53 protein-coding genes, 1 pseudogene and 1 riboswitch (1 of these 55 running past the window's edge) are annotated in these 54,596 nt (G+C 71.7%); of the genes and pseudogenes, 25 read left to right on the top strand and 29 right to left on the bottom strand.

The annotated features are described in order from the left end of the window. Both ACFZAT_RS30415 and ACFZAT_RS30410 read right to left on the bottom strand, forming a co-directional pair. Positions 1–163 carry the start of a trehalose-6-phosphate synthase gene (locus ACFZAT_RS30415; RefSeq protein ID WP_391268720.1) on the bottom strand. The gene continues 1,229 nt to the left of window position 1, outside the view, so only the first 163 of its 1,392 coding nucleotides appear in the window; it begins with the start codon at positions 161–163; its stop codon lies off the left edge, out of view. A 64-nt stretch (positions 164–227) separates the two neighbouring features. Continuing rightward, complete coding sequence (locus tag ACFZAT_RS30410) at positions 228–1,166, bottom strand: glucosyl-3-phosphoglycerate synthase (protein ID WP_391268719.1); 939 nt, start codon at positions 1,164–1,166, stop codon at positions 228–230. Positions 1,167–1,319: 153 nt separating this feature from the next. Then, positions 1,320–1,446, top strand: a riboswitch (SAM riboswitch). 17 nt (positions 1,447–1,463) lie between these two features. Between ACFZAT_RS30410 and thrC the strand changes: the two genes are divergently transcribed. The 4 genes from thrC (at position 1,464) to groL (ending at position 5,616) form a co-directional block, all read left to right on the top strand. After that, positions 1,464–2,756, top strand: coding sequence for a threonine synthase (thrC, locus tag ACFZAT_RS30405; RefSeq protein ID WP_026171321.1), 1,293 nt, complete (start codon positions 1,464–1,466; stop codon positions 2,754–2,756). Positions 2,757–2,785: 29 nt separating this feature from the next. Next, on the top strand, positions 2,786–3,064 hold the full coding sequence (locus ACFZAT_RS30400; RefSeq protein WP_018101573.1) for a MoaD/ThiS family protein: 279 nt from the start codon (positions 2,786–2,788) through the stop codon (positions 3,062–3,064). Between the two features lie 355 nt (positions 3,065–3,419). Next, positions 3,420–3,626: a cold-shock protein gene (locus ACFZAT_RS30395; protein ID WP_003967346.1), complete on the top strand. Its 207-nt coding sequence runs from the start codon at positions 3,420–3,422 to the stop codon at positions 3,624–3,626. Positions 3,627–3,993: 367 nt separating this feature from the next. Beyond that, the gene (gene groL, locus ACFZAT_RS30390) at positions 3,994–5,616 is read left to right on the top strand and encodes a chaperonin GroEL (protein ID WP_018101572.1); all 1,623 of its coding nucleotides are present in this window, start codon (positions 3,994–3,996) and stop codon (positions 5,614–5,616) included. A gap of 105 nt (positions 5,617–5,721) precedes the next feature. Here the strand turns inward: groL and ACFZAT_RS30385 are convergent, their stop codons facing one another. After that, entirely contained in the window at positions 5,722–6,642 is a 921-nt protein-coding gene (locus tag ACFZAT_RS30385) for a GDSL-type esterase/lipase family protein (protein WP_391268718.1), read from the bottom strand. Between the two features lie 376 nt (positions 6,643–7,018). On the opposite strand from ACFZAT_RS30385, the gene ACFZAT_RS30380 reads away from it, so the two are divergent. Beyond that, on the top strand, positions 7,019–9,079 hold the full coding sequence (locus ACFZAT_RS30380; RefSeq protein ID WP_391268717.1) for a glycosyl hydrolase family 28-related protein: 2,061 nt from the start codon (positions 7,019–7,021) through the stop codon (positions 9,077–9,079). Positions 9,080–9,267: 188 nt separating this feature from the next. Beyond that, positions 9,268–9,900, top strand: coding sequence for a 1,4-alpha-glucan branching protein (locus ACFZAT_RS30375; protein ID WP_391268716.1), 633 nt, complete (start codon positions 9,268–9,270; stop codon positions 9,898–9,900). A 21-nt stretch (positions 9,901–9,921) separates the two neighbouring features. Here the strand turns inward: ACFZAT_RS30375 and ACFZAT_RS30370 are convergent, their stop codons facing one another. Continuing rightward, positions 9,922–11,328, bottom strand: coding sequence for an MFS transporter (locus ACFZAT_RS30370; RefSeq protein ID WP_391268715.1), 1,407 nt, complete (start codon positions 11,326–11,328; stop codon positions 9,922–9,924). A 150-nt stretch (positions 11,329–11,478) separates the two neighbouring features. Between ACFZAT_RS30370 and ACFZAT_RS30365 the strand changes: the two genes are divergently transcribed. Together ACFZAT_RS30365 and ACFZAT_RS30360 are read left to right on the top strand one after the other, a co-directional pair. Then, positions 11,479–11,796, top strand: a complete 318-nt coding sequence (locus ACFZAT_RS30365; RefSeq protein ID WP_391268714.1) for an ArsR/SmtB family transcription factor — start codon at positions 11,479–11,481, stop codon at positions 11,794–11,796. Positions 11,797–11,858: 62 nt separating this feature from the next. Further along, positions 11,859–12,413: a hypothetical protein gene (locus ACFZAT_RS30360; protein ID WP_391268713.1), complete on the top strand. Its 555-nt coding sequence runs from the start codon at positions 11,859–11,861 to the stop codon at positions 12,411–12,413. A 98-nt stretch (positions 12,414–12,511) separates the two neighbouring features. Here the strand turns inward: ACFZAT_RS30360 and ACFZAT_RS30355 are convergent, their stop codons facing one another. Both ACFZAT_RS30355 and ACFZAT_RS30350 read right to left on the bottom strand, forming a co-directional pair. Beyond that, the gene (locus ACFZAT_RS30355; protein ID WP_391268712.1) at positions 12,512–12,931 is read right to left on the bottom strand and encodes a PIN domain-containing protein; all 420 of its coding nucleotides are present in this window, start codon (positions 12,929–12,931) and stop codon (positions 12,512–12,514) included. Beyond that, positions 12,931–13,173, bottom strand: coding sequence for a type II toxin-antitoxin system VapB family antitoxin (locus tag ACFZAT_RS30350; RefSeq protein ID WP_073862403.1), 243 nt, complete (start codon positions 13,171–13,173; stop codon positions 12,931–12,933). The genes ACFZAT_RS30355 and ACFZAT_RS30350 overlap by 1 nt, the downstream gene beginning before the upstream one ends. Positions 13,174–13,443: 270 nt before the next feature. On the opposite strand from ACFZAT_RS30350, the gene ACFZAT_RS30345 reads away from it, so the two are divergent. Together ACFZAT_RS30345 and ACFZAT_RS30340 are read left to right on the top strand one after the other, a co-directional pair. Next, positions 13,444–14,019 carry a DUF664 domain-containing protein gene (locus ACFZAT_RS30345; RefSeq protein WP_391268711.1) on the top strand — a complete coding sequence of 192 codons (576 nt, stop codon included), beginning with the start codon at positions 13,444–13,446 and terminating at the stop codon, positions 14,017–14,019. Between the two features lie 36 nt (positions 14,020–14,055). Continuing rightward, positions 14,056–14,340 carry a hypothetical protein gene (locus ACFZAT_RS30340; RefSeq protein ID WP_391268710.1) on the top strand — a complete coding sequence of 95 codons (285 nt, stop codon included), beginning with the start codon at positions 14,056–14,058 and terminating at the stop codon, positions 14,338–14,340. A 4-nt stretch (positions 14,341–14,344) separates the two neighbouring features. Here ACFZAT_RS30340 and ACFZAT_RS30335 read toward each other — a convergent pair. Then, positions 14,345–15,138: pseudogene (locus ACFZAT_RS30335) on the bottom strand (hypothetical protein). Between the two features lie 311 nt (positions 15,139–15,449). Here ACFZAT_RS30335 and hemC point away from each other — a divergent pair. After that, positions 15,450–16,382: a hydroxymethylbilane synthase gene (hemC, locus tag ACFZAT_RS30330; protein ID WP_391268709.1), complete on the top strand. Its 933-nt coding sequence runs from the start codon at positions 15,450–15,452 to the stop codon at positions 16,380–16,382. Here the strand turns inward: hemC and ACFZAT_RS30325 are convergent. The 5 genes from ACFZAT_RS30325 to ACFZAT_RS30305 all read right to left on the bottom strand — a co-directional run bounded on the left by ACFZAT_RS30325 (position 16,379) and on the right by ACFZAT_RS30305 (position 19,991). After that, positions 16,379–17,395, bottom strand: a complete 1,017-nt coding sequence (locus ACFZAT_RS30325; protein WP_391268708.1) for a zinc-binding dehydrogenase — start codon at positions 17,393–17,395, stop codon at positions 16,379–16,381. The two genes, hemC and ACFZAT_RS30325, sit on opposite strands and share 4 nt — an antisense overlap. A gap of 46 nt (positions 17,396–17,441) precedes the next feature. Further along, positions 17,442–17,807 carry a MerR family transcriptional regulator gene (locus ACFZAT_RS30320; protein WP_391268707.1) on the bottom strand — a complete coding sequence of 122 codons (366 nt, stop codon included), beginning with the start codon at positions 17,805–17,807 and terminating at the stop codon, positions 17,442–17,444. 69 nt (positions 17,808–17,876) lie between these two features. Further along, the gene (locus tag ACFZAT_RS30315; protein ID WP_391268706.1) at positions 17,877–18,809 is read right to left on the bottom strand and encodes an erythromycin esterase family protein; all 933 of its coding nucleotides are present in this window, start codon (positions 18,807–18,809) and stop codon (positions 17,877–17,879) included. 92 nt (positions 18,810–18,901) lie between these two features. Next, complete coding sequence (locus ACFZAT_RS30310) at positions 18,902–19,168, bottom strand: DUF397 domain-containing protein (protein WP_391268705.1); 267 nt, start codon at positions 19,166–19,168, stop codon at positions 18,902–18,904. Further along, positions 19,149–19,991 (bottom strand): Scr1 family TA system antitoxin-like transcriptional regulator, encoded by an 843-nt coding sequence (locus ACFZAT_RS30305; RefSeq protein ID WP_391268704.1) that lies wholly within the window; start codon positions 19,989–19,991, stop codon positions 19,149–19,151. Before ACFZAT_RS30305 ends, ACFZAT_RS30310 begins: the two co-directional genes overlap by 20 nt. Positions 19,992–20,104: 113 nt before the next feature. On the opposite strand from ACFZAT_RS30305, the gene ACFZAT_RS30300 reads away from it, so the two are divergent. From ACFZAT_RS30300 to ACFZAT_RS30285, 4 genes are read left to right on the top strand one after another with little or no spacing between them, the layout of a single operon-like run. After that, positions 20,105–20,341, top strand: coding sequence for a hypothetical protein (locus ACFZAT_RS30300; RefSeq protein WP_391268703.1), 237 nt, complete (start codon positions 20,105–20,107; stop codon positions 20,339–20,341). Next, on the top strand, positions 20,338–20,577 hold the full coding sequence (locus tag ACFZAT_RS30295) for a hypothetical protein (protein ID WP_073964713.1): 240 nt from the start codon (positions 20,338–20,340) through the stop codon (positions 20,575–20,577). The genes ACFZAT_RS30300 and ACFZAT_RS30295 overlap by 4 nt, the downstream gene beginning before the upstream one ends. A 17-nt stretch (positions 20,578–20,594) precedes the next feature. Continuing rightward, positions 20,595–20,960, top strand: a complete 366-nt coding sequence (locus ACFZAT_RS30290) for a HEAT repeat domain-containing protein (RefSeq protein WP_391268702.1) — start codon at positions 20,595–20,597, stop codon at positions 20,958–20,960. Positions 20,961–20,969: 9 nt separating this feature from the next. Next, positions 20,970–21,785 carry an inositol monophosphatase family protein gene (locus tag ACFZAT_RS30285; protein WP_391268701.1) on the top strand — a complete coding sequence of 272 codons (816 nt, stop codon included), beginning with the start codon at positions 20,970–20,972 and terminating at the stop codon, positions 21,783–21,785. 136 nt (positions 21,786–21,921) lie between these two features. Here ACFZAT_RS30285 and ACFZAT_RS30280 read toward each other — a convergent pair whose 3' ends face one another. The 4 genes from ACFZAT_RS30280 to ACFZAT_RS30265 form a co-directional block, all read right to left on the bottom strand. Continuing rightward, the gene (locus ACFZAT_RS30280; RefSeq protein WP_391268835.1) at positions 21,922–23,493 is read right to left on the bottom strand and encodes an FG-GAP-like repeat-containing protein; all 1,572 of its coding nucleotides are present in this window, start codon (positions 23,491–23,493) and stop codon (positions 21,922–21,924) included. 329 nt (positions 23,494–23,822) lie between these two features. Further along, positions 23,823–25,355, bottom strand: a complete 1,533-nt coding sequence (locus tag ACFZAT_RS30275) for a PTS transporter subunit EIIC (protein WP_391268700.1) — start codon at positions 25,353–25,355, stop codon at positions 23,823–23,825. A 69-nt stretch (positions 25,356–25,424) separates the two neighbouring features. Beyond that, complete coding sequence (gene murQ, locus ACFZAT_RS30270) at positions 25,425–26,381, bottom strand: N-acetylmuramic acid 6-phosphate etherase (protein WP_391268699.1); 957 nt, start codon at positions 26,379–26,381, stop codon at positions 25,425–25,427. Positions 26,382–26,458: 77 nt separating this feature from the next. Continuing rightward, positions 26,459–27,379 carry an SIS domain-containing protein gene (locus ACFZAT_RS30265; RefSeq protein ID WP_391268698.1) on the bottom strand — a complete coding sequence of 307 codons (921 nt, stop codon included), beginning with the start codon at positions 27,377–27,379 and terminating at the stop codon, positions 26,459–26,461. 98 nt (positions 27,380–27,477) lie between these two features. Here ACFZAT_RS30265 and ACFZAT_RS30260 point away from each other — a divergent pair, with 98 nt between their 5' ends. Both ACFZAT_RS30260 and ACFZAT_RS30255 read left to right on the top strand, forming a co-directional pair. Beyond that, complete coding sequence (locus ACFZAT_RS30260; protein ID WP_391268697.1) at positions 27,478–27,870, top strand: hypothetical protein; 393 nt, start codon at positions 27,478–27,480, stop codon at positions 27,868–27,870. 4 nt (positions 27,871–27,874) lie between these two features. Further along, positions 27,875–28,144 (top strand): DUF4031 domain-containing protein, encoded by a 270-nt coding sequence (locus ACFZAT_RS30255; RefSeq protein WP_391268696.1) that lies wholly within the window; start codon positions 27,875–27,877, stop codon positions 28,142–28,144. 22 nt (positions 28,145–28,166) lie between these two features. On the opposite strand, the gene ACFZAT_RS30250 is transcribed toward ACFZAT_RS30255, so the two are convergent. Together ACFZAT_RS30250 and ACFZAT_RS30245 are read right to left on the bottom strand one after the other, a co-directional pair. Beyond that, entirely contained in the window at positions 28,167–29,399 is a 1,233-nt protein-coding gene (locus tag ACFZAT_RS30250; RefSeq protein ID WP_391268695.1) for a Cmx/CmrA family chloramphenicol efflux MFS transporter, read from the bottom strand. 144 nt (positions 29,400–29,543) lie between these two features. Then, positions 29,544–30,203, bottom strand: coding sequence for a hypothetical protein (locus ACFZAT_RS30245; RefSeq protein ID WP_391268694.1), 660 nt, complete (start codon positions 30,201–30,203; stop codon positions 29,544–29,546). Between the two features lie 83 nt (positions 30,204–30,286). Here ACFZAT_RS30245 and ACFZAT_RS30240 point away from each other — a divergent pair, with 83 nt between their 5' ends. Then, entirely contained in the window at positions 30,287–30,943 is a 657-nt protein-coding gene (locus tag ACFZAT_RS30240) for a maleylpyruvate isomerase family mycothiol-dependent enzyme (protein ID WP_391268693.1), read from the top strand. A gap of 19 nt (positions 30,944–30,962) precedes the next feature. Here the strand turns inward: ACFZAT_RS30240 and ACFZAT_RS30235 are convergent, their stop codons facing one another. After that, a complete protein-coding gene (locus ACFZAT_RS30235) occupies positions 30,963–31,511 on the bottom strand; it encodes a hypothetical protein (protein ID WP_391268692.1) in 549 nt (182 codons plus the stop codon). After that, the gene (locus ACFZAT_RS30230) at positions 31,508–32,059 is read right to left on the bottom strand and encodes a hypothetical protein (protein ID WP_391268691.1); all 552 of its coding nucleotides are present in this window, start codon (positions 32,057–32,059) and stop codon (positions 31,508–31,510) included. The genes ACFZAT_RS30235 and ACFZAT_RS30230 overlap by 4 nt, the downstream gene beginning before the upstream one ends. 197 nt (positions 32,060–32,256) lie before the next feature. Here ACFZAT_RS30230 and ACFZAT_RS30225 point away from each other — a divergent pair, with 197 nt between their 5' ends. After that, on the top strand, positions 32,257–32,871 hold the full coding sequence (locus tag ACFZAT_RS30225) for a GNAT family N-acetyltransferase (RefSeq protein ID WP_391268690.1): 615 nt from the start codon (positions 32,257–32,259) through the stop codon (positions 32,869–32,871). Between the two features lie 61 nt (positions 32,872–32,932). Here ACFZAT_RS30225 and ACFZAT_RS30220 read toward each other — a convergent pair whose 3' ends face one another. After that, positions 32,933–35,185 carry a heavy metal translocating P-type ATPase gene (locus tag ACFZAT_RS30220; RefSeq protein ID WP_391268833.1) on the bottom strand — a complete coding sequence of 751 codons (2,253 nt, stop codon included), beginning with the start codon at positions 35,183–35,185 and terminating at the stop codon, positions 32,933–32,935. Between the two features lie 320 nt (positions 35,186–35,505). On the opposite strand from ACFZAT_RS30220, the gene ACFZAT_RS30215 reads away from it, so the two are divergent. Together ACFZAT_RS30215 and ACFZAT_RS30210 are read left to right on the top strand one after the other, a co-directional pair. Then, positions 35,506–36,195: a copper homeostasis protein CutC gene (locus ACFZAT_RS30215; protein ID WP_391268689.1), complete on the top strand. Its 690-nt coding sequence runs from the start codon at positions 35,506–35,508 to the stop codon at positions 36,193–36,195. Positions 36,196–36,674: 479 nt separating this feature from the next. Next, the gene (locus ACFZAT_RS30210; RefSeq protein ID WP_391268688.1) at positions 36,675–39,311 is read left to right on the top strand and encodes a glycoside hydrolase family 9 protein; all 2,637 of its coding nucleotides are present in this window, start codon (positions 36,675–36,677) and stop codon (positions 39,309–39,311) included. Between the two features lie 53 nt (positions 39,312–39,364). Here ACFZAT_RS30210 and ACFZAT_RS30205 read toward each other — a convergent pair whose 3' ends face one another. Further along, positions 39,365–41,434, bottom strand: a complete 2,070-nt coding sequence (locus tag ACFZAT_RS30205) for a UvrD-helicase domain-containing protein (protein WP_391268687.1) — start codon at positions 41,432–41,434, stop codon at positions 39,365–39,367. 403 nt (positions 41,435–41,837) lie between these two features. On the opposite strand from ACFZAT_RS30205, the gene ACFZAT_RS30200 reads away from it, so the two are divergent. Next, positions 41,838–42,008 carry a hypothetical protein gene (locus ACFZAT_RS30200; RefSeq protein WP_391268686.1) on the top strand — a complete coding sequence of 57 codons (171 nt, stop codon included), beginning with the start codon at positions 41,838–41,840 and terminating at the stop codon, positions 42,006–42,008. Positions 42,009–42,030: 22 nt separating this feature from the next. On the opposite strand, the gene ACFZAT_RS30195 is transcribed toward ACFZAT_RS30200, so the two are convergent. Then, positions 42,031–43,674, bottom strand: a complete 1,644-nt coding sequence (locus tag ACFZAT_RS30195) for a DNA repair helicase XPB (protein WP_391268685.1) — start codon at positions 43,672–43,674, stop codon at positions 42,031–42,033. Between the two features lie 227 nt (positions 43,675–43,901). Beyond that, complete coding sequence (locus tag ACFZAT_RS30190) at positions 43,902–46,346, bottom strand: helicase-associated domain-containing protein (protein WP_391268684.1); 2,445 nt, start codon at positions 46,344–46,346, stop codon at positions 43,902–43,904. Positions 46,347–46,430: 84 nt separating this feature from the next. On the opposite strand from ACFZAT_RS30190, the gene ACFZAT_RS30185 reads away from it, so the two are divergent. After that, positions 46,431–47,516 carry a hypothetical protein gene (locus tag ACFZAT_RS30185; RefSeq protein WP_391268683.1) on the top strand — a complete coding sequence of 362 codons (1,086 nt, stop codon included), beginning with the start codon at positions 46,431–46,433 and terminating at the stop codon, positions 47,514–47,516. A 147-nt stretch (positions 47,517–47,663) separates the two neighbouring features. Beyond that, a complete protein-coding gene (locus ACFZAT_RS30180; protein ID WP_391268682.1) occupies positions 47,664–48,290 on the top strand; it encodes an HAD hydrolase-like protein in 627 nt (208 codons plus the stop codon). Positions 48,291–48,463: 173 nt separating this feature from the next. Here ACFZAT_RS30180 and ACFZAT_RS30175 read toward each other — a convergent pair whose 3' ends face one another. The 5 genes from ACFZAT_RS30175 to ACFZAT_RS30155 all read right to left on the bottom strand — a co-directional run bounded on the left by ACFZAT_RS30175 (position 48,464) and on the right by ACFZAT_RS30155 (position 53,867). Further along, positions 48,464–49,894, bottom strand: a complete 1,431-nt coding sequence (locus ACFZAT_RS30175; protein ID WP_391268681.1) for a DUF6177 family protein — start codon at positions 49,892–49,894, stop codon at positions 48,464–48,466. Positions 49,895–49,937: 43 nt separating this feature from the next. Then, positions 49,938–50,954 carry a hypothetical protein gene (locus tag ACFZAT_RS30170; RefSeq protein ID WP_391268680.1) on the bottom strand — a complete coding sequence of 339 codons (1,017 nt, stop codon included), beginning with the start codon at positions 50,952–50,954 and terminating at the stop codon, positions 49,938–49,940. Further along, positions 50,951–53,134, bottom strand: coding sequence for a hypothetical protein (locus ACFZAT_RS30165; RefSeq protein ID WP_391268679.1), 2,184 nt, complete (start codon positions 53,132–53,134; stop codon positions 50,951–50,953). The genes ACFZAT_RS30170 and ACFZAT_RS30165 overlap by 4 nt, the downstream gene beginning before the upstream one ends. 5 nt (positions 53,135–53,139) lie before the next feature. Beyond that, complete coding sequence (locus ACFZAT_RS30160) at positions 53,140–53,538, bottom strand: DUF6507 family protein (RefSeq protein ID WP_391268678.1); 399 nt, start codon at positions 53,536–53,538, stop codon at positions 53,140–53,142. A 101-nt stretch (positions 53,539–53,639) separates the two neighbouring features. Then, positions 53,640–53,867 carry a hypothetical protein gene (locus ACFZAT_RS30155; protein WP_391268677.1) on the bottom strand — a complete coding sequence of 76 codons (228 nt, stop codon included), beginning with the start codon at positions 53,865–53,867 and terminating at the stop codon, positions 53,640–53,642. 201 nt (positions 53,868–54,068) lie between these two features. Here ACFZAT_RS30155 and ACFZAT_RS30150 point away from each other — a divergent pair, with 201 nt between their 5' ends. Next, positions 54,069–54,452, top strand: a complete 384-nt coding sequence (locus ACFZAT_RS30150; protein ID WP_018101528.1) for a cold-shock protein — start codon at positions 54,069–54,071, stop codon at positions 54,450–54,452. Positions 54,453–54,596 lie beyond the last annotated feature (144 nt).

The following is a 54,596-nucleotide window of genomic DNA, read 5'->3' as shown; positions in this document are numbered from 1 at the left end:
AGACCCACATCTTGTCGTCGACGGCGCTGAGGCCGGAGACGAGTCCGCCCCCGCCCCGTTTCGCTTCGAGGGTGCCGTCGTCGCCCAGGGCGTACGAGACGGGGCCGCGGTTGGAGGCGACGAGAACCTGGGCAGCGGGCTGGGGGGCGTGCTCGGAGACCATGGCCGGAATCTAGCCCGAACCCGATCCGTCCAAACGTACGAAGCCGGACGGCGTGGGGTCGTGATCAGGCCGCGCGGCGTGCCACGTACTCCTCGATCTCGCACATCGGCGGCCTCTCCTGCGTGTCGACGGGGTACGTGCGGGGAACGAACCCGTCCGGCCCGCGTTCGAACTGGGTCAGCGAGGGGCGCACCAGATGGCCCCGGGAGAGCCGCACCTGCGCGGTGCGGTAGATCGCGGAGGCCATCCGGCCGAGCGCCCGGCCGTCCTGGTGGCGGTGGACGCGGACGCCGACGTCGACCTGCGCGAGGGCGTCGAGGCCCACGGTGTGCAGCGCGTCCACGAGCAGGCCGAGCTCGACCCCGTAACCGACCGGGAACGGCAGCCGCTCCAGGAGCGAGCGGCGTGCGGCGTACTCGCCGCCCAGCGGCTGGACGAAGCCCGCGAGGAGCGGCCAGTGCAGATTCAGCAGGGGCCGGGCCACCAGCTCGGTGACGCGGCCGCCCTGCCCGGCTGCCTCGCCGAGCGGCCGGTCGTACATCGCCTTGACGAACTGCACCTCGGGTTGGGCGAGCAGCGGGCCGACGATGCCGGAGACGAAGTCGGCCGAGAAGTCCTTCAGGTCCGCGTCGATGAAGCACAGGATGTCGCCCCTGGTCACCAGGAGCGACCGCCACAGCACCTCGCCCTTGCCGGGGACGGCCGGGAGGCGGGGCAGGATCGCGTCGCGGTGGACCACCCGGGCGCCCGCGCGGCGGGCCACCTCGGCGGTGGCGTCCGTGGAGCCCGAGTCGATCACGACCAGCTCGTCCACCAGCGGGATCCGCTCCATCAGCTCGCGCCGGATCGTCGCGACGATGTCACCGACGGTCGCGGCCTCGTTGAGGGCCGGTAGAACGACGCTCACGCCCGTACCGTTCGCGGCGGCCCGCACGCTCCCGGGCGGGTGGTCGGCGGCCGACCAGGAACGCCTGGTCAGCCAGCGTTCGACCTCTTCGAGCACGGTCGATACTCCCTGTATGTGATCCATCTCGCGGTACGGACGGCTATCTCACCCGTCCGGTCCTTCGGTTACAGTCTTGAACAACGCGGACGGTCCTCGCATGCCGGGGTCGGTCCGCCGACAAATGCGCGGATCCATGATCCGTCGCCACAGCGCTCATCCAGAGGGACAGAGGGAACGGCCCGTTGAAGTCCCGGCAACCCTCCTGCCGACCGCGAGGTCAGGTGGGGAAGGTGCCAATTCCGTCTCGCGGCGAAACGCGCCGTGAGGAAGATGAGGAGAAAGGGCCTCGCCATCATGGCTGTTGAAACCGTCGCAGCACACACCGAATCCTCTGTGGACCTGGGTCCCGCCGCGGCTCTTTCCTGCCGCGAATGCGGTGAGCGGTTCGCACTTGGTCCCATTTTCGCCTGCGCGTCCTGTTTCGGGCCGCTCGAAGTGGCGTACGACCTGCCGAGCGGCTCCCCCGACGAGCTGAAGAAGCGCATCGAGGCCGGCCCGAACAACATCTGGCGCTACGCGCCGCTGCTGCCGGTGCCCGCCGATGTGGCCGACAAGCCCAATCTCAACCCCGGCTTCACCAAGCTGGTCAAGGCCGACAACCTCGCCCGTGAGCTGGGTGTGACCGGCGGCCTGTACGTGAAGGACGACTCGGGCAACCCGACGCACTCCTTCAAGGACCGCGTCGTGGCGATCGCCGTCGAGGCCGCCCGCGCCTTCGGCTTCACCACGCTGTCCTGCTCCTCGACCGGCAACCTCGCCGGTGCGGTCGGCGCCGCCGCCTCGCGGGCCGGTCTGCGCTCCTGCGTGTTCATCCCGCACGACCTGGAGCAGGGCAAGGTCGTCATGGCCGCGGTGTACGGCGGTGAGCTGGTCGGCATCGAGGGCAACTACGACGACGTCAACCGCTTCTGCTCCGAGCTCATCGGCGACCCGCTCGGCGAGGGCTGGGGGTTCGTCAACGTGAACCTGCGTCCGTACTACGGCGAGGGTTCGAAGACGCTCGCGTACGAGATCTGCGAGCAGCTCGGCTGGCAGCTGCCCGACCAGATCGTCATCCCGATCGCGTCCGGCTCGCAGCTCACGAAGATCGACAAGGGTCTTCAGGAGCTGATCAAGCTCGGCCTGGTCGAGGACAAGCCGTACAAGATCTTCGGCGCCCAGGCCGAGGGCTGCTCCCCGGTCTCCACCGCCTTCAAGGCCGGTCACGACGTGGTCCGCCCGCAGAAGCCGAACACGATCGCCAAGTCCCTCGCGATCGGCAACCCGGCCGACGGCCCGTACGTCCTGGACATCGCCCGCCGCACCGGCGGTGCCGTCGAGGACGTCAACGACGAGCAGGTCGTGGACGCGATCAAGCTGCTGGCCCGCACCGAGGGCATCTTCGCCGAGACGGCGGGCGGGGTGACGGTCGGCGTGACGAAGAAGCTGATCGACGCCGGTCTGCTCGACCCGGCGCTCACCACCGTCGTCCTGAACACGGGTGACGGCCTCAAGACGCTGGACGCGGTGGCCGACACCTCGCAGGCGACCGCCACGATCCGCCCGAGCCTGGACGCCTTCCGCGCCGCCGGACTCGCCACCAGCTGACCACCCGAGACTTCAGGAAGGCACCGCCCATGAGCGTCAAGGTCCGCATTCCCACCATCCTCCGCACCTACACCGGCGGCCAGGCCGAGGTTCCGGCCGAGGGCGCGACCCTCTCCGAGGTCATCGCCTCGCTGGAGAAGGACCACCCGGGCATCGCCGCCCGCGTGCTGGACGACCAGGGCAAGCTGCGCCGCTTCGTCAACGTGTACGTCAACGACGACGACGTGCGTTTTGAAGGCGGCCTCGACGCGGCGACCCCGGACGGTGCCGGCGTCTCGATCATTCCCGCAGTGGCCGGCGGCTGCTGAGCCCAAGGCTCCGTAGCGTCACCGCAATTGCCCCCTCCGCGAGAGAAGCGGAGGGGGCAATTCTGCATGGTTGAGCGGGGTAGAGTGTGGGAAGTCCCCTTCGCTGCCCGTGCGCCTCGCATATGAGAATGCGCCGCGACACGATCAGAAGCAGCCAATGTGCGTGTGCCTCTTGTGCCTTAAGTCGCCTTTGTGGGGCCCGACTTGCCCCGCAAGCTCATGAATTCCTCATATTCGGGCGATCGGCGCTGCGCAGAATTGTCGTCCGATTGACCTGTCGCACAGGGCAGTTGGGCAGATACATTCAGCCGCGGTCGACGCGCTTCGGCGCACACACGTTACAGGGGAGTTAGGCATGGCTCAGGGCACCGTCAAGTGGTTCAACGCGGAGAAGGGGTACGGCTTCATCGCGGTCGACGGTGGTGCGGATGTATTCGTCCACTACAGCGCGATCCAGATGGACGGGTACCGCACCCTCGAAGAAGGTCAGCGGGTCGAGTTCGAGATCTCGCAGGGCCAGAAGGGGCCGCAGGCGGACATGGTCAAGCTCGCCGTCGGCTGAGCCCGGCACGGCACGTCGGCCGCGACGCCACGCACGTACGAAGGGTCCGTACCCATAGGGGTACGGGCCCTTCGCGTGTCCGGGGTCGGCCGAGTGTCGCCGGGGTTGTCCACACTCCGGCCGGGGGCGCTTGCGCCCTCCCGTCGCCCGACCACCACCCCTCAAGGAGCCTTCGGCGCTTGCACTCAACGGGGTCGAGTGCTAATCATTGGGCTTAGCACTCTCCAGGTGAGAGTGACAGAATTTTGGACCGGGCCGGTGAGGCCCGCACGCCGGGCGGGGAAGGAACCGCACGGCACGCAGGCCGTCCGTCGCGGGCGCCACTCGGTCCGGAGCAATCCACCCCTGTCCGGGAGGACCACTTCACATGGCCAAGATCATCGCGTTCGACGAGGAGGCCCGGCGCGGTCTCGAGCGCGGCATGAACCAGCTCGCCGACGCCGTCAAGGTCACCCTTGGCCCCAAGGGTCGCAACGTCGTCCTCGAGAAGAAGTGGGGCGCCCCCACGATCACCAACGATGGTGTGTCCATCGCCAAGGAGATCGAGCTGGAGGACCCGTACGAGAAGATCGGTGCGGAGCTGGTCAAGGAGGTCGCCAAGAAGACGGACGACGTCGCCGGCGACGGTACGACCACCGCCACCGTTCTCGCCCAGGCGCTCGTCCGCGAGGGCCTGCGCAACGTGGCCGCGGGTGCGAACCCGATGGCTCTCAAGCGGGGCATCGAGAAGGCCGTCGAGGCCGTCTCCGCCGCCCTCCTGGAGCAGGCCAAGGACGTGGAGACCAAGGAGCAGATCGCTTCGACCGCCTCCATCTCCGCCGCCGACACCCAGATCGGCGAGCTCATCGCCGAGGCCATGGACAAGGTCGGCAAGGAAGGCGTCATCACCGTCGAGGAGTCCCAGACCTTCGGTCTGGAGCTGGAACTCACCGAGGGCATGCGCTTCGACAAGGGCTACATCTCGGCGTACTTCGCCACCGACATGGAGCGCATGGAGTCGTCCCTCGACGACCCGTACATCCTGATCGTGAACTCCAAGGTCAGCAACGTGAAGGACCTCCTTCCGCTGCTGGAGAAGGTCATGCAGTCGGGCAAGCCGCTGCTGATCATCGCCGAGGACGTCGAGGGCGAGGCCCTGTCGACCCTGGTCGTGAACAAGATCCGCGGCACCTTCAAGTCCGTCGCCGTCAAGGCCCCGGGCTTCGGCGACCGCCGCAAGGCCATGCTCGGTGACATCGCCATCCTCACGGGCGGCACCGTCATCTCCGAGGAGGTCGGCCTCAAGCTGGAGAACGCCGGTCTCGACCTGCTCGGCCGCGCCCGCAAGGTCGTCATCACCAAGGACGAGACGACCATCGTCGACGGCGCCGGTGACAGCGACCAGGTCCAGGGCCGCGTCAACCAGATCCGTGCCGAGATCGAGAACTCCGACTCGGACTACGACCGCGAGAAGCTCCAGGAGCGCCTGGCGAAGCTGGCCGGCGGCGTGGCCGTCATCAAGGCCGGTGCCGCGACCGAGGTCGAGCTGAAGGAGCGCAAGCACCGCATCGAGGACGCGGTGCGCAACGCCAAGGCCGCCGTCGAGGAGGGCATCGTCGCCGGTGGTGGCGTGGCTCTGCTCCAGGCTTCCGCCGTCTTCGAGAAGCTGGAGCTCTCGGGTGACGAGGCGACCGGCGCCAACGCCGTGAAGCTCGCGCTGGAGGCCCCGCTCAAGCAGATCGCCGTCAACGGTGGCCTTGAGGGTGGCGTCGTCGTGGAGAAGGTCCGCAACCTTCCGGTCGGCAACGGCCTGAACGCCGCGACCGGCGAGTACGTCGACATGATCGCCGAGGGCATCCTGGACCCGGCGAAGGTCACGCGTTCCGCCCTGCAGAACGCCGCGTCGATCGCCGCGCTGTTCCTCACCACCGAGGCCGTCATCGCCGACAAGCCGGAGAAGGCCGCCGCGGCCGCTCCGGGCGGCATGCCGGGCGGTGACATGGACTTCTGATCCTGACGGATCGGCAGTTCCAGTAGTACCAAGACACCGGCCCCCGGGGATTCGTCCCCGGGGGCCGGTGTCGTCGCGTCTACGGGGCCCGGCCCGCGGCCGGGTTCAGTGGCGCCCGGACCCCTTGCCGAGGGTCTTCAGGAGGGCCTGTGCCATGACCTCCTCGCCCTTGGCGTTGGGGTGGGCCGGGGCGGCGGGGGCCGCGGGGCTCAGCGGCTCGATCCAGCGGTCGGCGGGTGACTTGCACATGTCGTGGCCCACCGTCGGTCCGTACGTGTCCACGTAGTCGGCCCGGTTCAGGAGAGCCACCGCGCGCAGCATCAGGTTGAGGCGCTTCTCCGTGTCCCGCAGGTAAGGGAAGTCCTTCGCGGCGAAGGGGACCTGGGGGAAGCAGCCGGTGCCGTCCTCGGGAAGGAGGTCGGGATAGCCGACGACGACCACGCGCGCGTGGGGGGCCTTGCGGTGCACGTCCCGCAGGACGCGGGCGATCTTCGGGGCCGTTTCGAGGATCTTCAGCGTCAACTGGTCGTAGCCCTTGGCCCCGTAGTACTGCCGGCACGGATCGCCGGCGAGGTCCTTGGTGCTGAGGGTCGCGCAGGTGCCGATGATGGAGCCGAAGCCGACGTCGTTGCCGCCGATCTGAAGGGTCACGAGGTCCGTGTCCTTCTCCACCGCGTCCAGCTGCGGCCCGTTGGTGCCCTGCGCCTGCCACATCTCGGCGGTCGTCGCACCGCCGCAGCTCACGTCGGTGAACGAGGTGACGTGGCGCTCGCGCGCGGTGATCGACGGGTAGTTGTTGTCCGAACGGGCGCAGTTGGCGTCGACCTGCGTGGGTATCAGGGGGCCGGACGTGTACGAGTCGCCCAGCGCCACGTAGGAGGTGCGGGGCGCTCCGTGCGAGCCGCCCGTCGCGGCCGAGGCCGTGCCGGTGAAACCGGCGGTGAGTACGCAACCGCTCAGCGCGGCCAGCGCGATGGCGGTGCGGCGCTTGGATACGGCCCTGCCCGGACGCGTCCGATGCATCATCTTGCCCTCCCCAGAAAATCCGGCAGTCCGCGGACGGGCGGCGACGGCCGGGGCGCGCGGGGTGCCACACGGCACCCGGCCGCTCGGCGGCTCGTGCCCGGCGGACCCAACCTCGCCTGTATACCGGCCAGTAGGCCATGAGACCAGTGATCGGACGGACAAGGTCCGGGCAGGCTCGGGTGACCGACGGCGCCTTGCGCAGCTTGCGCAAAAAAATGACAGAGCAATGCACTTGCGCTGCACTTGGTCGGAAAAATGGCTGCACGGAGCTTGTGGGCGGGCGGGTGTCCGCCCTACTGTCGGCTCACTCATGACGGCGGCGACTCCCCACGCGCGCACGGCCGTTGCCACCAGAACTCAGAGAAACGGGCATGCGATGTCACGGAAGATCGCCGCTGTCGCGGCGGCGGTGCGAAGACCGCGTCGGGCCGGGCTGTACGCGTCCACGGTCGCCTCGGTGACCGCGGCCGCCGTCGGGTTCGGGGTGCTGGCCGGTGCGCCCGCGCTCGCCGGACCCCGGCCCGCCGCCGCTCCGGGCCCGGTCGTCACGCGCGCCGCGCTCGACCCCGCGCTGGTGCGGGGGCGCGGCGCCGAGGTGGCCTTCGCCGAGCAGGAGGCCGAGAACGCGGCCACGAACGGCACGGTCATCGGCCCGGACCGGGACGCGTACACGCTGCCGTCCGAGGCGTCGGGCCGCCGGGCGGTCAGGCTGACGCCCGGGCAGCACGTGGAGTTCACGCTGCCCGAGGCGGCCAACGCGATCACCGTGCGCTACAGCATCCCGGACGCGCCGGGCGGCGGCGGGATCACGGCGCCGCTCGACGTCTCGGTGAACGGGTCCAAGCGGTCCACGATGACGCTGACCTCGCAGTACTCCTGGCTGTACAACCAGTACCCGTTCTCCAACGACCCGGGCGCCGGGCTCCTCCACCCCGACTGGTGGATCACCGAGTGCGGCTGCGTTCCCGCCGACACGACGCCCGCCCCGGTCGTGGACAAGCCGTTCCGGCCCAGCCACTTCTACGACGAGCAGCGCCTGCTGCTCGGCCGTACGTACCGCGCGGGCGACACCGTGCGGCTGACCGTGCCGGCCGGGAGCCGGGCCGCGTGGACGGCGATCGACCTGCTGGACTCCGAGCGCGTCGGGCTGCCGCACGTCGAACTCCTCGCCGCCAACGTCCTGGCGTTCGGTGCCGATCCGACCGGGCGGCGGGACGCGGCGGGCGCGATCGAGAAGGCGATCGCCTTCGCCCGGCGCACCCATCTGAAGGTGTACATCCCGCCGGGGACGTACCGCGTCGACCGGCACATCGTCGTGGACGACGTCACGATCACCGGTGCGGGCAGCTGGTACACGAAGATCAAGGGCCGTGAGGTGGCGCTCGACGAGCCCGCCGCCGACGGGTCCACGCACACCGGCGTCGGCTTCTACGGGAAGACGGCGGCCGAGGGCGGCAGCCGTCACGTGCATCTGTCCGGCTTCGCCATCGAGGGCGACGTGCGCGAGCGCATCGACACCGACCAGGTCAACGCGATCGGCGGCGCGATGAGCGATTCGACCCTCTCGGGCCTGCACATCAGCCACACCAAGGTCGGCATGTGGTTCGACGGCCCGATGAAGAACCTGAAGGTCTCCGACACCGTGATCGTGGACCAGATCGCGGACGCCATCAACTTCCACACGGGCGTGACCGATTCCCGCGTGACCAACACCTTCGTGCGCAACTCGGGCGACGACGGACTCGCGATGTGGGCCGAGAAGACCACCAACGCGCGCAACACCTTCGACCACAACACCGTGCAGACCCCGGTCCTCGCCAACGGCATCGCGGTCTACGGCGGCAGCGACATCACCGTCTCCGACAACCTCGTCGCCGACCCGGTCCGCGAGGGCAGCGCGCTGCACCTCGGCTCCCGCTTCGGCGCCGAGCCGTTCGCCGGGAAGGTGGACCTCGCGCGCAACACCACGGTCCGCGCGGGCACGTTCGAGCTGAACTGGAAGATCGGGCTCGGCGCGCTGTGGGTCTACGCCCTGGACCGGAGCATCGACGGCGCCGATATCCGGGTCACCGGCAACGACTTCCTGGACAGCACGTACAACGCGGTCATGCTGGTCTCGGACTGGGGGGTGAAGGACCAGTACGTCATCAAGGACATCCACTTCAAGGACATCAGGGTCGACGGCACGGGCACCTCGGTGCTCAGCGCCCGCGCGGCGGGCGGCGCCACCTTCGAGAACGTGGACGCGCGCAACGTGGGCGCGGTGGGCGTCAACAACTGCGGCTCGTTCAACTTCCCTTCCACGGGATCGGAGTTCGGCCTCACGGACCTGGGCGGCAACGACGGCGGCTGGCTCGCGCCGTGGCTGCTGCCCAACACGATCACCTGCGACGACCGTCCGGCGGTGGTCCCGCCTCCCGCTCCCTCCGGGTGGTGACGCGCAGGTCCTAGGCGGTGGCCGGTCCGGGCGGACCGGCCACCCCGGATCCGTGGAACTGCTGCGGCCGGATACGTACGGTGGTGTTCCCCCCAGAGGTCATAGGCTCAACCTAGCGCGTGGGTCTGGCAACGCCTCCCGCGCGCGGGGAAAACAGCTGTTCACGCGACCCACGGGAGACCTTCGGTATGGCCGTCATCCACCGCACCACCCTGTCGCCGACCAAGCTCGAACTGCTCACCGCCTGGCTTCCCACCCGCCCCTGGTACGTGGGCCCCACGCGTCCCTCCCTCGTCAAGTCCGGCGGCTTCCGCCTGGACGATCCGCAGGGCGAGGTGGGCATCGAGTTCATGGTGGTCACCGACACCTCGGGCGACGGGCCGGTGCCGTACTTCGTGCCGCTCACCTACCGGGGCGCCGCGCTCGCCGGTGCGGAGGACGCTTTCATCGGCATGACCACGCACGGCGTGCTCGGGCAGCGCTGGGTGTACGACGGCTGCCACGACCCGGTCCTGGTGGAGCGGTTGTTCGCCCTCCTCGACGGTCGCGCCGAGCCCCAGGCCCAGAGCGAGAGCGACACCCCGGACCGGACGATCTCCCATTCCGGGCCCGGAGGCCCCCTCGGCGACGCGGCCGCGAGGGCCACGGACAACCCCACGGGTACGCATCTGTCGACCAGGGACGCGACGCTCCGCGTGAACCGCCTCCTGCGGCCCGCCGCGGCCGGTCCGGAGGGCGCGAACGGGCACGTGTCGGGCCCCTGGCGTACGCCGGAGGGCGCGGAGGTGCGCGGCGTGTTCGCGGAGCTGCGCACGGAGTAGGCCCCGGGCCCGTCGTGGTCCTCAGGCTTGTCGTTCCCTGCGGGCCAGCGTGACGACGGCCGCCGCGAGGGCCGCGCAGACGGCCGCCATCGCCCAGAGCAGCGTGTGGAAGGCGGAGTCGTAGGCGGCGGGGTACGTTCCGGTGCCCTGCCGTCCGGCGGCGAGGCCCGCGACGGCCGAGCCGAAGACGGCCACGGCGACGGCCTCGCTGCCCAGGCGCAGGGTGTTGAGGAAGCCCGCCGCCATGCCGGCCTTCGCGGGGTCGACCAGGGCGAGGGCCTGGGCGTCCACCAGCCCGGCCGAAAGCCCCATGCCCGCCCCGGTGAGCAGCATGGGCACGGCCATGGTGAGCGTGGAGGTGTCCGGGCCGAGCAGCAGCAGGGCGAGGTCGCCGATCACGAGGCAGCCCAGCGACGCGAGGACCACGGTGGTCGCGGGGGTGCCGCGCTGCACCAGTCGCGCGCCGACGAGGGGCAGGGCGAGGACGGGCAGCGTCAGCAGCAGCATCGTCGCCCCTGCCGTGGACGGGCTGTCTCCGGCGACGGTCGTCAGATACGTCGGCAGGTAGGTGAGCTGCGTGACGAAGCCGAACGAGGCCGCCACGGGCACCAGGCAGTACGCGAGGAACGCCTTGTTCCGCAGGACGGTCAGGTCGAGCAGCGGGGCCTCGGCCCGGCGTGAGTGCGCGGTGAACAGTGCGAGCAGGACGAGGGCCAGGGCGAGCAGACCGAGCGTGCCGGTGGCGGTCCAGCCCCACTGCGAGCCCTGCACGATGGCGTACGTGAGCGCGAGCATCGCGAGTACGAAGACGGCGGCGCCGCGCAGGTCGAGCCGGGGTGCGCCGGTGCCGTGCGGTTCTTCGACCGTACGCGCCACGGCGGGCAGGCAGAGGAGCACGAGCGCCAGGGCCAGGGCGTGCAGCCCGAAGATCCAACGCCAGCCGAGTCCGTCCACGGCCGGTCCCGAGACGGTGGGGCCGAGCGCGACGCCGATCCCGGCGACCGTGCCGAACAGCGCGAACGCCCTGGCGCGGGCGGCCCCGTCGAAGGCCGTGGAGATGATCGCGCTCCCGCAGGCGAAGAGCGCCGCCCCTCCGATCCCGGCGACCGCGCGGGCCGCGTCGAGCACGTAGACATTGGGCGTGACGGCGCAGGCGACGGACGCGGCGGTGAAGATCGCGGCGCCCGTGGTGAAGGCGCGGATGCGGCCGATGAGGTCGGCGAGCGAGCCCCAGACGAGGGTGCAGCAGGCGAACGCCAGGTTGAAGGCGTTCACCACCCACTGAAGGGATGCCGAGCCCGCGTGGAGGTCTTCGCCGATGGCGGGAAGCGCCACGGCGGTGCCGGATATCGAGGTGGGCACCACGAAGACGGCGAGCAGGACGACCGCGAGCGTCAGCCCCTGCCGGGCGGGGGCGGTCTGTTGCACGAGAGGGCTCCGGGGGTGAGGGGGCAGACGAGGACCGCCAGGTACGAGGAATTTCGTACCTGGCGCCGGATAGACTGGCACGGCGTCAGGTACGACGCAAGTAGTACCTTGGTGGCGGGGGGCCCGTCATCGAAGCGGAGGAGGTGCGTCATGCCGGACGCCGAAGGGCATCCGACCCTTGAGGAGATGGAGCTCCAGGCCGTCATGAAGGCCCTGTCCGACCCCATGCGCTACCTGGTCGTGGCCACCCTGGCCGCCCAGCCGGACGGCACGGAACGCTCCTGCACGTCGTTCGGCCTGCCCGTCTCCAAGTCGACCCGGACCCACCACTTCCGGGTCCTCCGCGAAGCGGGCCTGGTCCGCCAGGTGGACCGCGGCAACAGCCGCATGGCCCAACTCCGCCGCGAGGACATCGAGTCCCGCTTCCCGGGCCTGCTGAAACTCATCGCGGACAGTTCGCCGGCCTGAGCCCCGATAGCCGCGTGTAAACCGGGAGCGCGCTCGTGGCCGGAGACGGGAAGATGGCGGGCATGTCCAACTCGCACGCGGTGCCCATCCTGAGGACGGCTGATCTCGCGGTGGCGTTGCGCGCGGTCGACGGGCTGCTCGGGATCGCCGACCTCAGGGATCTCGAAATCGACTACACGGCCGTGATCTCCTCGCCCGACGCGTTGAAGGCGCTGACGGAGCTTGTGCCGTACGCGACATGGTTCGCCTGCGACGACGACGGGTCGTCAAAGCCGGGCGATGATCCGTCCGCGTACCTGCCGATTCACTGGCGCGCCTTGGCGGAAGAGCCGGAGACCGTTCCGCGGTTCCTCGAAGTGTTGAACGGCACCCCGGCCACGGTGCGGTGGGACTTCATGGGGTGGCCGGCCGCGCCGGAGGCCGGGCTGGGCACCGGAGGGGCCAGAGGGGCCTTCGTGACGCTGTGTGTGAACGTTCACGACCTCGAACTGAACGAGCCCGCAGACGATTACATGGTCTACGTACACGTCAAGCAGTTCGAGGCCGAGCGCGCGCCTTGGCTGGCCGCGCAGATCGGACTGCGGGTGATCGGTGAGGGGGTGCAGGCTCCGTACTAGCGGGCTTGCGGGTCCGGGTGTCCACCAGCCCTGCCGAAAGATGCATGCTCATCGTGGACAGCGCGGAGCCGGTGGCGTAGCGGCCCGGAGGCCCCCGCTCAGCGGTCGGCGCTGCCCGGGGGGACGACCCACTCGGCGGGCTGGCCGGTGAGCGAGGCGATCATGTCGAAGTCGCCGTCGTAGTGCAGGACGGTCAGCCGGTTCAGCTCCGCGGTCGCGGCGATCAGAAGGTCCGGGAGCGACAGGGCCCGATGGAAACCGGCGTGGAGGGCGTGGCGCTGGACCTCCAGGGCGCGGGCGAAGGTGTTCTCCGTGACGTGGAGGTAGTCGAAGGCGTGCAGCCAGGTGCTGATCCTGGTCGCCTCGGAGCTGTCCCGGGCCGAGTGGACCATCTCGTACTCGGTGGGTTGGCAGACGGCGAGCAGATATCGCTCGTGCAGCGGCTTCAGCACCTGCTTGACAGCCGGCTTCGTCCAGCGTGCGAGCGCGGACTTGTCGATCAGATAGCGGTCCTGCATCAGGCGGCCCGGCCGCCCTCGCGCTTGAGACTGCCGTCGGCGTTGCGGGGGCCGGTGCTCTCGACGATCTCCCTGAAGTCGAGCTCCCCGGCGTCCATGGCGTCGAAGCCCTCCTGTCGGAGGTGCCGCTTGACCGCGTCCTCCATGGCCAGGCGCACCGCTTGGGCCTTGGTCTTGGTGCCGAATATGCGCATGGCCTCGGCGACCATGGCCTCGTCGAGGTCGATGACGGTCCTGGCCATGTGCGTGCTCCTCGCTGTCGCCTCCGAGAACAAAACGATATCACTTCACATGATTGCGCGATATCGTTCTGGGTGGGCTGCACGTGATTACGGCCGGGTTCAGGGCGGTGGCAGGTTGCTCGCCGAGGAGCATCGCGAGGGCGTGATCCTGGCCTGGCCTGGCGAGGTGATCGGCGGGTGCCGGGCCATGCCGACAACGGAACGATGCCCGAAGCGGAGGTCTCCTGGTCCCTTGAGCGCCCCAGGGTCTCCGTGGCAGGGTCGCGTCGCATGATCGACGAGACCGCGAAAGACCTTCTGCACCAGCGGCTCCGGCGTGACCGTGAGGCGTTGCTCTGGAAGCTCGACGGGTTGTCCGCGTACGACGCCCGGCGGCCGCTGACGGCGACCGGGACCAATTTGCTCGGCCTGGTCAAGCATATGGCCACCGTTGAGGCCCGGTATTTCGGCGAGGTCTTCGGGCGCCCTTCACCCGAGCCGCTGTGCCGGTGGCAGGACGCCGACGGGAGCGACCTGTGGGCAGCCGAGGGGGAGACCTGCGAGCAGGTCATCGCGTTCTACCGGCGCACGTGGGAGCACGCGGACGCGACGATCGAGGCCCTTCCCCTCGATGCGCCCGGTCATGTGCCGTGGTGGCCGGAACCGTACGACCGCACGACCCTGTTCGCCGTCCTGATCCATGTCCTCGGTGAGTCCAACCGGCATGCTGGGCACGCCGACATCCTGCGCGAGGGCTTGGACGGCCGGACCGGGCTGCGGCCCGAACATGAGCGCCTGATCGACGAGCAGGCCCGCGCAGCGCACCGCGCGACGATCGAGCGGGTCGCCGGGGCGGGCGAGGCGTAGGAGCAGGCCGAGCGGCGCCTCATCGACGTGGGGGACGTGGCCCGCACGCTGGAGGATGTGCTGTTCACCCCGATTCCCCCGGCGATCGGGCCGGTCCGGCTCACCACCTCGTACGTCTCCGCCAGCCGCGCCACCCGCCTCGGCGGGGACCTGTACGACGTCGAGCCGTGCTCCGTCCGCGAGCGCGTCACACCGCTGCTGACGACCGGCGACACCGAGGACGCCCTCCACCGTGTACGCGAGGACGTCGCCGGGTACACCGGCGGCCCGCCCGACGACGACTCGGCGCTGCTCCTGGTGGAGTTCCGAGGTTCTGACTGAACGGTCAGCGCTTGGGGCGGTTCGACCTGGGGATCAGGCCCGCTCGTACGGCGCGGGCCTGGGCGTGGACCTGTTGGGCGGGGAGGGGCGGGGTCGCGCGGGTCGGTCTGCCCGCGCAGGGGCGGCACTTGCCGCCGGGGAGGGCTTCGGGGGAACCAGGGGCGCGGCACTCGCTGCATTCCAGGGTGCGCAGCACCGGGTGCGGTTCGCGGGCCGGGGGGAGTTTCGTCTGGAGGCGTTTGGCGACGAACGCCGCCGGGTGGTGGATGACGTCCGGCAGTCCGGTGGTGAGGGCCAGGAGGACTTCGGGTTCCGTGGCCCCCTTCGCAGCCACTCCGCCGCCTGCGGTTCGAGCGTCACGCACTCCCGGTGCGACAGCGACAGCACGGGGGCCCGGCGGCCCAGGGCCGCGAGCAGGATGAACGCTCGTGACCGCGTTTCCCGTTGGGTCTCCTTGGGGACGTCGCCCCGGCTGAAGCCCGCCCACCAGGCATCATCCCGCGCGGTGCGGGAAAAGAACGTCCGCGTCACCCACAGCAGGTTCACCCCGCTCGTCACGCACTCGCTGCCCCGGCGCAGGTGCCCCGCCTCCTGGAGGCGGTTCAGCGACGTCCGGACGGCGCACTGTCCGTACGGGAGGGCTTTCGCCAGCGCCTTCACGGAGATGTCGGCGCCGTCGCACAGCCCGTCGATGTACGCCGCGATGGCCGCGTCACGGGGGTTGAGGTGCGTGAAGTCCTGACCCGTACGAGGGCGTTGGTCCGGGGCGGAGCGTTTGCCGTAACCGGGGTTCGCCATCGGGTGGTGGGGGAAGGGCGCGCTACTAGACTGGTCATCAGCCATCTGATCGTCTCCTCAGCTTTCGATCGAGGTGGTCAGGCCCCTGGCGGTGTTCGTGCACCGGCGGGGGCCGTTTTCAAGGTCTATGTCCTCGCTGAAGCTAAAGCGTGCCTACCGTGCGTCGCAACTCCGTCGCGAAAAGTGAACCCTTGCGGGTAACGGGGGCGGGTGGGCGGGCAAAGGCCCTCCCAACCATTCCACTCAAAGAGCGCTCGGAACTCGGGGCTTGAGCCCCGGGCCCGCCGGATCCGAGGGTCTATCGTGCCCCTATGCCGGTTGACCTGATTCGTATCGTTTCCCGTGATTCCCCGATGGCTCTCGCGCAGGTGGAGCGTGTCCGTGCCGAGCTGGCCGTCATCCATCCCGGTATCGAGACCGCCGTCCTCCCGGTGAAGACGACCGGTGACAAGTGGATGGGGGACCTCAGTGAGGTCGAGGGGAAGGGGGCGTTCACCAAGGAGGTCGACGCGGCCCTTCTCGCCGGGGAGGCCGATCTCGCCGTGCACTGCGTCAAGGACATCCCGGCGGACAGGCCCCTTCCCGCCGGTACGACCTTCGCGGCCTTCCTCAAGCGGGACGACATCCGCGACGCGCTCATCCACCCCGGCGGCCTCACCCTCGACCAGCTCCCGGCCGGTACCAGGATCGGGACCTCCTCCGTGCGCCGCGTCGCCCAGCTCGCCGCCTCGCACCCGCACCTCGAATGCGTACCGATGCGCGGCAACGCGAACAGCCGTCTGGCGAAGCTCGACGCGGGGGAGGCCGACGCGCTGCTGCTGGCCCTCGCCGGTCTCGAACGGATCGGGCGGACCGACGTCGTCACCGAGGTCCTGTCGGTCGAGGCGATGATCCCGCCGATCGGCGCCGGAGTCCTCGCGCTCCAGTGCCGCGAGGGTGACGCCGAGCTCATCGACCTCATCAGCCCGCTCGGCGACCGCGACGCCTACCGGGAGACGCAGGCCGAGCGGATGCTTTTGCACGTCCTGCAAGGCCACTGCAACAGCCCGATCGCCGGATACGCCCGGGCCGACGGCAGCGGGGAGCTCTCGCTCCGGGCCTGCGTGTTCTCGCCGGACGGCAAGACGGTCCTCAACGCCCACGAGTGGGCGGGCCGCCTCGATCCGGCCACGCTCGGCACGTCCGTGGCCGTCGCCCTGCTCCGGCAGGGGGCGCGCGAGCTGATCGACGGCATCGCGCACTAGAGCCAGGGGTCGAGGGCCAGCTTGCCCTGGGTCCCGCCCGCTTCGAGTTGCCGCAGAATCGCCGGGCCCTCGGCCAGGGGATGCACGTGGGGGGTGCCGGGCGGGTAGACGCCGCGGGCGATGAGGTCTTCGAGCTCGACCAGCAGCGACCGGTAGAGGGACGGGGCCGCGACCGCCAGTGCGCCGATGTGCAGACCCTTGACCTGGACCTGGTGGGTGAAGACCAGGTCGTGGGTGGTGAGGGTGGCGTCGCCGGACGCGGCGCCGAACACGACGACGCGTCCGGTGAAGGGTCTGGCGACGGCCAGGCTGGTCCTGAACGTGGCTCGTCCCACCGATTCCAGGACGAGATCGACACCACCGGTCAGGCGGGTGATCTCCTCGGCCAGATCGGGGCGTCGACTGTCCAGGACCTCGTCGGCGCCGAGCGCCTCGACGGTGCGGTGCTTCTCCGGTGACGCCGTGGCGATCACGCGTGCGCCGTAGTGGCGGGCCAGGCGGACGGCGGCCTGCCCCACACCTCCGGCCGCGGCGTGAATGAGGACCGCCTCACCCGCCCTGATCCCGCCCAGCGGCTTCAGTGCCGCCAAGGCCGTGGCCCAGTTCAGCACCAGACCCAGGGCTTCGCCGTCGCTCCAGCCGGACGGCACGGGAAGCACACCCGCGGCGGGCATCGTCATGTACTGCGCGAAGGCGCCCGGTCCGGCCCCGACCACGTGTGTGCCGAGCCGCAGCGGAGTCCCGACGTCCGGACCGACCCCCACGATCTCGCCTGCGGCCTCGAACCCCGCCACGTAGGGAGCCTGCGGACCCCCTGCGTAGGTGCCGTGGGTCTGCATGACGTCAGCGAAGTTGACCCCGGCTGCGCCGACACGGATCAGGTACTCGCCGGGCCCCGGGGCGGGGCGGCGCCGATCGGTCGTGAGAGTCAGGTCCTGCGGCCCCCGCCACGACGGCTGGACCAGTGCGCGTACGGTCTGTTCGGCGGTGTTCCGCCGCTCGTCGATTCCCATGCACCGACCGTAGAAACCTGACACTTGCGTCAAGGTCAAGCGGCCGTCAGAGATCAGTACGGCGGGCCTCCCGCAGGTAGGCGTCGAGTGCCGCCTGCTGAGCGCTGAGCACGGCGATCCGGGCGGCGAGCCGATCGCGGTGGCTCCGCACCTCGTGAAGGAACTCCGCGCACACCGCGTCGGTGCCGGCATCGGAACCATCGGTGAGGCCGGGCAGGACTTCCCTGATCAGCCGTACGGGCAGCCCCGACTCCAGCAGCGAGCGGATGACGAGCACCCGGTCGACGGTGGACTGGCAGTAGTCACGGAAGCCGTTGCTGAAACGGCCGGGGACGATCAGGCCCTCGTCCTCGTAGTGCCGCAACGACCGCGCACTCACACCGCTGACTCTGGAAGCCTCGCCGATTTTCATACAAGCAACCAACGCCCAGGAGGCCCACGGTTCTTCCGGCCAACCCGTTGCGCACCTGCGAGGCCGCCCTCAGGGCAGCGGCCGGTACGGCGTCACCTCTTCGGTGTGGATCACGGCGTCGAACCAGGTGGTGAGTGAGGCGCCGGACATGTGGTGGGACTCGTCGTTCCCGGGGTCGTACGACGGGCCGATCAGGCGTGTACGGGTCGGGGCGTCCAGGATGCGGCGCACCGGCTCGGGGCGGGGGAGGGTCAGGTCCAGGAGGTAGGACCTCGTGTTCCCGGTGGCCGCGCTCAGGGTGCTGTCCACGAAGTCCGGGCTCGGTGCGGGCAGGGGTTGGCCGAACGAACCGTGACCCACGGTCAAGCCGATGGACCGGAAGCCCGTCCCCATGCGCTCGCGCAGGTAACCGCCCATGTTCCGGTGCGTTTGCGGGGGCTCGGTGGGGGAGACGGACACGGTGCGCGGGTCGCCGATGGCGGTGTGCGCCATGCCGCCCCAGTAGACGACCTTGTCCCCCGTGTGCCGCTGCCACCAGGCCGCCCCGTCGGCGAGAGCGCGTTCCGCTTCGGCCAGGGTGCTCGCCTCTGCGGCCGGTGGCTCCGCGAGACGTACCGGGTCGTCCGGGTGACGCTCGTTGTACGCCCGCATCCACCGTACGAGTTCGAGGATTTCCCCGGTCCGCCAGAACGCCCGCGCCTCCGCCAGCATGGCCCCCGGGTCCCCCGCGCCGGTGGCCACGTACGCCGCCAGGCCGAGCCTGCCGGGATCGTCACCCTCCAGGACGACGCTCCGGAACCCCTCCTCCTCCACCAGCAGGCGCGCCACGCGGTGCGCCGCCTCCGACAGTTCGCGCGTCTGCCTGCTGGCGGCTCCCAGCGCCACGATCTCGGCGTCGCGCACCAGCGGGGCGAGCGGGCGCAGGTCGTCCAACGGTTCGTCGGGCTTCCTCGCGGTGAGCGCGTGGGAGTTCCTGCTGATCCAGTCCGTAGCTGTCTGCATGGATGAGATCGTGTTGCCTCAAGCGTGGTTGAGGTCAAGGCGGCCGGTACCACCGTGCGCGTCAGTGGTACCGGCTCTCGGCTCTCGCCGCGTCAGCCGTGCTTCAGGTCGGTGACGAACTGCTGCCAGGCGGTCGTCGCGAACACGACCGCCGGGCCGTCGGTGACCTTCGAGTCGCGGACGGGGACGACGTCCGGGATGCCGTCGAGGATTTCGAGGCAGTCGCCGCCGCTCGGACCGCTGTACGTGGACTTGCGCCAGGTGGCGACCTCCACGCAGTTGCCGCCGTCGCCTCCGCTGTAGCTCGACTTGCGCCAAATGGCCGTAGAAAGGTCGTAGTTAGAACTGTTGTGCCTCATGCTCGTAATCCTCCGCCACCGACTCGATCAACGCCAGGGACGCTGCCGGTGAGAGCGCGCTGGCCACGACCAGATCGTAGGTGAGTTCGTACTGCCTGACCGTTGCCGGATCGTCTTGGAGATGGCCGATGCCCATGCCGTCCACGTAGGCGAGTGGCGGTTCATCGACGAACGACATCAGCTTGAGAGAGCCGGTCAGAGCTGCGTGGGCACCTGCGGAGAACGGCAGTACTTGCACGATGATCCGGTGCTGCCTTATCAACTCGGCGATGCGGCGGAGGGCTTCCGCCATGCATTCGGCCCCGCCCACCTTTCGACGTAACACCGCTTCGTCCAACACGGCCCACAACATCGGCAGTGTTGGATCGGCGAGGAGTCGTGTTCGGTCGAGGCGGGTTGCCACCAGTTCTTCGATCACGGACTCGACGGCTGTGGGCTGGTACTCCCGGAACACCGCTCGGGCGTACGCCTCCGTCTGCAACAGACCCGGGATGAGCTGGGGCGCGTACTCCTTGATCTCCGTCGCACGCGCCTCCGCCTCAGCCGCCTCCGCGAAGTGATCCGGGTACTTCGACTTCTCCAAAGCCGCACAGTTGCGCTTGAAGAAGCCATCCGCGTTCAGGATGTCGTCCAACTTGATCGCCTGGTCCATCTGCATGCGGCGGTAGCCGTTCTCCAGCTGGCCGATGAAGGAGCCGCTGACGTACAGCAGCTCGCCCAGATCGGACTGGGAGAGGTTCGCGTGTTCCCTCCGATGGCGGAGTTCCGCGCCCAGGAGGGCTCGGGGGGAGGAGGAGGGGTCTAGCTTCCTGGGACCTGGCATGACAACTCCCTGTTACACACGTGCGGTTGTTGGGCCTGCATCTCTTCCAGGCTAGCGAGAGAATTACCACTCTGGGTATGCATCGTCATTACTCAGCGTGGAAGGAATGGATCATGACGACAACGGAACGGCGCAGAGCGGCAGTGGCGAAGATCCGGGAGGCGGAGGAGGTGGTGGCGTTGCTGAAGGAGGGCTTTGCGCGGGCCGGGGTGAAGCTGCCCTCGCTGCGGATCGACGCGGCTTCGTGTGCGGGTGACGACCCGGCGGTCCTGGTGGACCTGGGGCGTTGCAACCTCGCGGCGGCGCAGCGGCTCAGCCGGGTGCTGGAGGAGAAGGCGGCGGGGTCGTGACGGGCGGGGAGGGCCTGGAGGCGTGTACGCCGGAGCCGGGGTCGTTCGCGGTGGACGTGCGGGACGGGCGGATCGGACGGGTGCTGGGGCGCGTGGGGCCGTACGTGCGGCTGCGTCCGCCGGGGGGCGGGGTGGTGTGGGACTGCCCGGCCGACTCCGTACGGCAGGCGCCGCCGGGGGCGGTGCTGCGGGCGCGGGTGACGGAGATCAACCGGGAAGGGCAGTTGCCGAGGTGAGCGCGTGGGAGGCGGGCTTGGCCGCGGCGTCGTCTCCCTCGTGGGAGGGGCGGGCGCGTGCGGGGCGGGACCTCGCGGTCTTCGCGGAGGTGCCGGAGGTCGCGGAGGCGCTGGCGCGGCTGCTGCTGGACGCCGAGGATACGGCGGTGACCCGGCGGACGGCGGAGGCCCTGGCCCGGGTGGGGTCGGTGGCGGCGGTGCGGGTGCTGGCCCGCGCGGTGGCCGGGGCGGACGACGGGCAGGCGGACTGGCTGGAGACGGGGGTGCTGGACGCGGAGGCGCCGGACGTCGCGGCGGCCTGTGCGGCGCTCGCATGGGACCGGGAGGAGGCGGTCCGGCGGGGGGCCGAGGAGGTCATGGTGTGGGTGGGGGACCGGAGTTAGCCTGCGGAGATGGTGACCATGGACAGTGATGCGCAGGTGGCCCTCCGGGCCGCGTCGGCGGGTGCGGCGGTCGTACGCGAGATGTACGGGGCGTCGCTGACGCGGTACGAGAAGGGCGGCGGTGACTTCGCCACGGCCGCCGACATCGCGGCGGAGGAGGCCGTCCTCGACGTACTGCGCGCGGCGCGCCCCGATGACGCGGTGACGGGCGAGGAGAGCGGGGCCGGAGGGGCGGCCGGGGCGGCGCGCCGGTGGCTGGTGGACCCGTTGTGCGGGACGCTCAACTACGCGGTGGGCACCATGCTGGTCGCGGTGAACGTCGCGCTGCGGGACGCGTCCTCCTCCCGGATCACGGCGGCGGCCTCCGCCGATCCGTTCAGCGGCGAGGTCTTCTGGACGGACGGGGCGGGGGCGTGGGTGCGGGGGGCGGACGGGCGGGACGACCGCCTCATACCCTCGGCGGGGTCCCAGCTGGTGGACCTGAACCTGGACCCGCCGTTCCCGCACGCTCCGGACTTCCGCGCGGTGGAGCTCATGGCGGCCCCGGAGTTCGTCGCCGGGTTCCGGCCGCGCGTCGTCTCCAGCACGGTGGCCGTGGCGTGGGTGGCGGCGGGGCGGCGTGCCGCGTACCTCACGGACGGCGGGCCCGGCCTGCGCCTGGACAGCGTCCACTTCGCGGCGGGCATCGCGCTGTGCGAGGCGGCGGGCTGCGTGGTGACGGGCATCGACGGGCTGCCGGTGGACGAGGGCGCGGGCGGGTTGGTGGTGGCCGCGGACCGGGAGACGCATGAGGTGCTGCTGGGGTTGGTCCAGCGGCAGCGGTGAGCGGCGATCGGCGCGTCGCCCGGCTTTCCGGTCTGAGGCGTACAGCAAAGCGGCGGCACCCCTCGTCCGAGGGGGCCGCCGCTCCGGCCGAAGGCGCCTCCCGCGCATCCGCGGGGAGGACGCCGCGGCGCAGTGGTCAGTACAGGCCGTTGTAGATGTTGAAGCCGTAGCCGATCTGTACGCGCTTGGTGATCGCGCCGGTGCCGGTGGACGTGTAGCGGTACAGGTCGCCGTAGCCGTTGACGCCGACCAGGTCGGCCCTGCCGTCCCCGTTGATGTCGCCGGGCGCGGCGAACTTGTTGTAGATGTCGAAGCCGGAGCCGATCTTCACGCGCGCCTTCAGAGGCGCGGACGCCTGGCCCGTGCCCGCGTACAGGTAGAGCGTGCCGTCCTTGGCGACGGCCACCACATCGGTCCTGCCGTCGTCGGTGAGGTCGCCGGCACCGACGATGTGGCGGTACGTGCCGTAGCCGTAGCCGACCTTGATCTTGGCACCGAACGCGGTGAGGCCGTTGCCCGGATACAGGTACAGGTCGCCCTTGGTGTCGCGGGCCAGCAGGTCGCCCTTGCCGTCACCGCTCAGGTCGCCCGGTCCGATGAGATCGTCGTAGACGCCCCAGCCGCTGCCGAAGGAGTGGTCCCCGATGGTCAGCCGGCCGTCCTTGACCCAGAGTTCCTCGGGTCGGCCGTCGGCGTCGAGGGAGGAGACGAGCCGCCTCATCGGCCCGGCCTCGGCGACGTTGCGGAGCCCGCGGGAGGCGAACTGTCCGTTGTTCTTGGAGTCGTACCAGTACCAACGGTGGTCGTCGGTGGTGCCCACGGCCTCGTGCTTGCCGAAGTCGGGGTTGCCGCCCTGGCCGACGAACAGTGCGGCCTTCTGCCAGCCGAAGGCATCGGCGACACGCGTGCGGAAGCTGCCCTGACCGGTGGACCGGTAGATGTACGTGTCGCCGTTCGGCAGGCGGCCCATGAGGTCGCCGTGGCCGTCTCCGTTGAGGTCGTCGACACCCACGAGCTGGTTGTAGATCTGGAAGCCGTAGCCGATCCTCTTGGTCGGCGTCTTGAAGGGCTTCGCGGCGTCGCCGGTGCCCGCGAAGAAGTACAGGTCGCCCCCCTTGGTGCGGGTGACGACATCGGCGAACCCGTCACCGTTGCTGTCGTTGAGGCCGACGATCTGGTCGTACGTCTCCCAGCCCGAGGCGACCTTGACCGCGGGCGCGAAGGGCTCGCCCTTGATGGCGCCGGTGGAGGCGTGGAGGTAGACGTCCCCGGAGGGCGTGCGCGCGAGCAGGTCGTTGCGGCCGTCACCGGTCAGGTCACCGGGGGAAAGGATCTTGTTGTACTTCTGCCAGCCCTCACTGGACCAGGTGGCGGGGGAGGCCCTCTCCTCGCCCGCGCTCGGGTACAGCGTGAGCGTGCCCGTCTGGGACAGCGTGACGATCGCGGGCGGGCCGTTGGCGTCGAGGTCGCCCATCGCGATGATGTCCTTGTGCATCTCCCGCTCGTCGGTGGCGGGGATCCGGAACGGGTAGTCGGGGGTGAACCCCCCCGCCTTGACGTACAGGACGCCGTCCACGCCTCGGTAGAGGAGGTCGTTGTCGCCGTTGCCGTTCAGGTCCAGGCGCGGTTTCGTGCCTGTGGCCGGCGTCTCGGGGCCGCCGGAGCCCTTGGAGGCGTCGTCGGCCGAGGCCGGAGCCGCCAGCAGCATGCCGGCGGCGAGAACGAGTGCGGTGCAGGCCGAGATCCGTCTCGCGCGCTTCGCGTGTGCGAGACCGAAGCGGCCGGGTGTAGCGGAAGGCAATGTCCCCCCAGGGATTCTCCGCGCATGGGTGTCACCAGCGGGACGGGAGTGATTCAGGCTTGAATCAGCTGGTGTTCACATCGACCCGTGCCGGCTCCCAATGGAGGGGGCGACTTCCGGCCATCCATGGTGCAATTTTTCGGCCATGCCCCTCGGTGGCGGCAAGTCGTGAGCCGTGACGACGGAGCGGCGGCACCCCTTGGTGAAGGGTGCCGCCGCTCCGTTCTGCGTGTGTCTCAGACCGCCGCCGGCGCCTTCGCCGTTTCGGAAGGCGTGGCCGGGGCCGGAGTCGCCGCCGGGGCGGCGGCCTCCTCCTGGCTCACGTTGAACTCCGCCAGGAGTTCCTTGCTGAAGCCGAAGAAGTACGTCGCCAGGAAGCCCGCGAGGTAGCCGACGACGAGGCCGCCCGCGTAGATCGCGATCGTGGCGCCCAGTCCGTGGTTGCCGTCCAGGAGGGGGAACAGGGCCCAGCCGGACGGGCCGATCGCCGTCGAGCCGACCGCGTCGCCCAGCTGGTTGAAGAAGCCGACGAACGCGCCGCCGAACGCGCCGCCCACGCAGGCCGTGATGAACGGGCGGCCGAGCGGGAGCGAGACGCCGTAGATCAGGGGTTCGCCGACGCCGAGGAAACCGGCGGGCAGGGCGGACTTGATGGTCTTGCGGATCGACTCGTTGCGCGGGAGGCGGAAGTACGTGGCGATGGCCGCGCCGACCTGGCCGGCACCGGCCATGGCGAGGATCGGGAGCAGGACCGTGTAGCCCTGCTGCTCGATCAGCGTGGTGTGGATCGGGATCAGCGCCTGGTGCAGACCCAGCATGACGAGCGGGAGGAAGAAGCCGCCCAGGATCAGGCCCGCGCCCGCGCCGCCGTTGGAGAGCAGCCAGTCGGCGAAGTCGCCGATCGCGGTGGAGACCTCACCGGCCACGTACATCAGGCCGAAGATCGTGACCAGGCCGGAGATGAGGACCGTCAGCGTCGGCGTGACCAGCACGTCCAGCGCCTCCGGCACCCAGCGGCGGCACCACTTCTCCACGTACACCGCGAGGACCGCCGCGCCGAGGGCGCCGAGGACGCCGCCCTGGCCGGGGGAGAGCTTCTGGCCGAACGCCTCGATGTTCGCGACGCCCGGGAAGACGATGATCGCCGCGACCGCACCGCCCAGGATCGGCGTGCCGCCGAACTCCTTCGCGGTGTTGTAGCCGACGAAGACCGCGATCAGGGCCATGAAGCCGGAGGCCATCGCGGCGAGCGCGGGGGTGACCGACGGCAGCCATTCGAGGTTGACCAGCAGGCCGTTGAGCCCGGCGATGATGCCGCAGCCGATCAGGGCCGGGATCAGCGGCACGAAGATGTTGGCGATCTTGCGCAGGAACAGCTTGAACGGCGTCGCGTTCTTCGCCTTGCGGGCGGCCCTCATCTCGGCGCCCTGCGCGGCCAGCTCCTCCGCCGTGAGCGGGGCGGCGTCGGCCGGGGCCGGGGCGGAGGCGGGAGCCGGGGCCACCGCCCTGCCCTCCTCGACCAGCTTCTCGAACTCCGGCGTGACGCGGGCGACCGTACCGGGACCGAGGACGATCTGGTACGTGTCGTCCTCGACCACGCCCATGACCGCGGGGACGGCCTTCAGCGCGTCGTCCTGGACGAGCGAACGGTCGTGCAGACCGAGCCGGAGCCGGGTCATGCAGTGGGCGATGGAGCTGACGTTCGCGGCGCCACCGACGAGCGGAAGGATCGCGGCGGCAGTGGCGCGGTTCTTGTCTTCTGTAGCCATGGTGCGTGGTGCCTTGCTGTGCGGGGGACGGTGGTGCGGTGGGCCTGTCCGCCGGACAGGCCCCCTAGGTCAGGTGGTGCGGGGGGCGGCGGCGAGCGCGGCGCGGAGGTGGCCGTCCGACTCGGTCAGGAGGGTGGCGGCCGTGGGGCCGTCGACCTGGCCGAGGATCGTCAGGATGGCGTTCTTCACCTCGCCGTCCGTGGCGGCGAGTGCCGCCTCGATCTCCTCGTCGGACGCGCCCGTGGCCAGCGCGACGATGCGCCGGGAGCGGGCCCGCAGCTTCTCGTTGGAAGCACGCACGTCGACCATGAGGTTCCCGTACGTCTTGCCGAGGCGGATCATCGTGATGGTCGAGATCATGTTGAGCACGAGCTTCTGCGCCGTGCCCGCCTTGAGCCGGGTGGAGCCGGTCAGCAGCTCCGGGCCGACGACGACCTCGATCGGGTGCTCGGCGGCGGCGCCCAGCGCGGAGTCCGCGTTGCACGACAGGCCGAGGGTCAGGGCGCCCTTCGCGCGGGCGTGCTCCACGGCCCCGATCGCGTACGGCGTGCGGCCCGAGGCGGAGATGCCGACCACCGTGTCGTCGGCGGTGAGCTCCAGCGCCTCCAGGTCGGCGGCGGCCAGCTCCTTGCTGTCCTCCGCGCCCTCGACGGCGGTGACCATGGCGGACGGGCCGCCCGCGATCAGGCCGATGACGTCGGCCGGGTCGGTGTTGAAGGTGGGCGGGCACTCGCTGGCGTCCAGCACGCCCAGCCGGCCCGCGGTGCCCGCGCCCGCGTAGATCAGCCGGCCGCCGCGGGCCATGCGCTCGGCGGTGGCGTCGATCGCGGCGGCGATCTCGGGCAGGCGCTCGGCGACGGCGGACGGGACCGTCTGGTCCTCGCCGTTCATGATCCGGGCGATGTCCGCGGTGGCCAGCCGGTCGATCTCGGCGAGCTCGGGGCGGAACGCCTCGGTAGTGAGGGTCGCGAGCTCGGCGCGCAGCTTGCCGTAGCCGTCGGGGGTGGCGTCGGTCAGGGAGGTCATGGAGGGCGGCTCAGCTTTCTCGTACGGCGTGCGGATGCGGGGGGCGGGTGCGCTGCCGGAGGGCGTCCGGGTGACGGTCAGCGGGTGTGGCGCGGGGTGTGGCGGTGGGCCAGCGCCTCGTAGGAGGCGGCGAGGGCCGGGGCGGCCGTCTCGTACGTACGCTGGGCGACGCCTATGAACAGGCAGTCCACGACCAGGAGCTGGCTGGTGCGGCTCGACATCGCGGCCGGGCGCAGCTCGCTCTCGCGCGCGGTGGACGTCGTCAGCACGTGGTCCGCGTACTGCGTGACGGGGCCGTCGGGGCGGCCGGTGATCGCGACCGTCGTCGCGCCCCGGTCGAAGGCGACGCGCAGCGGCTCTATGACGTCGCCCGTCGAGCCGGAGTGCGTGATCGCGATGGCCATGTCGCCGGAGCGGAGCTGCACGGCGTTGGTCACCGCGAGGTGCGGGTCCGTGTGGGAGTGGGCGATGAGGCCGATCCGGGACAGCTTCTGGGCCAGGTCCTGGCCGACGAGGGAGGACGCGCCCACGCCGTAGATGTCGATCCGGCGCGCGGTGGCGGCGGCGGCGACCGCGGCGCCCAGCTGCACCGTGTCGAGCCCGGCGGCGGTGTCGGCGAGGGTCTGCTGCTCGTCATAGGCCAGCTTGGCGACCACGTCGGCGATGGGGTCGTCCACCGCTATGTCCGCGGTGACGGCGGGGGCGCGGCCGGACTCCTGGTGGGCGGCGAGACCGGCGAGTGCGAGGCGCAGGTCGCGGTAGCCCGGGTAGCCCAGGAGGCGGGCGGTGCGGACCACCGTCGCCTCGCTGGTGCCCGTCAGCTCGGCGAGACCGGTGACCGTCAGGGCGGCGCAGCCCGCCGGGTCGCCGGCGACGGCCTCGGCGACGCGCTGCATCGAGCGGGTCATGGACGGCGACAGCGTCCGCACCTTGGCGGCGAGGGCCGCCGGGGCCGGCGGCGAGTCCGTACTGAAACTTTCCTTCAGGTCATTGGTCACCTTTGAAAGATATTTTCAAGTCCGGGGTGCGTCAACCCTCTTTGGTGTGACCTTTGGCAGAAGCCGTTGACGCCGCCGTACGGGTGGACAATGGCTGCATGGAGCAGAATCCGCCGGAGTCCGACCGGCCCGACCGCCTGGAGCAGGCGCTGCACACCGCCCGCGCGCTCGTCATGGCCGATCTCGCCGCCGGAGACGTCGCCGAGGCGCAGATCGTGTCCCTGGTCGAGGACGCCGTGACGCACCGCCGGTGGTGGGTGGAGCAGTGGCCGGAGGGCGCGGAGTTCGTCACCGGCCTCGTCGCCCAGGACGTCCAGGACGCGCTCCTTGAGCGGTATGGCCGCTGGCCTCTCTGCCCGGTCTGCGACGCGGGCGACCCGCACGCGCTGGACGTCGAGCCGGAGCTCGGGCCGCACCCGCACTGGGTCTGCACCAAGGCCGCGGTGGCGGTCGCGCCGGTCGGCGCGCTCAGCGGCATACTCCGGCGGTGAGGCGATGACGCTCTACATCGACCCGCCGACCTGGCCCGGACACGGGCGGCTCTGGTCGCACCTGGTCAGCGATGTGTCCTTCGAGGAACTGCACGCCTTCGCCGCGTCCATCGGCGCCCCGGAGCGGGCGTTCGAGCGCGACCACTACGACATCCCGGCCACGCGGTACGCGGACGCGGTGCGGGCCGGGGCGCGGGAGATCGGCTCGAAGGAGCTGGTCCGGCGGCTGACCGAAGCGGGGCTGCGGCGGCCGAAGGGGCGCCCGGCGCCCTGACCGCCCGCCTGTCCCCTCGGGCTCAGCCCGTCGCGCACTCCGTCGACTCCACCGGCGCGCCCTTGGGCGCCCCCGCCCCCTGAGCCACCAGCCGCGAGGCCGCCGAGCCGCGCGCCCGCTGGAGCCGCAGCGAGGCCACCACGGCCACCAGCGCCGCCACGGTCATCGCCGCCCCGGCCCAGGCCGTCGCCTCGAAGCCGAAGTCCGCGTCGATCACCGTGCCGCCGAGCCACGGGCCGCCCGTGTTGCCCAGGTTGAACGCGGCGGTCGTCGTCGCCCCCGCCAGCGTCGGCGCGGCACCCGCCACGTTGAACATCCGGGCGTTGAGCGCGGGCGCGGTGTAGAACGCCGACAGGCCCAGCAGGAACGACAGCGTGATCACGGCCGCCTGGTTCGACGCGAACAGCGCCAGCGCCCCCAGGAACACCGTGGACGCCGCGATGCCGCTCAGCAGCACCCCGAAGAGGTGCGCGTCGGCGACCCGGCCGCCGATCGTCGTACCGACCAGGGCGCCCACGCCGAACAGCGCGAGCACGGTCGGCACCCAGCCGGAGTCCAGGCCGGCGACGTCCGTCAGCAGCGGCGCGAGGTAGCTGAACGCGCAGAACACGCCGCCCGCGGCGAGCGCGGTGATCACGATCGACAGCCACACCTGACGGTCGCGGTAGATGCCCATCTCCCGCTTGAGCTGTGGCTTCTCGTCCGGCAGCGGGATGCGCGGGATCAGCGTCGTCACGCCGACCAGGGCCACCGCCGAGGCCGCGCCGACCGCCCAGAACGCGGACCGCCAGCCCAGGTTCTCGCCGAGGAACGCGCCCAGCGGGACGCCCAGCACATTCGCGATCGACAGCCCGCCGATCATCACCGCCATGGCGCGCGCCCGTGCGTTCACCGGCACCATCGCGATGGCGACGGCCGCCCCGACGGCCCAGAAACCGGCGCACGCGAACGCGCTGACCACGCGGGACGCGAACAGCACCTCGTACGTCGGCGCCAGCGCACCCGCGACCTGGCCGAGGCCGAAGACCGAGATCAGCGCGATGAGCGTCGTGCGGCGCGGCAGCCGCAGTGTCGCCACGGCGAGCAGCGGGGCGCCGACCACCATGCCGATCGCGAACGCGGATATGAGGAGTCCGGCGCGCGGAATCGACACGTCCATGTCGTCCGCGATCGGGGGCAGCAGCCCGGAGAGCATGAACTCGCTCGTGCCCAGGGCGAAGACCGAGAGGCCGAGGATGTATACGGCCAGAGGCATACGGGAAGAGGTGCGCACGGCGGAGTCAGGCATGACAGGTGGCAACAGCGGAAACGTTCCTGACATTCCCCGGGCGACATTCCCCGGACGGCATTCCCCGGGCGACATTCCCCGGGCGCGCGTCGGCCGTTTCCGGTCAGGAGGTCAGTGCGTGAGCAGTTCCAGCTCCGTCAGGAGGTTCTGCCGCGCCTTCGGCTCCCACTCCGTCATCCCGTACGGCGTACGGAACAACTGCGGCAGTCCCAGGAGCTGCCGCAGCACCGCCGCCCGGCCCTCCCGGAACGCCTCGTCCGGCACGAAGCCGTACTCCTCGCGCACCTGCGCCGCGTACTCCCCGTACTCCTTCGGCGGCGCCGCGAGGATCGCCAGGTCCGCGTCGCACAGCACCTCGCCGTTGGTGTCGCCGGCGGCCGGGTCGTGCGTGACGGTGAGCCGGACGAGCCGGGCTACCTCCCCGGTCACCGCGTCCGGCACCCCGGCCTCCGGGAGCGCCCGCTCGGCGAGCACCGCGCTGCGCTCCTCGTTCTCCGACCGGTCGGGCCGGTACACCGCGTCATGGAACCAGGCCGCCAGCCGTACGGCGTCCGCGTCGGCGGCGTGCCCGGCGAGCGTGTCGATCCGGTCCAGGACCGCCGCGAGGTGGGCGGTCGTGTGGTACTTGCGCTGCGGCTCGGCCCAGCGGGCGAGCAGATTCTCGGCGTACGGAAGCGGATCGGGGCCGTCCACCCCACCCCGGGCGGCGACGAGGGCGTCGTGCCAGCGGGTGCGGAGGGCTTCCTCGTACTGCGCGCGGTCGTCCGTCATGCGTACGAGGGTAGGCCCGGCGGGACGCCGCGGCGCGGGCCCGCCCCAAGTCGCCTTTACGAAGCGGGCGTTATGTTGTGGCCATGGCTGACGAACGTGATCCGGAACTGCCCGGTCTTCTGCTGCGCACCGAGCGGGACGTCTTCGTGCCGCTGCTGCGAGAGGCGGGAGACGGCGACTTCGAGTTGCGCACCGCCTGCCCCGGCTGGACGGTGCGGGACGTGCTCGCGCACTGCGGGGCCGCGCTGACGCGGGTGGTGGAGGGCAGGTTCGAGCCGGGGGTGTTCAGCCCCGAGGCCAACGACCGGGACATCGCCGAGCGGGCCGACTGGACGAACACGCGCGTCGTGGACGAGCTGGAGCGCGGGATGACCGAGGCGGGCGCGGTCATCGCGGCGGCCGGCGGGGCGATGGACGGGATCGCGCTCGGCGAGTGGGTGCACGCGGGGGACGTGCGGGAGGCGTTCGGCGCCGAGGGGGCCTATGCGGGCCCCGGGCTCGCCCCCGCCCTGGACCTCCTCGCGGTGGTGTCCCGGAAGCGGAGCCCGGTCCCGCTCACCGCCCGGCTGACCGGTGCGGGCGGGGAGCTGCGGCTCGGCCCCGAGGACGGCGGGCGTGAGCGGGGCCGGTACGCCGGGGACGGGGCGACGCTGATCCGGTTGTACGCCGGCCGGCCGCTGACCGGCACGCGGTACGAGCTGGCCGGCGCGCGGGAGGGCGAGCTGAACCTCTTCGGCTGAAACGCGGCGCGCCCGCCGCTCAGCCCGTGGCGGGCAGGCCGAAGTGGTCGGCGATGATCCGCAGGGTCACGGCACCGTCCGCGTTGAACCCGGGCTCGGTCTCGTAACGCGGGGTCTCCCGGCCGACGATTCCGGCGGCCAGCAACTCGCGTACGAGCAGGTCGCCGGAGCGGCGGGACTCGCGGCGGGCGCCGATGTTGAAGTACGTGGTCTCGAAGCCGCGCCTGCTGTGGAGGAACTGGAGCGGGTGCGCCTCGCAGTGCGGGACCATGAGGTTCTGCCCGTACGGGCACTCGCAGGCCGGGGTGGAGGCCAGGAACACGGTCTCCACGGGATTGGGGCGGCCGAAGCGTTCCTCGTAACGGAATCCGGTGAGGAAACCCGCCTGGGTCGCGACGTCGCCGCCCTTGTAGGTGGCCGCGTCGTGCGTCAGCCAGGCCCAGCCGTCGGATGCGCCCTGCGTACGGGCGGGGAGGCCGAGGTCCGTGTAGATCCCGCTCAGGGCGGGAAGGTCGAGGCCCCTGGCGTATGTGACGAAGGTGTCCGGTGCGATGAAGGGTGCGGTCATGCCGACGCCACCTCCTGGGCCAGCGGCGGCGAGGGGAGGCCGAAGCAGGCGGCTATCGCGCGCATGATCCGCTCCTCCTTGTCGGAGTCGTGCTCGTCGCAGTCGTGGCTCGGATCGGTCTCCCAGGCGAGGCATTCCGCGTCGGGGCCTATGAGGTTCGCCGCGAGCAGTTCGGCGGACATGTAGTCGGGGTTGTCGCCGACGCGCTGTTCCACGTTCTCGAAGCTGAAGTGGACCATCCATTTCCCGTCGCGCAGATACGTGAAGTCCGGCCCGTGCGCCTTGGCGCTGCACGGCTCGGTCACGAGGACCGCGATCTCGCCGCCGGACGCGCAGAGGCGGGTGTAGTCGATGTTGTCGTAGTCCTCGGTCTCCCAGTTGGCCATGTCATGGACCGCCCATGCCCAACCCCCTGCCTCCCCCTCGGCAAGCGCCTCGCGATTCTGCTCCCGCAGCCCTGCCACGAGCGCGGACCGGGACACCCCCCGGGCGAACACGAGGTTGACCTCGTGGTCCGGGAACACGCACGAACTGTCGATCAAAGTCATGCGGTGAGCGTAGGCGGGGGGACTGACAACGGGGGGTGAGGCAGGATGCGTTCGGGCGGGGCGGGGCGGGGCTTCGGCTCGGGGGGTTGAGGTTGTGGGGTCGTGCGGCGGGCTTATTCGGGCGACACGGGGGGCGGGCTCTGGGAACGTACGCACGGGCTCGGGCCCGTTTATTCGTGACTGTGGATGGGGGAGCTGTGGCTTTCGTGCTGGTGGGGCCGGTTCTGGAAGGTTCTCGGGTGCGGCTCGAACCGCTCGAACACCGGCACGCGGAGGGGCTGTTGCGGGCCGGGCAGGAGAACCGGGACTCGTACGGGTTCACCTGGGTGCCCGGGCCCGGGGAGGTGGAGGGGTACATCGACGCCCAGCTGGGGCGCGCCGCTGCGGGGAAGCTGGCCCCCTACGTGCAGGTGGACCGGGGGTCCGGGCGGGTCGTCGGGGCGACGGCCTTCTGGGAGCCGCGCTGCTGGATGGACGACGGCAGTCTCACCGCCATCGAGGTCGGCTTCACCTGGCTCGCCGCGTCCGCGCAGGGCACCGGGGTGAACACCGAGTCCAAGTACCTGCTCTTCCGCCACGCGTTCGAGGAGTGGGGCGTCTCGCGCGTGGACCTCAAGACCGATGCCCGCAACCAGCGTTCGCGGGCCGCGATCCAGTCCGTGGGCGCCACCTTCGAGGGCGTCCTGCGGAACTGGTCCCCGTCGTGGGTGCCGGGTGAGGAGGGGCGGTTGCGGGATTCGGCGATCTTCTCCATTACGGGGGAGGAGTGGCCGGGGGTGCGGGGGCGCCTGGAGGCGCGGATGGGGGCGTAGGCGGCTCCCCGGGCACCCCGGACTCCTGGTGCGCCCCCCCACCGGGGCAACGGTTCCGTCCTCAAACGCCGGACGGGCTGGGGGTGTCGGACGGGCTGGGGCTGTCGGTCGGGCTGTACGTGCCCCGGAACCTCCGCAGGCGCAAGGAGTTGCCGACCACGAAGACCGAGGAGAAGGCCATCGCCGCGCCCGCGATCATCGGGTTCAGCAGGCCCGCCGCGGCCAGCGGGAGCGCCGCCACGTTGTACGCGAAGGCCCAGAACAGGTTCGTCCGGATCGTGCTCAGGGTCCGGCGCGCCAGGCGGATCGCGTCCGGGGCCGCGCGGAGGTCGCCGCGGACCAGGGTCAGGTCGCCCGCCTCGATCGCCGCGTCCGTGCCCGTGCCCATCGCCAGGCCCAGGTCGGCCTGGGCCAGCGCTGCGGCGTCGTTCACACCGTCGCCGACCATCGCCACCGAGCGGCCCTCCGCCTGGAGGCGCTTGACGACGTCCACCTTGTCCTGCGGCATGACCTCCGCGTACACCTCGCCGATCCCGACCTCGGCCGCGACCGACTCCGCCACCGCCCGGTTGTCGCCGGTCAGCAGGATGGGGGTCAGGCCCAGGCGGCGCAGGCGGGTGATCGCCTCCGCGCTGGTGTCCTTCACCGCGTCGGCCACCTCGAACACCGCGCGCGCCTCGCCGTCCCAGGCGACCGCGATCGCCGTGCGGCCCGCGGCCTCCGCCTCGGCCTTGCGGGCGGCCAGGTCCGCCGGGAGGCGTATCTCCCACTCCGCGAGGAGCTGCTCACGGCCGACGAGGACCGCGTGACCTTCGACCACGCCCTGCACGCCCAGGCCGGGGACGTTCGCGAAGTCCTCCGGAGAGGGAAGCGCGGCGCCGGTGCGTTCCGCGGCACCGGTCGCCACCGCCTGGGCGATGGGGTGTTCGGAGGCGTGTTCCAGGGCTCCGGCGAGGCGCAGGGCGTCCGACTCGGTGGTTCCGGGGGCCGTGTGGACGGTCTGGAGGGTCATGCGGCCCGTGGTGACCGTGCCCGTCTTGTCGAGGACGATCGTGTCGACCCGGCGGGTGGATTCCAGGACTTCGGGGCCCTTGATGAGGATGCCGAGCTGGGCGCCGCGCCCGGTGCCGACCATGAGGGCGGTGGGGGTGGCGAGGCCGAGGGCGCAGGGGCAGGCGATGATCAGGACCGCCACCGCCGCCGTGAACGCGGCCGTGATCCCCGCGCCGTCCGCCAGCCAGAAGCCCAGCGTGCCCAGGGCGAGGGCGATGACCACGGGGACGAACACCGCCGAGATCCGGTCCGCGAGCCGCTGCGCCGCCGCCTTGCCGTTCTGCGCGTCCTCGACGAGCTTCGCCATCCGGGCGAGCTGCGTGTCCGCGCCGACGCGGGTCGCCTCGACCACGAGGCGGCCGCCCGCGTTGAGCGTCGCGCCGGTCACCGTGTCGCCGACGCCGACCTCGACCGGGACGGACTCGCCGGTGAGCATGGACGCGTCCACGGCCGAGGTGCCCTCGACCACGGTGCCGTCCGTGGCGATCTTCTCGCCGGGGCGCACGAGGAAGCGGTCGCCGACGTGGAGGTCCGCCGTGTCCACGGTCACCTCGCGGCCGTCGCGCAGGACGGTGACCTCCTTCGCGCCCAGTTCGAGGAGCGCCTTCAGCGCGGCGCCCGCCTTCCGCTTCGACCGTGCCTCGAAGTAACGCCCGGCCAGGATGAACGCGGTGACGCCGGCCGCCGCCTCCAGATAGATGTTCCCCGCGCCGTCGCTGCGGCCGATGGTCAGCTCGAAGGGGTGCGTCATGCCGGTCATCCCGGCGGTGCCGAAGAACAGCGCCCACAGCGACCACAGGAACGCGGCGGACGTGCCGAGCGAGATCAGCGTGTCCATCGTCGCCGCGCCATGCCGCGCGTTCGTCCACGCGGCCCGGTGGAACGGCCAGCCCGCGTACGTGACGACGGGGGCGGTGAGGGTGAGGGCCAGCCACTGCCAGTTGTCGAACTGGAGCGCCGGGATCATCGACATCGCGACCACCGGCACGGCGAGCAGCACGGCCGTGACGAGTCGCTGCCGCAGGGGGTCGGCCTCCGGCGGGGCGGGTGTCGCCGCCTCCTCCGCCGTACGTGCCGGGGGTGCGGGTTCGTGCGCGGTGTAGCCGGTCCTCTCGACCGTGGCCACGAGGTCCTGTACGGAGGCGGCGGCGCCGTCGTAGGTGACGTGTGCCTTCTCCGTGGCGTAGTTCACGGTGGCCGTGACGCCGTCCATCCGGTTGAGCTTCTTCTCGATGCGGGCCGCGCAGGAGGCGCAGGTCATGCCGCCGATGGCCAGCTCGACCTCGGCCGTTGCGGGGTGTGCGGTGTGCGCTGACACGGGCCCTCCTCGTGGTCCCTGGGCACCCCGTCGTGGGTACCCCCTGGGGGTATCTGTCTCTGATCCCATGTATACCCCCACCCCCTATGTCGAAGCAAGGGTGATCCTCGGCGGGTGCGCGGGCCGCGCCGGTCGCTCGCCCGTCGGCCGTTCGGGCTCGCGTATCTTCACGTTCACGGTCAGGGCTGCGCCGTCGGCCTACCGCCCCGTAGGCTGGGCCATTGGACTAGACCTGTAGCTGCTTCCTGGAGGATTGGGATCCCATGAGCAACCGTGCAGTCCTGGAGGTGATCGCTCTCGACGCGGAGGACGCGGTCGCTGCCCAGGCGGGTGGTGCGGACCGGCTTGAGCTGGTCACCGACATGGCGGCGGACGGCCTCACCCCGTCCTGTGCGACCTTCGCGGCGATCCGCGCCGCGGTGGACATTCCGCTTCGGGTGATGCTCAGGGTCGCGGACGGCTTCGCGGCCGGTGACGTCGAGATACTCGTACGCAAGGCGCGGGAGCTGCGGGCGGAGGGGGCGGACGAGTTCGTCCTCGGCTTCCTGGACTCCGACGGGAACCCGGACCTGGTCGCGGTCGAACGGCTCGTCGCCGTGCTGGACGGCTGCCGGTGGACGTTCCACCGGGCGATCGACCGGGCGGCGGACCGGGACGCGCTGCGCAAGTCGCTGGCGGATCTGCCGGGGCTGGACACGTATCTGACGGCCGGGGCGGCGGCGGGCGTGGACGCCGGGATACCTACGTTGGTGGCTGAGGCGGGGCGGGCGGGGGAGCCCGGGTACGAGCCGCGGATTCTTGTGGGGGGCGGGCTTCGGCTGGAACACCTTCCGGCGCTCCTGGAAGCGGGGATCGACGCCGTGCACATCGGTGGTGCGGCGCGGCCGGGGGGCTGGGGTGGGCCGGTTTCCGCGGGTGCGGTGCGGGAGTGGCGGGCGGTGCTCGACCGCTAGGGGGTGTGGTGCCTCTGGGCGCGCCCGTCGCGCGGCGTTGCTGCGGGGCGCTGCCCCCGGATCCCTGCTCCTCAAGCGCCGGAGGGGCTGGGGTTGTTGGCGGCACCCGGTTCGGCCCCCGCGCGCGGGTGGTGGTGTCGGGGGCGCTGCCCCCGGGCCCCCGCTCCTCAAGCGCCGGAGGGGCTGGGATTTGTTCCCGGGCCCCCGCTCCTCAAGCGCCGGAGGGGCTGGGGTTTGCCGGCGGCTCCGGAAAAACCAGCCCGTCCGGCGATTGAGGACGGAACCCTTGGCCCGGACCGGGGTGGTCAAGCGGCGGGGCGGAACGTGGTCCTGTCATGACCCTGGCGCAACCCGCGCCCCGCGTCCCACAATGGCCTCGCGGTGATGGGAACGCTCCCATAACGCGTCTCCCCGGCATGCCCGTCTGCTGTGGGAGCGCTCCCATCATTTTCTTCCGTCCCCACGACGAAAGGCCCCTGGTGAACGCCTCCCCACCCCCCTCCTCCCTCCGGCGCAGACGCCGTGCGCTCGGCGTGCTGGCCGTTGCCGCCCTCTGTGGCGGCATCCTCGCCGCGCCCGGGGCCGTCGCCGCCGACGGCGACCCCGCTCCGGAGCAGATCGTCAACGGTGACTTCTCCGCGGGATCCGCGCCCTGGTGGTCGACGGCCAATGCGCCGGTCGCCGTGGTGGACGGGCGGTTGTGTGCCGACGTGCCGGGCGGGACCGCCAATCCGTGGGACGCGATCGTCGGGCAGAACGACATCCCGCTCGTCGCGGGGGAGGCGTACACCCTTACGTACACGGCGAGTTCGACCGTACCGCTGTCCATTCACACCAACGTGCAGATGGCGACCGACCCGTACACCGCCGACCTGTCCGCGACGGATCAGATCGGGGCCGAGGCGGCCGTCCACACGCACGTCTTCACGGCGTCCGCCGATCAGGACGCCGCGCAGGTGGCCTTCCAGGTCGGCGGCGGCGCGAAGGCGGCCACCTTCTGCGTGGACGACGTGTCGCTGCGCGGGGGCGCCGAGCCGCCCGTGTACGAGCCGGACACCGGGTCACCCGTACGCGTCAACCAGGTCGGCTACCTGCCCAAGGGCCCCAAGACCGGCACCCTGGTCACCGACGAGACCGACCCGCTGCCGTGGGCGCTGAAGGCGGCCGACGGGACGACCGTCGCGAGCGGGACGACCACCCCGGGCGGCGAGGACCCGACCTCGCGGCAGAACGTGCACACCTTCGACTTCAGCGACGCCACCGCCACCGGCGACGGCTTCACGATCGCGGCGGACGGGCAGGTCAGCGAGCCCTTCTCGATCCGGGCGGACCTCTACGACAGTCTCCGGTCCGACTCGCTGGCGTACTTCTACCAGAACCGCAGCGGCATCGCGATCGACGCGGACCTGGTCGGCGAGGAGTACGCGCGACCGGCCGGGCACCTCGGTGTGGCGCCCAACAAGGGCGACACCGACGTGCCCTGCCAGGCGGGCGTCTGCGACTACCGGCTCGACGTGCGCGGCGGCTGGTACGACGCCGGGGACCACGGCAAGTACGTCGTGAACGGCGGCATCGCGGTCGCCGAGCTGATGGACACCTACGAGCGCACGCTGACCGCCGACGGCGCGGAGGCGGCCGAGCTGGGCGACGGCGCGCTGCGGGTGCCCGAGCACGGCAACGACGTGCCGGACATCCTGGACGAGGCGCGCTGGGAACTGGAGTTCCTGATGCGCATGCAGGTCCCGGCCGGGCAGCCGCTGGCGGGCATGGCCCACCACAAGGTGCACGACGCCAACTGGACCGGTATCCCGATGCGGCCCGAACTCGACCCGGAACAGCGCGAACTGCACCCGCCGACGACCGCCGCGACCCTCAACCTCGCCGCGACGGCCGCCCAGTGCGCCCGGCTCTACGCCCCGTTCGACGCGGAGTTCGCCGCCCAGTGCCGTACCGCCGCCGAGACGGCGTGGGCCGCGGCGAAGGCGCACCCGGCGGTGTACGCCAGCCCGGCCGACGGCGTCGGGGGCGGGACGTACGAGGACAACGACGTGAGCGACGAGTTCTACTGGGCCGCCGCCGAGCTGTTCACCACGACCGGCAAGGACACGTACCGCCAGGCGCTGCTGGACTCGCCGGTGCACGGCGACGTGGACGCGGCCTTCCCCGCCGACGGCGGGATGTGGTGGGGCGGCACCGCCGGGCTCGGCGTGCTGACCCTGGCCACGGTGCCGAACGACCTGACGGCCGCCCAGCTCGCGGACGTACGGAACGTCGTGACGACCGCCGCCGACCAGTACCGGGCACAGACCGAGGTCCAGCTGTACGGCGTGCCGTACGCGCCCGAGGGCCTGAACTACGCCTGGGGTTCGAACAGCCAGGTCCTGAACAACATGATCGTGCTGGCGACCGCCGCCGACCTCACCGGTGACACCGGTTACCGGGACGCGGTCCTGCGCGGCGCTGACTACCTCTTCGGGCGCAATCCGCTCAACCAGTCGTACGTCACCGGCTACGGCGAGCGGTACTCGCAGAACCAGCACCACCGGTTCTGGGCGCACGAGTCCGACCCGTCCCTGCCGCACCCGCCGGCCGGGTCCCTCGCGGGCGGGCCCAACCTGACCGCGCCGACCTCGGGCGACCCGGAGGCCGCCGCGAAGCTCAAGGGGTGCGCGGCCGCGATGTGCTACCTGGACGACAACGGCTCGTACGCCACCAACGAGGTCGCCGTGAACTGGAACGCCCCGCTGGCCTACATCGCCTCCTACCTGGACGACGCGGGCGACGCCACGGGTCCGGAGCGGGCCTGCAGGGTCACGTACTCCTCGCACCCGTGGAACACCGGCTCGACCACCACGGTCACGGTGAAGAACACGGGCAGCAAGGCCGTCACCCCGTGGTCGCTGACCTGGCTGCTGCCCGGTGACCAGAAGCTCAGCCACACCTGGAGCGCCGACATCGGCCAGTACGGGCGGACGGTGACCGCCACCCCGCTGTCCTGGAACCGGACGCTGGCCCCCGGAGCCTCGATCGACTTCGGGTTCAACAGCAGCCGCACGGGTCCGGCGGCGGACCCGGGCACTGTGAAGCTGAACGGGCGGGCCTGCACCGCCGGTTGATGACCGGGCGGAGGCGGGGGTGGACGAGGGTCCCCCCGCCTCCGTTCTTTTCGTCAGACCAACTCCTCCGGCAGCGACGCCGAGTGAAGCACCGTCAGTCCGGAGACCGCACGGGTCAGCGCCACGTACAGGCGGCGCAGGCCCGTGCGTTCGTCCGGTTCGCCGTCGACCACGGCGGCCGGTTCGTCCAGCACCACGTAGTCGTACTCCAGACCCTTCGCCAGCGACGCCGGGACCAGGGTCAGCCGGGACTCGGCGGTCGTCTCCTGGCCGGGGGAGAGGTACGCGTGCCCGGCCGCCGTCAGCGCGTCGGCCAGCGCGGGGATGCGGGCATCGGCGGCGATCAGGCCGATGGACCCCTCGTGCGCCAGCGACTCCTCGCAGGCCGCGACCACCGCCGCGTCCAGGCCATCGGAGCCCACTTCCCGTACCGCCAGCGAGCCGGGCGACTCACGCACCGACTCCACCGGCGTCAGCCCCGGCGAGATCACCGGGAGCAGCCGGGAGGCGTACGCGATCACGTCGCGCGGCACGCGGAAGCCGGCCGTCAGCTCCTCCACCAGCGCGTCCGCCTTGCCCAGGTGGTGCAGCGCCTGCTCCCAACTCTGCGTCGACCAGGGCGTCGTGCCCTGCGCCAGGTCGCCGAGGACGGTCGCCGAACCGGTCGAGCAGCGGCGGCCGACCGCGCGGTACTGCATGGGGGAGAGGTCCTGCGCCTCATCGATCACGACATGGCCGAGCGAGTGCGTACGCGACACCAGGTCGGCCGCCTCGTCGATCAGCACCGCGTCCGCCGCCGACCACTTGGCGGTCTTCACGCTGCGGGCGGGCTTGATCCACAGGATGGCCTTCTGCTCGTCCTCGGAGAGCAGCCCGTCCGCGTGCTCCGCCAGGAACTCCGCGTCGGACAGCAGCCGCAGGACCAGCTTCGCCGGGTCCACGGCGGGCCAGATCGCCTTGACGGCCGCCTTCACCGCGGGGTTGCGGGCCACCGAATTCTGCACCCGGTCGTCGGGCGCCTCGCCGGACTGCTCCATCCGCACCAGGACCGCGTGCGCGATGCGCTGGGGCAGCGCCTCGTGCGCGGCGCCGTAGCGCATGTCCCGGGCCAGCAGCTCCCGCACCATCTCCTCGATCTCGTACGCCGGTACGCGCCAGCGCCGCGAGCCGCGCACCACCATCACCGGCTCGGTCGGCAGCGTGACATGCGAGCGCAGCGCGCGCCGCAGCACCTCCGCCATGCGGGCGTCGCCCTTCACGACGGCGGCCGTCGCCTCGTCCGCGCCCCGGACCTCGATCTGCGCGGTGACCAGGTCCTCGACGGTCGCCTGCTTGACCTCCAGCTCGCCGAGGGCCGGGAGCACCTGCTCGATGTAGTGCAGGAAGGACCGGTTCGGGCCGACGACCAGGGTGCCGGTGCGGGCCAGGCGCTCGCGGTGCGCGTACAGCAGATACGCCACCCGGTGCAGGCCCACGGCGGTCTTCCCGGTGCCGGGGCCGCCCTGCACGCAGACCGTGCCGCCCAGCTCGCTGCGGACGATCTCGTCCTGCTCCGGCTGGATCGTCGCGACGATGTCCCGCATGGGGCCGACGCGGGGGCGCTCGATCTCCGCCTGGAGCAGCTGGCTGGTCTGCTCGGCCTCGGCCGGGTCGGTCAGGTGCTCGTCCTCGTACGCGGTGAGGTCGCCGCCGGTGTAACCGAAGCGGCGCCTGCGGCCGACGTCCAGCGGGTCCTTGCGGGAGGCGCGGTAGAACGGCTGGGAGACCGGGGCGCGCCAGTCGATCACCATCGGGTCGCCCACGGCGTCGTGCACATGGCGGCGCCCGATGTAGAACTGCTCGCCCTCCGCGCCCTCCGCCTCCTCCGCCCCGACGACGTGCAGATAGTCCAGGCGCCCGAAGAACAGCGGGGTGTGGGCCAGGTCCGCGAGCGACTTGATCCGCTCGTCGATCTGCGCCTGGAGCACCGCCGCGTTCACCCAGTTCGCGGTGACGTCGCGGATGTCCAGGGACTGGGCGTCCGCCCGCATGGCGCGCAGCGCGGCGCGGGACGCCGCGAGATGGGCGCGCTCATGGGCGAGGGGGTCGGTGGTGGTGTCGCTCTCGAATTCGTGCGCGGGCACGGTGTTGCCTCCGGCATTCAACGCAGGACGGCGGACCGCGTCTCACCCTCGGGGGGTGGGCGGTCCGCTCGGGGATCGATCGTGCGTACGGTTGTCGGCCGGTTTCCGTCCGGTCGGCGGCGCTCCCCCGGCTGCCGGCAGGGCCCCTCGGGGGCCGCCGGTACCACGGTGCGGGAGGCGGGCAGACCGGGGAGTGTACCGGGGGGCGGGGGGTGGGCGCGAATGCTTTTCACGGCTCCGATTTTCACGGCTCCGATTTTTACGGCTCCGAGGGTCGTCGGTCCCCCAGGTGACGCCGTCCTCCCGTAGGGGGTGCCGTGCGACCGGAGACGTACGCGCGGGGCGGCGCGCTTCCGTCTGCGGGGCGACGCCACGGCGTACCCGTCCGGAGCACCATGGATACATGAGTACCGGCACCCTTGACCCGAGAAGGACCGGGGCCACGGCGGCCCCCGGTCACCCCCACAACCGCGCCTCCGGTGCCCTGCGCGCCGTGAAGGTGTTCGCACAGGCGGCCTTCGGCGTCGTCGTCCTCGGCGAGTACGCGGAGGAGGCGGGGGTGCGGCGGCGCTGACCGCCGCACCCGTGCCCGTTCCTCAGCTCTCCGACAGCAGCTCGTCCGCGTCGACGATGCGGTACGCGTAGCCCTGCTCGGCCAGGAACCGCTGGCGGTGCGCCGCGAAGTCCTGGTCGATCGTGTCGCGCGCGACGACCGAGTAGAACCGCGCCTCGTGCCCGTCGGCCTTCGGGCGGAGCACCCGGCCCAGGCGCTGCGCCTCCTCCTGGCGCGAACCGAAGGTCCCCGACACCTGGATGGCGACCGTCGCCTCGGGCAGGTCGATGGAGAAGTTCGCCACCTTCGACACCACGAGCACGTTCAGCTCGCCCTGCCGGAACGCGTCGAACAGCTTCTCGCGCTGTGCGTTGCTCGTCTCGCCCTTGATCACCGGGGCGTCGAGATGCTCGCCCAGCTCGTCCAGCTGGTCGATGTACTGCCCGATGACCAGGGTCTGCTCGCCCTTGTGCTTGCGCACCAGGGCCTCGGTGACCTTCCGCTTCGTCGCGGTGGTCGCGCAGAACCGGTACTTCTCCTCGGCCTCTGCGGTCGCGTACGCCAGCCGCTCGGAGTCCGTGAGATTGACCCGGACCTCGACGCAGTCCGCCGGGGCGATGTAGCCCTGCGCCTCGATCTCCTTCCACGGCGCGTCGAACCGCTTGGGGCCGATGAGCGAGAACACGTCCGACTCGCGGCCGTCCTCGCGGACCAGGGTCGCGGTCAGGCCGAGGCGGCGGCGGGCCTGGAGATCGGCGGTGAACTTGAAGACGGGGGCGGGGAGCAGGTGCACCTCGTCGTAGATCACGAGGCCCCAGTCGCGCGAGTCGAAGAGCTCCAGGTGCGGGTAGACGCCCTTCCGGCGGGTGGTCAGCACCTGGTAGGTGGCGATCGTGACCGGCCGGATCTCCTTGCGGGTCCCGCTGTACTCGCCGATCTCGTCCTCGGTCAGCGAGGTCCGCTTCACCAGCTCGTGCTTCCACTGGCGGGCGGAGACGGTGTTCGTCACGAGGATCAGCGTCGTCGCCTTGGCCTGTGCCATCGCGCCCGCGCCGACGAGTGTCTTGCCGGCGCCGCAGGGGAGCACGACGACGCCGGAGCCGCCGTGCCAGAAGCCGTCGACGGCCTGCTGCTGGTACGGGCGCAGCGCCCAGCCGTTCTCGTCCAGCTCGATGGCGTGCGCCTCGCCGTCCACGTAACCGGCGAGGTCCTCGGCGGGCCAGCCGAGCTTGAGCAGCGTCTGCTTGACCTGGCCGCGCTCGGAGGGGTGCACGGCGACGGTGTCCGGGTCGATCCTCGCCCCGACCAGGGGCTGGACCTTCTTCGACCGCAGGATCTCCTCCAGGACCGGCCGGTCCGTCGTCGTCAGGACGAGCCCGTGCACGGGGTGCTTGGAGAGGGTGAGACGGCCGTAGCGGTCCATCGTCTCGGCGATGTCGACGAGCAGCGCGTGCGGTACGGGGTAGCGGGAGTACGTCACGAGCGCGTCCACGACCTGCTCGGCGTCGTGCCCGGCCGCGCGGGCGTTCCACAGCCCGAGCGGGGTCAGCCGGTACGTGTGGATGTGCTCGGGCGCCCGCTCCAGCTCGGCGAACGGCGCGATGGCCCGACGGCAGGCGTCGGCCTGCTCGTGGTCGACTTCGAGGAGGAGCGTTTTGTCGCTCTGGACGATGAGGGGTCCGCTCACGCGCGTTGGCCCTTCCGGCTCGGGGGAAACCTCCAGTGTGCCGTATGTGGGGGCGGTGTGTCGTTGGCCCGGTACGGACGGGGGGCCTTGCGCGGTTGCCCCGGTCCGGGGCGAGGGTTCCGTCCTCAAGCGCCGGACGGGCTGGATGTGCGCGGGCGGCCCGCAGCTGGGATGTGTGCGCGGGCGGCCCGCAGGGCGCGCGGCCCGGGCAGGGCGAAACGGGCGGCCTACTCCGCCAGTTCCGCCACGCCCGTGATGCGGTGCAGCGGGTACGTGCGGATCTCGTCCGCCGTGTGGTCGTACGCCGTGACGTAGCCGCCCTCCACGCGGACCGGGGCGATCACGCGCTGGCTCGCGGCGCCCTCCGCGTTCACGTAGCCGATCCACACCGCGGAGCCGGTCATCGCGGCGGCCTGGACGGTGACCAGGGTCTCCGCCGCGGTGGTGCGCGGGAGGGCGCCGGGCGGGGCGGCGGGGCCGGTGTCCGGCTGGGCCTTGACCACCGTCGCCGCGTCGTCCCCGGCCCGGATCGCCCGGACCGCCGCGCCGAGCAGCGTGGTGTCCGGCACGGGCGGGCCCTCGGGGACGGGGGCCGGGGCGGACCGGGGCGGGGTGCGGTGGGCGCCCGCCCGGGTGATCAGGACGTCGCCGTCGGCGGACTCCGCGGCGGGCGCGTACCCCATCTCGCGCAGGCCGTCGAGCAGGGACGCCGGATCGGCCCGCGCCGCCAGCACCGTCGGGGCGATCCGGCGCAGCCGCAGCGCGGCGGACCGCTTGTCGGCCAGGATCTCGCCGAGCACGGTCTCGTCGTCGCAGCGTACGTACGAGGACGCGGCACCGATCCGGAGGTGCCCGTGGCGGCGGGCCACGTCGTCGATGAGATAGCTCAGCGGCTGCGGCACCGGCGTACGGCTGTGCGTGGCGAGGAAGGAGTGCAGGTCGGCGGCGGTCTGCCCGGCGTCCAGGGCCCGGCGGACGGACCCGGGCGTGAAGCGGTACACCGTCGCCCCGCCCTTGGACTCGACGTCCGCGAGCGTGCCGAGCATGTCGGCCAGCGGGCGTTCCAGCGGACCGGGCGCGACGGCCGTCAGGTCCGCCTGGAGCAGGACGTGGTCCAGCGGCTCCGGCAGCAGCGGGGCGAGCATCCCGGCGGCCTTCGCGGGCCCCTCGGTGAGCAGGGCGCGGGTCTGGCTGGCGAGCGCGCCGCGCCCGGTGATGCCCAGCAGCTCCGACTCGTTCAGCGTCCACAGGGCGATCCGGGACCGCAGATCCGTGGTCCCCTCGGTGGCGGCGGCCCCGCGCAGCGGCCGCTCCCAGCGGAGCCGGGCGAGCACGGATTCGGGGTCGGGCGCGGTGCCCGCCGGCAGCGCGTCGAGCAGGGCGAGGACCCGGTGGCGTACCTCGGGCGCGGCGGAACGGTCCAGGTCGGGGCCGAGCGCGGACAGCGCCCGCCCCTTCGCGTCCTGGCCGCCGACCAGCCCGGAGGTCCGGGTGGCGGTCAGCCAGGCCGTCGCGAGGGAGACCCAGCGCTCCTGCGCGGGCAGCTCCAGCCACTCGTCGGACGCCGGCGTCGGCGCGTACCGCTCGTCCGCCTCGCCGTCGGAGGCCAGCAGCCCGGCCGCGTGGGCGAGCTCCACCCAGAACGCGGCGACCGGCTCCTGGACGTCCAGCGCCGCCGCCGTCTTCCGCAGCTCCCGGACGCTCAGGCCGCCCGCGCGCAGGACGGCCGGGCCGCCGCCGTTCCAGTGCTTCAGCAGCTCCTCGACGGTCGTCACCGCCAGGAACGCCTGGCCGGCCGCCGCGCTGTCCACAGCCTGTGGATCGCGTTCGGCGACGGCGGTCACGACCGGCGGCCGGGGCTCCGGCGTCCGGTGGGCGCGCCCGGCCCGCAGATGCAGCGCCGCCTCGCGGGGCAGCACGACGGTCCTGGTCGAGACGGGCAGCAGCAGCCCCCGGTCGCGCAGCCACTTCACGGGCGGCGCGGGATTCGGCGTGACCTCCCCGTACGGCGGCCCCCACACGAGCCGGTCGAGCACCGCCAGGGCTTCCATGGGCGCGGTGTCCAGCAGCCCGCCCATCCGGGCCCGGTCGGTGAAGAGTCCGGTCAGGGCCGCCACCGCGGACACCGGGTCGTGCGTGGCGGGCAGCCCGGCGGCGGCCAGGATCTCCTGGAGCCGGCCGGGCGACATCCCGGCGGTGGCCTCGGCGACGGTCGGCCCGAGGCCGGTGGGGGAGGGGTGCTGCGGCGACGGCGACAGCAGCTCCCGCGCCGTGCGGACGAGCCGGAGCCGGTCGTCGTCGCCCCACACGAGCGCCTGCTCGCGCAGGGTCCCGAGCGCGCCGGGCAGCGCCGCGACGATCGCGGCGCCCACGTCGTCGCGCTGCTCGCCGTCGTCCTGCCCGTCGCCGGTCAGCAGCCCGAGCAGCGTCCCGTACGGTGCCGGGTCGGGCGCGACCGCGAGCGCCTCGGCGGCCTGGAGGGCGAACCGGTCCAGGCGTTCCAGGGCGCGTACGACGGACGCGCGGGTGCCCGCGCGCGTGGCGAGCTGCGTGATGTCGCCCGGCACGGGGGAGAGGAGATCGGGCCGCGCCCGCAGCAGCCCGGCCAGTGACTCGTCGTCCCGGGCGCGCAGCGCCTCGGCGAGCGTCCGCGGTGGTGTGGTCGTCCCCATCCGTCCCACGGTAGCCGCTCCGGACAGCCCTGAGGGCGCTACCGTCGGTGCAGGCCGTGGCGGGGAACCGAGGGGAAGCGACGCGTGGGGATCGAGAGCGACCAGCTCGTCTACGACTACCTGAGCCGGGTCGGAGACCTGGCCCAGCAGCAACAGTTGCCGTCGGGCGCCCGAATGCGCCTCGTCGCGGAGCTCCGTACGGAGATCGACCGCCGCCGCGAGGCCCAGCGGGCCCACACCCCCGGTCAGGTCCGCCGCATCATCGGCACCCTCGGCACCCCGGACGAACTGGTGGCGGCAGCGGCGAGGACGGGGGTGTCGGAGCCGCCGGACCCCCCGGAAATCCCTGAACCGCGCCGCGCGAGTCTCCCCGACGGAGGGCCGCGTGGGGCGGGCGCAGACGCGTCGGCCCCGCGCCGGGCGGGCAAGGGGGCCTTCTCCCGGCGCCGGGCGGTCCCGGACTCCGGGGCCCCGGGGGCCCCCGTCCCGTCCCAGGCGGACCCGGACGCCTCCGCCCCGCACCGGTCGGGCATGGACGAGCTCGGCCCGGACGCCGACGCCGAGGGCGGCGACTGGTGGCAGGACGAACCCGGCCCGTTCGGTGAGACCGGGCCCGGTGCGTTCGGGGAGTTCGGGCCGGGGACGGAGGTGCCGGGGTTCCGGGGCGGCGTCGAGATCCCGGCGCTGCTGCTGCCGCCGGAGCCGGAGGAGGAGCCGGAGGCCGACGCCCCGGAAGAGGAGGAGGAGCCGGAGGCCGAGGCACCTCCGGAGAAGCCGCGCCGCCGCCTCCGCCGCGCCCGCCCGGTCCCGGCACCCCCCGAGGCGACCCCCCGCCGGGGCTTCGGCCACCCCGTCCTGCTGCTGGCGGCGGCGCTCCTCGTGGTGGGCGCGGTGATGGGCTCCCTGCTGGCCCTGGCAGGCGGCTGGCTGCTCGCGTACAGCTCCCGCAAACTGTCCCGCGCGGAAGCGAAGTGGGCCGCGATGGGCCTGCCCGGCGCGGTCGCGGCGGCCGCCCTGGTCTGGCTCTGGGGCCGCATGGACGGCCGCTGGGGCACCCCCATCCCGGAACACGGCATGAAGGACGCCCTGGGCGACGTATGGCCGGTCACCGTACGCGCGGCGGCGGTGGCGTCGGCGCTGTTCCTGCTGTGGAGGGCGAGGCGAAGGTAGAGGAGAGGGGCCACGCCCCCTCAGGCCCGTCCGGCGTTCGAGGACGGAACCCCGCGCCCGGCCCCCCGGGGCACACGGACACCATCGCAAGGGGGGCGCCCGAAACCCCACCCCCCGGCCGAAGGCCGGCCCGGCACAATGGACGGCATGACCCCCTCACCCCTCACGGTCGGCTTCGACCTGGACATGACGCTCATCGACTCCCGCCCCGGCATCAAGGCCGTCTACGACGCCCTCGTCGCCGAGACGGGCACCCCGATCGACACGGACCTCGTGGTGAGCCGCCTCGGCCCCCCGCTGGAGGACGAGCTCGCGAACTGGTTCCCCGCCGCCGACGTCCCCGCCGTCGCGAACCGGTACCGGGCGATGTACCCCACGTACGCCATCGAGCGGACCCTCGCGATGCCGGGCGCCCGGGAGGCGATCGAGGCGATACGGGAGCGTGGCGGCCGCACGATGGTCGTCACCGCCAAGTACGAGCCGAACGCCAAGCTGCACCTGACCCACCTCGGCATCGAGCCGGACGTCATCGTGGGCAACCTCTGGGCGGAGCAGAAGGCGGTCGCGCTGAAGGAGCACGGCGCCACGGTCTACGTCGGCGACCACATCGGCGACATCCGCGGCGCCCAGGCCGCGAACGCCGTCCCCGTGGGCGTCGCGACGGGCCCCTGCGACGCGGAGGAACTGCGTACGGCGGGAGCGCACACCGTCCTCGCCTCGCTCACCGAACTCCCCGCCTGGCTGGCCGCGTACACGGAGCACGGCCCGCGCTGACGCGCCACGAACAGCTCCCGGTGCCGCACTGGGCACGCGAGTCGTACGTCTCCCGCAGATACGCGAGGCCGGACCGGTGGGCGGGGGTGATGACCGACAAGAGGTGGGTCATGAGCGGCCCCCTGGCAGCGGACCACATGCCCTCGGCAGCGAAGCGCGGCACCGACACCCCGTCACAAGCCCATGTGCGAGCCCGAATCGGTGGTCCGTATGAGGCGGCCCATCTGCACTTGGATTTCGCGCAGCCGTTCCCAGCGGGACGGGGCGTCGCCGTCACCCAGCATGTAGTGCAGTCCCGGTCCGGCGGCCGGTCCGAGGCGCACCGGCACGGTGTCGGCGAGGGACACGCCGGTGAGGTCGAGACCGGCGACGGCATCGGGCCCCAGTGTGAAGGAGAGGGGAGCCGAAGGCGGCTGGTGACGGGCCGGAGTGCTCAGGTCGGCCCGGGCGAAGCGCAGTTGGACGAGCATGGTCGCGAGACCGTGATCCGTGGCCAGGGACGCCGCGAGTTCTGGCACCAGATCCAGCGGCACGTCGTTGCCGGACCCGTAGCCGAGGGCGATCGTCGTGCGTTCCTCGACGCCGGCAGCGGTGTGCGACACCCGCACGGTGGCGATCGAGGGGCGGTCGGAATCGCCGACGGCGACCACCCAGGTAGGCAGGGACCGCTGGGCGCGCCCGCGGGCCAGTTCGGTCAACTGGCGAGGCGACCAGGGCACATTGACTGGCTCAGCGGTGGACCATCCGGCGGGCGGCGCACCCGTGAGCACGCGCCAGGCCAGCTCCGGGGCGCCGCCGAGGGTGAGGTAATCGTCGGCCGGATGAATCGTGCGAAAAGAGAGGATCAGCTGCCGCTCCCCCTCGGCCCCGGCAGGCCGCCGGAACGCCTCCGCGATCCGGGGCGCCCCGTCGTCCGTGGTGGCGGGTGCGAAGCGCCCGTCGTGCCAGCCGAGTACGGTCCCGGAAAGGCCGTCGTAGTATCCGCACTCCGGATCCCGGACGACCCAGCGCGACGGCACCCCGTCGAGCAGGGTGTGGAGGGGGAAGGTGAGCCGGGTGTCCGGCGGCGTGACGAGTTGCAGCTCCCGCCCGGTACGTACGGCGTTACGGGCGACGTCGGTCAGCCACGTGGTCGCGGCCACGACGGGGCGTCCCTGGATGACGACGGCCGCTCTCGCGGTGAGCACGTCGACGCCTGGGGGCGCCGTATCACCGCTGAGCCCCGCGAGGGCGGGGACCACCTCGGTGCGACCGGCCCCGGGCGGCCAGACGGCGCCCCCGAGCACAGCTGCCAGCCGCCCCGCGACGGACTCCGCGAGCCGCGCGGGCTCCGCTGCCGCACTGGACGCCCGCACCTCCGTCCACCACACGGGCGACTCGTCCATGACGTCCTTGCCGAGCAACCTCTGTACCTCGCCCGGCACTTGGAGATACCGGGGTGCTTCGAGCGACACCAGCGTCTGCCCGGAGTCCGCGCACAGTCGCACGACGGCCCCGCCCCCCGCCTCGTCCACCCGCAGATCGGGGCCGCCCGCGTGCAACCCGGCCAGCAGCGCCTTCGGGTCGGGCATCCGGGGAGTGAGGGCGATGACGTCCTGGGTCATGCTGCTCTCCGTCCTTTGAGGAGGGCGATGGCGCGCGATGCGGTCAGTACCGGCCGGACAGCTCCTCCAAGGCGTCCAGGGAAGGCGCTTCCACGGGACCTCCCCGGGCGATGACGCCGGCTTCCGGCGGTACGGGGCGCCGGGCCGCGTCCCGCAGTGCCGCGAGCGGGGTGAGTCCGCCTCGTCGGGCTTCCCTGAGGGCCGTGACCCAGGCCGCTCCGGCGTCGAACGCCTCGTCACCCGCTGCGGTACGCGGCACGTACCCGGCGGCGGAATCGTCGACGGCCGCCCAGACGAACCCCAGCGTCCGGTCGTCCCGCCGAACCGCGAGGTACCGGACCGGGCCGTCGGCGATCTGCTCGTAGTCGTCCCCGGCCCCCGGCAGACGGGAGTCGAGCAGCCGTGTGCGGTCGAGCGTCTCGAAGGTTCCCCAGGCGTCGTCGTAGGCGGGACCTTCGGCCCGTACGTCCCTGAATCCGGTCGTGCTCGGTGCCGCGTACCGATTCTCCTCACCCGGCTCGGGCGGGCCGCCCAGCAGCGCCGAGATGCCGTCGAGCGCGGCGGCGAGCCGGGGTGCGTTCAGCGCGTACACCTCGGGCTGCTCCCTGCCGCGGGTGTCCATCGTGAGCCAGGCATCGGAGTACGTCTCCAGCGTTGCGGCCAGCAGGGTGCCGCCCCACACCTCGACCTGGACGGCGAACAGCTTCTCGGCGCGGTAAGGGCCCCCGGGCTCCAGCCACGTGCCGGGGCAGTCGATACGTATGACGACGACGAGGTCCCCTTCCAGAGCTTCTGCCTCCCGCACCGCCCGGGCGAAGGGCGAATCCGGTGCCCAGGGCGGCGCTCCGAGGCCCAGACCGTTCCGTTCCATGCGGACGTCCCGCGTGTTGTTGCGGTCGGAGACCCGCAGAGCAGCCGTCCCGCCCGATGCGGCGAGGTCCCCGTCCGCCAGCCGGTCCCACATCCCCGCCGCGGTCCGTGCGGCATCGCCGGGCCGGAATCCGTCACTGTTCGTGGAGAGTTCCCACACCCACTCGCCGACAGGAGTCGAGGTGATCACAACATGTCCTTGGGGTCGGTGCGACTGCCCGGCGGAATGACCAGGTTGCCGTCCTCCAAGCGGATGACGAACGTGATGCCGGTGCCCTTTCGTCCTCGCGCGCCGCTGTGGATGGCCAGGAGCTCATCGTAGGAGCCGTTGGTCATCCAGTCCCGCACGGTTCCCCGCCCCCCGTCCACGAGCATCACGGAGTGGTCGGCGTCGGCGATGGCCAACTGCAACAAGTACTTGCCTCGTGTTATCTCTCCGACCGGGTCCTGCGGATCGTTGAGGTGCTTCATTTGGTACGCGTACACATCGCCGGACTCGTCCCTGATGCGGATGTCCACGTCGGCACCGACCGGCACCTTCTGTTCGAAGTCGATGGCGTGCGCCGGGACACCGCTCTCCACCAGCTTGTCCGCGAAGATCAATTGGTCGGCGGACGGCTGGAACATGTGAGCCTTGTTCGCTCCCAGAGCGGAGACGACCTGGCCGTACTCGTCGGCCTGATTGAAGCGGCCCGAAGCGATGATGTCGGCGACGCGCTGCCCGTCCGGTTCCGAAGCAAGCCGCTCCAGGACCCGTTCCAGCACATTCGGCTTGGGGCGTTTCCTTCCCGGAACGCTCTGCACGGCGTCGCGGATGCGTTGTTCCGTTTCGCTGCCGCGGACGAGGGGACCGCTCTCGGGTGCGGGGCCGTGGGGTGCATCGGGGACGCTTCCGCCGGAACCTCCCGCAGCACCGTCGGAGGCGTGGCCGGTGCCACCGTCTCCGCTCCCGCCCTCGGGTGCGTCCCCCCGTCCGTGCACCGCGTCATCGCGGTGCACGCCATGATGTCCCTCGCCTGCGGGGTGCGGGGCCGCGTTCTCGTGCACATGTGCCGCGGGGCCCTCCGCCTGTGCGCCAACGCCGACCGGGTGCCGTTCGACCCCGCCCCTCCGGTCCGCCGCGGGCTCGTGTCTCGCCGGTTCCGGGTGGGGGTTGCCCTCGCGGTCGAGGGGGACGAAGTTGCCGTCCTTGTCGATGCGGTAGCGGTGGTCCAGGTCCAGGGCGCCGTCGGGGAACCGTGAGGCCGGGATGCGGAGGTGGTCGCTGACGTTGGCGAGCACCTGGGAGACCTTGGGCAGGTCCGACAGGGCCTTGGCCGCCTTGAACGCGCCGCCGAGCGGGTCCAGGGCGTCGCCGATCCGGGCCACGGTGCCTGCCGTTTTCGCGAATGTTCCGCCCTTGCCGAGCTTGGCGGCGACTCCCAGCGGACCCGCGAAGAGGGTGAGGAGGTTGAACGAGACGATGGCGTGGCCGCGGGCGGGATCTTCCGGGGTGACGTCGTACGCGACGAGCTGCTTGGCGAACTCCTTCGCGTACGACTCGCTCTCCCGCTGCCAGTCCGACAGGTGCTCGCCCTGGCCCAGGGCGTCCATGCCGTACGCGTACCCGCCGACGGCTGTCCGGCGTAAGCCGTCCCATGCCGCGTCGCGGTCCTTCTTCCCGTGGAAGCCCACCAGCGTGCCCAGGCCGTCGATGCCGCCCCAGATGCTGTCCTTGGCCAGGCCGTCCCAGGCCCAGCTCTTGGCTCCGTGGCCCCACCAGCCGAGGCTCCAACGCTCGTACGTACGTTCCTCGGGGCTTCCCCACGGCAGGTTCTTCATCCCCGCGAGCAGGTCCTCGGACGGGCCGTACGTGCGGGGTCCGTGGGAGCCGTCGTCGGCGGTCCAGCGGGGTCTGGACATGGCCGGGCTGATCGTCTCGATCGCGTTCGCGGCTTTGCGTTCGGCCTCGTGGAAGCCGTCCTGCGCCGCGGCCACGTCGTCCATGAGGGCCTGGTGCTCGTCGAGCTTCCTCTGGTCCTCGGTCCAGTCGTCGCCCTCGACGCCGTGGACGAAGTCGATCGCGTCCAGCTTCAGCTGTCTGAGCCGGTCCGCGTGCGGCTTCGCCTCGTGGATGAACGTGTCCAGGGCGTCCGCCAGCGACTCGATGTCCGTGGCGAACTCTTCCGCCGTGTCCATCACCGGCTGGGTCGAGGAGAAGAGCCGGTCGGCCTCGGGCGCCTTGTAGTAACCGGCCGTCGCCTGGAAGCGGGAATGGACGTCCTTCCCGCTGGCCCGGATGCCGACGGCGTGCGTACGGAGACTGGACGCGGCCTTCTCCAACTGGGCGAAGTCACCGGTGTACTGCGGGATGCCGCCGGGCTGGATCACGGCGGCTACTTCCCGTCCCGCTCGCCGGACGGCTTGCCGGCCGCTCTCAGCTCCGCGGGAGTCGGGGCCTTGGCGGCCTCGCGCTGGGCCCGGGCCGCCATGGCGAGGTCACCCTCGATGTACTCGGTGGTCGCCTTGACCGTGCCGTCCATCGACTTCTTGGCGCGGGCCGCCATGAACGTGATCTTGTGCTGCGTGTCGGCAACGAAGTTGACGACGGCGGCGCCCACCGGCCCCGACGGCGCCTCACCGCAGTAGGGCCCGCTGATCGTCCCCGCGGACACCGCCGCGTCCTCGACGCTCCTGCCGTAGCCCCGGACGTCTTTGCTCAGGTCTTTGGCGGCAAGCCCGACCAGGGACAGGATCGACTCCACCCCGCCCGGATCAATGTCCCATCCCGTCATGGCGCCCCCCGGCCCCGCTCGGTAAGAACTTCATCTCTACCAAGGAAATCGTTGCAAGTGCAACGCATTTCTGGCCAAAGACCGGCCGGCGGGGCTCGGTGCTACCGCTCTGCCCGCGACCCCGCCCGTGCCGAGCGGATGACGCCTGCCGCGGCGATCAGGAAGCCGACGCCCATCAGCATGCAGAGGGACCAGGCGATGGACGGCAGCGGGTGCGTGCCGAGGAAGAGGGGGGCCATGGTGGCGAGGGTGGAGAGGGCGCCGATGAAGAAGACGATCGCGCCGATCCGGACCAGCCGGTCGCCCGCGCCGGAAGATGAGGTACTCACCCCGTCAGGGTAGTTCCCGGACGCCGCGGGACCGTGGCCGGGTGAAGCAGGTGCCGTTTCCGGACACGGTCCGGATGACCAGGCTTGACGAGGGGTACTTCCCCTGTGGAGGCTTCAGCCAGCAGGGGAGCACGACCACAGGACGGCCTGACCTGCTGAGGGCATTCGTTCCGGCATACGGGTTGAGATGGGGTGCGTGCTTTGCCGACTGGCAAGGTCAAGTGGTTCAACAGCGAGAAGGGCTTCGGCTTCCTCTCCCGCGACGACGGCAGCGACGTCTTCGTGCACTCGTCCGTGCTCCCGGCCGGGGTCGACGCTCTCAAGCCCGGTCAGCGCGTCGAGTTCGGCGTGGTCGCCGGGCAGCGCGGTGACCAGGCGCTCTCCGTGTCGATCCTCGATCCGACCCCGTCCGTCGCGGCCGCCCAGCGCCGCAAGCCGGACGAGCTGGCGTCGATCGTCCAGGACCTGACGACCGTCCTGGAGAACATCACCCCGATGCTGGAGCGCGGCCGCTACCCCGACAAGGCGGCGGGCGCCAAGATCGCCGGTCTGCTGAGAGCGGTCGCGGACCAGCTCGACGTGTAGCCGCGACGGGGCCGCCCCGGCCGGGGCGGCCCTGATCGACAAGACACCCCCTAGGTGTATTGACCCGCAGCGTTGTTAATCCGGCTGATGGGTGGCTTGCCGTTCAGTGCGGTGTGGCTTCGGTGGTGGTTGTAGGTGTGGAGG

The organism is Streptomyces sp. NPDC008163, from assembly GCF_042956885.1.
GTDB lineage: Bacteria > Actinomycetota > Actinomycetes > Streptomycetales > Streptomycetaceae > Streptomyces > Streptomyces drozdowiczii_A.
Note: the sequence above shows the minus strand (reverse complement) of the source record. Positions and strands in the feature narration are given on the sequence as shown.

What these genes read in the sequence shown, in the direction of transcription:
- thrC (WP_026171321.1), top strand. Translation starts at nt 1,464, where the DNA reads ATGGCTGTTGAAACCGTCGCAGCACACACCGAATCCTCTGTGGACCTG.
- ACFZAT_RS30400 (WP_018101573.1), top strand. Translation starts at nt 2,786, where the DNA reads ATGAGCGTCAAGGTCCGCATTCCCACCATCCTCCGCACCTACACCGGC.
- ACFZAT_RS30395 (WP_003967346.1), top strand. Translation starts at nt 3,420, where the DNA reads ATGGCTCAGGGCACCGTCAAGTGGTTCAACGCGGAGAAGGGGTACGGC.
- groL (WP_018101572.1), top strand. Translation starts at nt 3,994, where the DNA reads ATGGCCAAGATCATCGCGTTCGACGAGGAGGCCCGGCGCGGTCTCGAG.
- ACFZAT_RS30385 (WP_391268718.1), bottom strand. Translation starts at nt 6,642, where the DNA reads ATGATGCATCGGACGCGTCCGGGCAGGGCCGTATCCAAGCGCCGCACC.
- ACFZAT_RS30380 (WP_391268717.1), top strand. Translation starts at nt 7,019, where the DNA reads ATGTCACGGAAGATCGCCGCTGTCGCGGCGGCGGTGCGAAGACCGCGT.
- ACFZAT_RS30375 (WP_391268716.1), top strand. Translation starts at nt 9,268, where the DNA reads ATGGCCGTCATCCACCGCACCACCCTGTCGCCGACCAAGCTCGAACTG.
- ACFZAT_RS30365 (WP_391268714.1), top strand. Translation starts at nt 11,479, where the DNA reads ATGCCGGACGCCGAAGGGCATCCGACCCTTGAGGAGATGGAGCTCCAG.
- ACFZAT_RS30360 (WP_391268713.1), top strand. Translation starts at nt 11,859, where the DNA reads ATGTCCAACTCGCACGCGGTGCCCATCCTGAGGACGGCTGATCTCGCG.
- ACFZAT_RS30355 (WP_391268712.1), bottom strand. Translation starts at nt 12,931, where the DNA reads ATGCAGGACCGCTATCTGATCGACAAGTCCGCGCTCGCACGCTGGACG.
- ACFZAT_RS30350 (WP_073862403.1), bottom strand. Translation starts at nt 13,173, where the DNA reads ATGGCCAGGACCGTCATCGACCTCGACGAGGCCATGGTCGCCGAGGCC.
- ACFZAT_RS30345 (WP_391268711.1), top strand. Translation starts at nt 13,444, where the DNA reads ATGATCGACGAGACCGCGAAAGACCTTCTGCACCAGCGGCTCCGGCGT.
- hemC (WP_391268709.1), top strand. Translation starts at nt 15,450, where the DNA reads ATGCCGGTTGACCTGATTCGTATCGTTTCCCGTGATTCCCCGATGGCT.
- ACFZAT_RS30325 (WP_391268708.1), bottom strand. Translation starts at nt 17,395, where the DNA reads ATGGGAATCGACGAGCGGCGGAACACCGCCGAACAGACCGTACGCGCA.
- ACFZAT_RS30320 (WP_391268707.1), bottom strand. Translation starts at nt 17,807, where the DNA reads ATGAAAATCGGCGAGGCTTCCAGAGTCAGCGGTGTGAGTGCGCGGTCG.
- ACFZAT_RS30315 (WP_391268706.1), bottom strand. Translation starts at nt 18,809, where the DNA reads ATGCAGACAGCTACGGACTGGATCAGCAGGAACTCCCACGCGCTCACC.
- ACFZAT_RS30310 (WP_391268705.1), bottom strand. Translation starts at nt 19,168, where the DNA reads ATGAGGCACAACAGTTCTAACTACGACCTTTCTACGGCCATTTGGCGC.
- ACFZAT_RS30305 (WP_391268704.1), bottom strand. Translation starts at nt 19,991, where the DNA reads ATGCCAGGTCCCAGGAAGCTAGACCCCTCCTCCTCCCCCCGAGCCCTC.
- ACFZAT_RS30300 (WP_391268703.1), top strand. Translation starts at nt 20,105, where the DNA reads ATGACGACAACGGAACGGCGCAGAGCGGCAGTGGCGAAGATCCGGGAG.
- ACFZAT_RS30285 (WP_391268701.1), top strand. Translation starts at nt 20,970, where the DNA reads ATGGTGACCATGGACAGTGATGCGCAGGTGGCCCTCCGGGCCGCGTCG.
- ACFZAT_RS30280 (WP_391268835.1), bottom strand. Translation starts at nt 23,493, where the DNA reads ATGCTGCTGGCGGCTCCGGCCTCGGCCGACGACGCCTCCAAGGGCTCC.
- ACFZAT_RS30275 (WP_391268700.1), bottom strand. Translation starts at nt 25,355, where the DNA reads ATGGCTACAGAAGACAAGAACCGCGCCACTGCCGCCGCGATCCTTCCG.
- murQ (WP_391268699.1), bottom strand. Translation starts at nt 26,381, where the DNA reads ATGACCTCCCTGACCGACGCCACCCCCGACGGCTACGGCAAGCTGCGC.
- ACFZAT_RS30260 (WP_391268697.1), top strand. Translation starts at nt 27,478, where the DNA reads ATGGAGCAGAATCCGCCGGAGTCCGACCGGCCCGACCGCCTGGAGCAG.
- ACFZAT_RS30255 (WP_391268696.1), top strand. Translation starts at nt 27,875, where the DNA reads ATGACGCTCTACATCGACCCGCCGACCTGGCCCGGACACGGGCGGCTC.
- ACFZAT_RS30250 (WP_391268695.1), bottom strand. Translation starts at nt 29,399, where the DNA reads ATGCCTCTGGCCGTATACATCCTCGGCCTCTCGGTCTTCGCCCTGGGC.
- ACFZAT_RS30245 (WP_391268694.1), bottom strand. Translation starts at nt 30,203, where the DNA reads ATGACGGACGACCGCGCGCAGTACGAGGAAGCCCTCCGCACCCGCTGG.
- ACFZAT_RS30240 (WP_391268693.1), top strand. Translation starts at nt 30,287, where the DNA reads ATGGCTGACGAACGTGATCCGGAACTGCCCGGTCTTCTGCTGCGCACC.
- ACFZAT_RS30235 (WP_391268692.1), bottom strand. Translation starts at nt 31,511, where the DNA reads ATGACCGCACCCTTCATCGCACCGGACACCTTCGTCACATACGCCAGG.
- ACFZAT_RS30230 (WP_391268691.1), bottom strand. Translation starts at nt 32,059, where the DNA reads ATGACTTTGATCGACAGTTCGTGCGTGTTCCCGGACCACGAGGTCAAC.
- ACFZAT_RS30220 (WP_391268833.1), bottom strand. Translation starts at nt 35,185, where the DNA reads ATGACCTGCGCCTCCTGCGCGGCCCGCATCGAGAAGAAGCTCAACCGG.
- ACFZAT_RS30215 (WP_391268689.1), top strand. Translation starts at nt 35,506, where the DNA reads ATGAGCAACCGTGCAGTCCTGGAGGTGATCGCTCTCGACGCGGAGGAC.
- ACFZAT_RS30200 (WP_391268686.1), top strand. Translation starts at nt 41,838, where the DNA reads ATGAGTACCGGCACCCTTGACCCGAGAAGGACCGGGGCCACGGCGGCC.
- ACFZAT_RS30190 (WP_391268684.1), bottom strand. Translation starts at nt 46,346, where the DNA reads ATGGGGACGACCACACCACCGCGGACGCTCGCCGAGGCGCTGCGCGCC.
- ACFZAT_RS30180 (WP_391268682.1), top strand. Translation starts at nt 47,664, where the DNA reads ATGACCCCCTCACCCCTCACGGTCGGCTTCGACCTGGACATGACGCTC.
- ACFZAT_RS30175 (WP_391268681.1), bottom strand. Translation starts at nt 49,894, where the DNA reads ATGACCCAGGACGTCATCGCCCTCACTCCCCGGATGCCCGACCCGAAG.
- ACFZAT_RS30160 (WP_391268678.1), bottom strand. Translation starts at nt 53,538, where the DNA reads ATGACGGGATGGGACATTGATCCGGGCGGGGTGGAGTCGATCCTGTCC.